Origin of the sequence: Sphingomonas sp. Leaf339 (assembly GCF_001426195.1) — a bacterium.
Classification (GTDB): domain Bacteria; phylum Pseudomonadota; class Alphaproteobacteria; order Sphingomonadales; family Sphingomonadaceae; genus Sphingomonas.
The window spans coordinates 169,196-226,866 of record NZ_LMRS01000045.1; the positions used below are offsets into that span (position 1 = coordinate 169,196).

Genomic DNA, 57,671 nt, shown 5'->3' on the forward strand with positions numbered 1-57,671 from the left:
TTTCATGCCGCTGACCGTCGGTGGCGGCGTCCGCACCGCCGACGATGCCCGCGCACTGTTGCTGGCCGGCGCCGACAAGGTCGCGGTCAACTCAGCCGCCGTATCTCGACCGGAAGTCGTCGCCGACATCGCCGAACGCTTCGGCAGCCAGTGCTGCGTCGCCAGCATCGATGCGCGCCGCATAGAGGGCGGCTGGGAGGTCTTCACCCATGGCGGCCGCCGCCCGACCGGCATAGATGCGTTAGCCCACGCGCTCCACCTCGCCGATCTCGGCGCGGGCGAGTTGCTCGTCACCTCGATGGACCGCGACGGCACGCGCGGCGGTTACGACCTCGACCTGATCCGCGCCATCGCCGACCGCACGACCGTGCCTGTCGTCGCCTCGGGCGGGGTCGGCGGACTGGACGATCTGGTCGCCGGCATCCGCGACGGCCATGCCTCGGCCGTCCTCGCCGCCTCGATCTTCCATTTCGGTGAGGCGAGCATCGCCGACGCGCACGCCGCCCTGGCCGCCGCCGGCATCCCTGTACGCCGACCCGTCATCGCCTAGGAACCCGCGCATGGACCCGCTCGACCGCCTCGAAGCCACGATCCGCGCCCGCCGCGGCGTCGATCCCGCCGGCTCCTATACCGCCAGCCTGTTTGCCAAGGGCCGGCCGAAGATCGCGCAGAAACTGGGTGAAGAGGCGGTCGAGACCGTCATCGCCGCCATGGCTCAGCCCGACAAGCTGGTGTCCGAGGCCGCCGACCTCGTCTTCCACCTGATCGTCCTGCTCGCCGATGCGGGGCTGGGCCTGGACGACGTGCGCGCCGAACTCGCCCGACGCGACGGTGTGTCGGGCCATGACGAGAAAGCCGCCCGCCCCGCTTCCTGAAGGAGCCGCACGATGCCGATCGACGCCACCCTGCCCTATGACGACAGCAACATCTTCGCCCGCATCCTGCGCGGTGAAATCCCGGCGACCGTCGTGCATGAAGATGAATGGGCGATCGCCTTTAACGACATCGCTCCGCAGGCGCCGGTGCATATCCTCGTTATCCCGCGCGGCCCCTATGTCTCGTGGGACGATTTCAGCAGCCACGCCTCAGCGGAGGAAATCGCCGGTTTCGTCCGCGCGGTCGGTCAGGTCGCCCGCAGCCACGGACTGGTCGCCCCCGGTTATCGCCTGCTCGCCAATATCGGTGCCGAGGCCGGTCAGGAGGTGCCGCACCTCCACGTCCACCTGTTCGGCGGCGCTCCGCTGGGGCCGATGCTGGCCAGTTAGCGCCCGCGCTCCACCGCATCAGGTCGCGTTAGGGATTGCGCGTAATAAAATTGCCATTAGCATCCCGGCCATACCTTGACGCGGCGCAGCAAGCGCCGGTCGATTGGGGGATCAGGCACATGATATTCGGGCGCGTCAAATCTCTGGACGCCATCCTCGCTGCGACTGAAGGCAAGTCGCTCCATCGAACGCTGGGAGCGTTCCAGCTGACGCTGTTCGGCATCGGATCGGTCATCGGCACGGGCATCTTCGTCCTGACCGCCGCCGGTGCGCAAAAGGCCGGACCCGGCCTGATGCTCGCCTTCGCCATCGCCGGGGCGATCTGCATCGTCGCCGCGCTCTGCTATGCGGAGATCGCGGCGATGATCCCGGTCGCCGGTTCAGCCTATACCTATAGCTATGCGACGATGGGCGAGTTGGTGGCGTGGACCGTCGGCTGGGCGCTGGTGCTGGAATATGCCGTTGCCGCCTCCGCCGTCGCGGTCGGATGGTCCGGATATTTTACTGGGACCATCCTGAACCAGTTTCTCGGCATCCATCTGCCCGTCTGGCTGTCGGCCGGGCCATTGGCGCTGGGCGGCGTGGCGGGCGGTTTCATCAACCTGCCGGCCGTCGTGATTTCCGGATTGGTGACATGGCTGCTCATCATCGGCACGTCGGAAAGCGCCAAGGTCAACGCTGTCCTCGTCGCGATCAAGGTCGTCGCCCTGACCGCCTTCATCTTCCTGACCTATGGAAAGATCGATACGACGAAGTTCAATCCCTTCCTTCCCGCCGGCGTGTTCGGCGGTTTCGGCACGGGCGTGGGCGCGGTCGGCGCGGCGGCGACAATCTTCTTCGCCTATGTCGGCTTCGATGCGGTTTCGACCGCGGCGGAGGAGACCAAGAACCCGCAACGCAACGTGCCGATCGGCCTGATCGGGTCGCTGCTGTTCTGCACCGTGTTCTACATCCTCGTCGCGGCCGGCGCGATCGGCACGATCGGCGGCCAGCCGATCATGGGACCGGGCGGCGTCCCCTTCCCCGCCGGTTCGGAAGAACTCGCGCGCCAGTGCGCCCTGCCACAGCATGCGCAGGCGCTGGTCTGTTCCAACGAGGCGCTAGCCCATGTGCTGCGCACGATCGGCTTCGGGACGATCGGCAACCTGCTGGGCATCGCCGCCTTCGTCGCGCTGCCCTCGGTCATCCTGGTGCTGCTGTTTGGTCAGACCCGCATCTTCTTCGTGATGAGCCGCGACGGCCTGTTGCCCGGTGCGCTGAGCAAGGTGCATCCGAAGTGGAAGACGCCGCACGTCGTCACCGCGATCACCGGTGCCGCCGTGGCGTTTGCCGCCGCGTTCCTGCCGGTGGGTGCGCTTGCCGACATCGCCAATGCCGGGACGCTGTATGCGTTCATGATGGTGGCGTTTGCGGTGCTGATCCTGCGCAAGGTCGAACCGAACCGCCCGCGCTCGTTCCGCACGCCGGCGATCTGGTTCGTCGCGCCGGCCACGATCGTCGGCTGCATATTCCTATTCTTCAACCTGCCGACGGCCGCCATGCTGGTGCTGATAATCTGGGGCGCGATCGGCCTCGCGGTCTATTACATGTACGGATACCGGACGAGCCACGTCGCACATGGGCGAGTCCAAGTCGTGACCGACGACATGATCGGCAGGTCGGACCACTAAGAGCCTGTTGCTCGGCGTTTGGTCATAAGAAAGGCCGGGGATTGCTCCCCGGCCCTTTCTTTATCTGGGTAGCTGTCGACCTGATGGCGCTCAGCCAAGCGTCCTGGCCGCCAGCGCCTTCAGGTCCACCTGCGGACGGGCGCCGAAGTGGCTGATGATCTCGGCCGCGCAGACCGCGCCCAGTTTCAGCGACTTCTCCAGATCATGCCCTCGCGCCTGTGCGTGGAGGAAGCCCGCCGCGAACAGATCGCCCGCACCGGTCGTGTCCACCACCTGCGCCACCGGTTCCGCCGGCACCATCGTGCGCTTGCCGCCGCGGATCGCGCAGGCGCCCTTTTCGGCCAGCGTCACCACGACGGTCGGCACCTTGTCCTGCACCGCGGCGATCGCCGCCTCGACATCGGTCGTCTCGGTCAGCGCCATGATCTCCGCCTCGTTGGCGAACAATATGTCGATCAGGTCGTGGTCGATCAGGTCGTGGAAATCGGCGCGATGGCGGTCGATGACGAATTCCGCCGACAGGGTGAAGGCGATCTGGCGGCTGGCCTTGCGCGCCACCTCGATCGCGGCGCGCATCGCGGCGCGCGGCTCTTCGGGATCCCAGAGATACCCTTCGATATAGAGATACGCCGCGTCGGCGATCAGCGCACGGTCCAGCGCCGCCTCGGGCAGATAGTGCGATGCGCCGAGGAACGTGTTCATCGTCCGCTGGCCATCGGGTGTCACGAAGATCAGGCAACGACCCGTGGTCGGCGCGCCCGCACGCTCGGGCGTGTCGAAACGGATGCCGGCGGCGCGGATATCATGCGCGAACACCTGACCCAGCTGGTCGTCGGCGACCTGCCCCACGAAGCCGCACTTGCCGCCCAGCGCGGCGATACCGGCCAGCGTGTTCGCCGCCGAGCCACCCGAAATCTCACGCCCCGGCCCCATCTTGACATACAGCGCATCGGCCTCCTCGGGCGAAAAGATCAGTTGCATCGCGCCCTTCGTCATCCCCTGTTCCGCCAGAAAGGCGTCGTCGGTCTGCGCGAGGATATCGACGATGGCATTGCCGATCGCGACGACGTCATATTGGGGGGTGGTCAAAAGGATATGCTCCGGTCAGGCATCGAAACCGCCGCCCTACCGGTGCCCCCTGCCGCACGCAATGTTGACGGCGCCCGGCGACCCCGCCATCCCCGCCGCATGATGCGCGCGTTCCTTCTGTCCGCCGGCCAGCTCGGCGATCCGGCGGTGCTTCGCGTGTTCGCCAAATCGATGGGCCTGACGCTGGCGATCTTCGCCATCGCCGGCTTTGCGCTGTGGTGGGGATTGCAGGCGTTGCTGGCGCATTGGGTCGGCTGGGGCGCGACCGGCCTTGCCACGGCGTTCGCCGCGGTCGTCACCGTGCTGGCGATGTGGCTGTTGTTCCGCGCCGTCGCCGTCGCGGTGGTCGGCCTGTTCGCGGACGAGGTGGTGGAGGCGGTCGAACGGCGGCATTATCCCGCCGCGCTCGCCACCGCCCGGCCGGTGCCCTTCGCGCGGTCGGTAGCGATGGGGTTGCGGTCGGCGGTGCGGGTCATCGTGACCAACCTGATCCTGTTGCCGCTATACGTCGTCTTGCTGGCGACCGGGATGGGCACGGCGGCGGCGTTCCTGATCGTCAATGGCTGGCTGCTCGGTCGCGATCTCGGTGACATGGTTGCGGCCCGCCATATGGACGCCGACGCAATGGCAACATGGCGGCGGCAGACGAACGGCCGCCGTTTCCTGCTCGGACTCGGTGATGCCGGCCTGTTCCTGATCCCCTTCGTCAATCTTGCCGCGCCGGTGCTGGGCGCGGCGATGGCGACCCATCTGTTCCATACGAGGCGTGCATGAAGAGACTGGTCCTCACTGCGGGCTTGCTCGCCGCTGGCTGCGCCACCGCGCCGCCGTCCACGCGCGTGGCCGCGCCGCCGATGGCGATCGCCTATCCCACGGTCGGGCTTGAACGCGTGATCGGTCAGGACGCCGCCGGCCTGACGAAGCTGTTCGGCCAACCCGACGCCGATGTCCGCGAGGGCACCGCCCGCAAGCTGCAATTCGCCAGCGCGATCTGTATCCTCGACACCTATCTCTATCCCAAGGACGGCGCCGAGCCGCGCGTCACCTATCTCGACGCCAGGGAGCCGGACGGCAGCGCGATCGACCGCGCCAGTTGCGTCGCCGCCCTCACCCGGCGACCCGGCGCCCGCTGACCGATCGCTTGATATGATCCGGGTGGAAGGATCGCGTCAGATCGAATGAGCATCCGCCGGAAGCAAGCGCCCGATCGCCCAGTCAGCTGCCTCACGAACCACCGGCGACGCATCTGCCAGCAACGGCCGCAACGACGACGCCAGCGCCGGATCACCACTATTCCCCGCCGCGATGCAGGCGTTGCGCACCATCCGGTCCCGCCCGATCCGCTTGATCGGCGATCCGGAGAACACTTGCCGGAATCCGGCATCGTCCAGCGCCAGCAGGTCCGCCAGCTCCGGCGCGACCAGTTCAGCGCGTGGCGCAAAAGCCAGATTGGCCGCCGCCCGTACCGCGAACTTGTTCCACGGACACACCGCCAGGCAATCATCGCAGCCATAGATGCGGTTGCCGATTCCCTCGCGGAACTCCATCGGGATCGGCCCGGCATGTTCGATCGTCAGGTACGAGATGCATCGCCGCGCATCGAGCCGATAGGGCGCGGGAAAGGCGTCGGTCGGGCACGCCACCTGGCACGCGTCGCAACTGCCACACGCGTCGCCGCCCTTGCCGTCCGGCGTCAGGTCAAGCGTGGTGTAGATCGCGCCTAGGAACAGCCAGCTACCCTCGGTCCGGCTGACGAGGTTGGTGTGCTTGCCCTGCCATCCGATCCCCGCCGCCTCCGCCAGCGGCTTCTCCATCACCGGCGCGGTATCGACGAAGACCTTCAGGTCGCATCCCGCATCGCCCGCCAGCCAGCGGCCCAGCGCCTTCAGCTGGCGCTTCACGACATCGTGGTAATCCGCCCCTTGCGCATAGACGGAGATGCGGCCGATCCCGCCCTCCCCCGCCAGCGCCAGCGGATCGATGGCGGGGGCATAGCTCATCCCCAGCGACACGACGCTGCGCACCGCCGGCCACAAGCCCACCGGGCTTTCGCGGTGATGCGCGCGTTCCTCCATCCAAATCATGTCGCCATGCTGGCCCTCGGACAGCCATTGCCGCAGCCGTTCGCCCGCCAGCGGCGCCGCATCCGCGCGCGCGATGCCGCACGCCGCAAAGCCCAACTCGGCGGCCTTTTCCTTGATCCGGTCTTCCAGCTTGTGTTCGGCCACACCGTCCCGCTACCACGCCGGGGCAGGCGGGAGGAAGATCGTGTCGGATGAATGGGCGGTCACCGCCGCCGGATTGGTGAAGCGGTTCGAGGATCGCCGCGTCGTCGACGGCGTCGACCTGATGGTGCCAAAGGGCGCGATCTATGGTGTGCTCGGCCCCAATGGCGCCGGCAAGACGACAACGCTGCGCATGTTGCTGGGCATCATCGAACCCGACGAGGGTGAGCGCACGCTGCTGGGCGAGGACAATCCGCGCGATGCCGGCGACCGCGTCGGCTATCTGCCGGAGGAACGCGGCCTGTATCCCGGCATGAAGGCGCGCGAGGCCGTGGCCTTCATGGGCGCGCTGCGCGGCCTGCCCTGGCGCGAGGGACGCAAGCGCGCCGCAGAATTGCTGGAGGAGGCCGGTCTGGGCCACGCCGTCGACGAAAAGGTCCGCAAGCTGTCCAAGGGCATGGCCCAGATCGTCCAGTTGCTCGGCTCCGTCGTCCATCGCCCCGACCTGATCGTGCTGGACGAGCCGTTCTCCGGCCTCGACCCCGTCAATCAGGAGAAGCTGGAGGCGCTGATCGTTGCCGAGCGCGATCGCGGCGCTACCATACTGTTCTCCACCCATGTCATGGCGCATGCCGAGCGGCTGTGCGACCGGCTGGCGATCATCGCCGGGGGCAAGCGCCGGTTCGAGGGGACGGTGGACGATGCCCGCGCGACCCTACCCGCGCATGTCCACTACCTGCCGCATCGTCCAGATCCCGCTATCGCGGGTCTGCTGCCGCCGGATGCGGTTCCGGTGCGCAACGGCTGGCGTTTCATGCTGCCCGCCAGCGGGATCGAGCCGCTGTTGGTGCCGTTGATCGAAGCGGGGCACGGCATCGCCGGCCTGGCCGTCGAGCGCCCCAGCCTGCACGAGGCGTTCGTCCGCATCGTCGGCAACATCGGCCATGCGCCGCGCGCGGAGACGATCGCATGACCCGCTTTCGCCGCACATTGCGCCAGACGCTGACCATCGCCCGCCGCGATTTCGTCGCCACCGTCTTCACCCCGATTTTCCTGCTGTTCCTGTTCGCGCCGATCCTGATGGGATCATTCGGCGCGATCGGCGGCATGGGTGCCGCGAGCATGAGCGACGGCGCCGCCGACAAATCGCGCCTGGTTGCCATCGTGCCCGCCACGATCGCCCCGGCAATGATCCGCGAGGATGCTCGCCTGCGCCGTCTGTTTCGCCGTGACGAGCGCCCGCCGGAACTGTCGGTGGCGACCCCGTCCGCCGATCCCCCCGCACAGGCGAAGGCGACGATCGACGACAAGCAATATGATATCAACGCGGTCCTCTATGGACCGCTGGATCGCCCCACCGTGCTGCTCGCGGCGCCGGGTCGCTACACGGGCAATTATCTGGAGGCGCTGGCCCAGGCGACCGTGGCCGCCACCCGCCCCGGCGCCACCATGGTCACCGCGACCCGGATCACCGCCGCCCGAACCCGCACGTCGATCGGCGGCCAGCATCAATCCGGCTTCTTCGCGGTGTTCGGCATTTTCTTCCTGACGCTGTTCCTCGCCGGGCAGGTCGTCGGCACCATGGCGGAGGAGCGCAACAACAAGGTGATCGAGGTGCTGGCCGCCGCCGTCCCGCTGGAGGCAGTGTTCTTTGGCAAGCTGGTCGGCATGTTCGGCGTAGCGGTGCTGTTCGTTGCGTTCTGGGGCACCGTCGTCGGCCAGTTGACCACACTGCTGCCGCCCGCCGCCGCCGCCGCGTTCGGCGATCTGTATCCGGCGGTCGGCGCGCCGATGTTCGCGGTGCTGTTCGCCGTCTATTTTTCGATGGCGTATCTGCTGCTCGGTTCGGTCTTCCTCGGCATCGGCGCGCAGGCCTCGACGATGCGCGAGATCCAGATGCTGTCGCTGCCGATCACGCTGGTGCAGGTCGGCATGTTCGCGCTCGCCAGCGCCGCCGCTCGTCTGCCGGGCAGCTGGATCGCGACCGTGGCGGAGGTCTTTCCGCTTTCCTCGCCCTTCGCGATGGCCGGCCGTGCCGCCAATTCACCCGAGCTGTGGCCGCATGCGCTGGCGATCCTGTGGCAGGCGGTATGGGTGGTGCTGTTCATCACCATCGGCGCGCGCCTGTTCCGTCGCGGCGTGTTGCAGTCGGGTAGCGCGCGGCCATTCTGGCGGCGGCGGGCGAAGGCATAGCAACCGCCGGAATGCCTCTTATATCAGGGGCATGACCCAGCCCGCCGATCGCCGCTCGTTCCTGACCATCACCAGCCTCGGCACCGCCGCCGTTGCACTGTTCGGCTGTCGCGGTGCGGCGGTGGCGGCGGAGCGTTTTCCCGTCAGCATGAGTGATGCCGAGTGGAAGAAGAAGCTGGGCGGCGCGGCGTACAATGTGCTGCGGCAGGAGGCGACTGAGCAACCCTATTCCAGCCCGCTGAACGGCGAGCATCGCGCCGGTATCTTCGGGTGCAAGGGCTGTGCGCAGCCGCTGTTCTCATCCAAGACCAAGTTCGAGAGCGGCACCGGGTGGCCCAGTTTCTGGGCGCCGCTGAAGGGGGCGGTCGGTACGCGTACCGACGGATCGATGATGATGTCGCGGGTCGAGGTACATTGCAGCCGCTGTGGCGGCCACCTTGGCCATGTCTTCGATGACGGCCCCAAGCCCACGGGCAAGCGTTACTGCATGAACGGCGTTGCGATGACCTTCCGCGCCGCCTGAGCGAGGATCAGCCGGCGATGCCGTCGGCGGTGATTACGTTCCGGGCGAACTGCAACGGCGGCAAGGGTGCTTGGCCATGGTCGGCGTAGATGAAGCCCTTCGTGGGGTAGCTTGACGTGCCCAGATCGCCCTGCGGCCCGTACCAGACCTTTACCTCGCTCCAGTCACCGGCGGGTGACACGTCGATCGCCCGCACATCGGTTTCGATCCCGCCGCGGCGCGACCAGTTGGCATGGGTGAGCAGCACTTCACGATCGCTGACGATGCGTGACACCATCGCGACATGGCCGACACGCATCCGGCCGGTCGCCGCGAACGCCAGCACCGATCCCGGCTTGGGCAGGTGCCCGCGCTCGTACCGGCCCTCGGCCTGGCCCCACCACGTGTCGGCATTGCCGTGGATGTCGATGCCCGAAATCTGCCGGGCATAGGGCGCGCACTGCCAGAACTGGGCGGCGGCCGGCGCCGCCATCATCAGGCCGCACGAAAACACCAGCGCGAAACGCACTGCCAACGCCTTCATCATGCTTGGGACCCCCCGGGTCGAAATCGGTTGTGAGAGTGTGGCTACGGGCAAATTCGTTAATAGGAAATAAGGTCGGGAACCTTTTCGGGCGAACGGTGTATCGCCGGCGACGACTGGATTTTGGCCCGTCCGAACGTCCTTTTACGGTCGCGCTTGCCCCGATCCGTCCGCGCTCTTACGCCTGTGACAAACATAGGAGAGAGATGATGGACACCGGCAATCTGTTTCGGCTCGACGGCCGCGTTGCGCTCGTCACCGGCGGCAGCCGTGGGATCGGCCGGATGATCGCGGCGGGCTTCATCGCACAAGGGGCGACGGTTTACGTCTCGTCGCGCAAGGAGGCGGCGTGTGAAGATACCGCCGCGGCGCTGGGGCCGAACTGCCACGCGCTGCCCGCCGATGTGTCCACGGTCGATGGTTGCCGCGCGCTGGCCACAGCGCTCGGCGAGCGCGAAGGCGCACTCGACATCCTAGTCAACAATGCCGGGGCGGCGTGGGGCGTGCCGTTCGAGGAGTTCTCCGAGAGCGGCTGGGACAAGGTGATGGACCTGAACGTCAAATCGCCGTTCTTCCTGACGCAGGCGCTGCACGGCCTGTTGAAGGCGGCAGGCAAGCCGGACCGGCCCGCCAAGGTCATCAACATCACCTCGATCGACGGGATGCGCCTGAACGCGTGGGAGACATACAGCTATCAGGCGTCGAAGGCGGCGTTGATCCAACTGACCAAGCGGATGGCGGCGCGGCTGGTGCGAGACGCGATCAACGTCACCTCAATCGCGCCGGGCGCCTTTGCCAGTGATATGAACAAGGCGGCACGCGATCATGGCGACACCGTCGCCCACACCATCCCCGCCGGCCGCATCGGCGCGGCAGAGGACATGGCCGGCGCCGCGATCTACCTCGCCAGCCGGGCCGGGGATTATGTGGTGGGCGAGACGATCACCGTCGATGGCGGGCTGGTCCACGCTTCGCTGGGCAGTTCGATCGACGCGTAACTTCCCCCTCCCGCGAGGGGCGGAGGCTTTGCCCTGTCAGTGCCGTTGCTGCGGCACCAGCAACCAGACGCGCGGTTCCTTGGTCGGCTTGGGCTGGCCATCGATCCGCACGGCGCGAAACAGGCGCACCGGTTGTAGGATCATCTGGCCCTTCATCGAATCGAAGCCGCCGCCCGACGGCTCGGCGAGGATGCGCTTCACGACATCCATGCCGCCGATCACCCGCCCGAACGCGGCATAGCCGGCATAGCCCGGCCGCGTGTCCATCTGCGGCGTCGGACCCACGGTCAGCACGAAATTGCCGCCCGCCGATGCCGGGCTGTCGCCCCGTGCCATCGAAATCGTCGCATCGAGATGGCGGATACCCGTCTGTGCAGTCGTCTCCAGCGGGAACGGCGGCAGGATGCGCTTGGCATCGGTACGGATGCCTGCCTGCACGAAGCCCTTGGTCGGATCGGCCTTGCCCCGCGCCGCGCGATAGAAAGTCGTCCCGTCGAACCGACCGTCATCGACATAGGCCATGAAATTGGCCGTCGTCTTCGGCGCCCGCCGCGCATCGAGCGCCAGCATGATCCGCCCACGCGACGTATCCAGCCGCACCCGGACGATGCCGGGCCGCGCGCCCGCCGCCGGTCCTTGCGCGACCACGACCGGAGCCAGCAACAGGGCGACGCCAGCCAGCGCCGCCCGCCATCGGTCGAACATAAGATTCCTCAGCGTGCGATCCCGCCCGCGGCCAGCACCGCCAGCGTCACCAGTTCGCTGGCGGTCGAGGTCATCGGCGCGATCTGCACCGGCTTCTCCATGCCGATCAGCATCGGCCCGATCATGTCGTCGCCGCCCAGTTCGCGCAGCAGCTTGGCCGAGATATTGGCCGATTGCAGGCCCGGCATGATGAGGATGTTGGCGGGACCGGACAGGCGCGCGAACGGAAAGTTCTTCAACTGCTTCGGGTTCAGCGCCACGTCGGGCGCCATCTCGCCCTCGTACTCGAAACTTACCTGCCGCCCGTCGAGCACCTTCACGCCTTCGCGGATGTTGTCGAGCCACTGGCCGTCGGGATTGCCGAAGGTTGAGTAGCTGAGGAACGCCACGCGCGGCTCATGCCCCATTCGCCGCGCGACCTGTGCGGTCTGTTCGGCGATGTCAGCCAGTTCCTCGCCGGTCGGGCGTTCGTTGATCGTGGTGTCGGCCATGAACACGGTGTGGCTCTGCCCGACGAGCAGGTGGATGCCGAACGGCACCTTGCCCTTCATCGGGTCGATAACCCGGCGCACGTCCTTGAACGTCTTGGCATAGGTGCGCGTGATGCCGGTGATCATCGCGTCGGCATGGCCCAACTGTAGCAGGATCGAGGCGAAGGTGTTGCGGTCCTGATTGACCATCCGCTCGATATCGCGGCGCAGATAGCCGCGGCGCTGCAACCGGCGGTACAGGAATTCGACCATTTCCGGCACCAGTGTCGAGGTGCGGCTGTTGTGCACCTCATATTCTTCGGGTTTGGTCACGCCCAGCGCGCGCAGCCGGTCATGCACGTCTTCGCGTCCGACCAGCACCGGCGTGCCGTAACCACCCTCCTTGAACGCGATCGCCGCGCGCAGCACGACTTCCTCCTCGCCCTCGGCGAACAGCACGCGCTTGGGATGCGCCTTGGCCCCTTCATAGGCGAGCGTCAGGACCGAGGTGGTGGGGTTCAACCGCTCACGCAGCGACTGGCGATACGCCGCCATATCGATGATCGGCTTGGTCGCAACGCCCGAATCCATCGCCGCCTTGGCGACCGCGACCGGCACGATTTCCATCAGGCGCGGATCGAACGGCGACGGGATGATGTATTCCGGGCCGAAGCTGTGCTGGACGCCGTACGCGACCGCGACCTCATCGGGCACGCGCTGCCGCGCCAGTTCGGCGATGGCGTTGGCGGCGGCGATCTTCATCGCGTCATTGATCCCTGTCGCGCGCACATCGAGCGCGCCGCGGAAGATGAACGGGAAGCAGATCACGTTGTTGACCTGGTTGGGATAGTCCGACCGGCCGGTGGCGACGATCGCGTCCGGCCGGGCGGCCTTCGCCAGTTCGGGGCGGATCTCAGGTTCCGGATTGGCCATCGCGAAGATGATCGGCGATGGTGCCATGTCCTTCACCATCTCCGGCTTCAGCGCCCCCGCCGCCGACAGGCCCAGGAACATGTCCGCGCCCGCCAGTGCTTCGGTCAGGGTGCGGCGTTCGGTGACGGCGGCGTGCGCCGACTGCCACTGATTCACGTCGTCGCGACCCTGATAGATCACGCCGGTCCGGTCGCACATCAGGACGTTGTCGGGGCGGACGCCCATCGCCTTGATGAGTTCGGTGCAGGCGATCGCCGCCGCGCCGGCGCCGTTCACCACGACCCTCACGTCCTTCAGGTGGCGACCGGTCAGCATGCACGCGTTGATGAGGCCGGCGGCGCAGATGATCGCGGTTCCGTGCTGGTCGTCATGGAAGACCGGAATGTTCATCCGCTCGCGCAGCGTCTGCTCGATGATGAAGCATTCCGGCGCCTTGATGTCTTCCAGGTTGATGCCGCCGAAGGTCGGCTCCATCAGCTCGACCGCGTCGATGAAGCGATCGACGTCCTCGGTCTTGAGTTCGATATCGATCGAATCGACGTCGGCGAAGCGCTTGAAGAGCACCGCCTTGCCCTCCATCACCGGCTTCGATGCCAGCGCGCCGAGATTGCCCATGCCCAGGATCGCGGTGCCGTTGGAGATGACGGCGACCAGATTGCCCTTGGCGGTGTAGTCATAGGCGGTCGTCGGATCATCGGCGATCGCCTGCACCGGCACCGCGACACCCGGCGAATAGGCCAGTGCAAGATCGCGCTGCGTTGCCATCGGCTTGGACGCGATGATCTCGATCTTGCCGGGACGCCCCTCCGAATGGAACAGCAACGCTTCACGCTCGGAGAACTGGACGTTGACGGCCTCGGACATGAACAACTCTCCCACGGATTTTGGGACGGTATTAGGCGTAGCGGCCCGCCAAGGGAACGCTCGATTCGACACGTTTCAGGCGGGTTTCGCCCCTAGTAGCCTGGTCTGCGCCCAGTGGACGCTATTTCATGTGCAAGAATCGGCACTTCGCGTGAATCCCGTCGCGCCTGTGTCGGCGGGACTTGGGCCGGGCCGCCACGCTCGCTAGACGGGGTCGATGTCCGCCGCCCCCCCCACCCCTGCCGCTGCCCCAACCCCGATGATGGCCCAGTATCTGACGTTGAAGGCGGAAGCGGCGGATTGCCTGCTCTTCTACCGGATGGGCGATTTCTTCGAACTGTTCTTCGACGACGCCCGCATCGCCGCCGCCGTGCTCGACATCGCGCTGACGGCGCGTGGCGAGCATGACGGCGAGAAGATCCCGATGTGCGGCGTGCCCGTCCATGCCGCCACCGCCTATTTGCAACGGCTCATCAAGGCAGGGCACCGCGTCGCCATCGCCGAGCAAACCGAAAGCCCGGACGCCGCCCGCAAGGCACGCGGCTCCAAGGCACTGGTCAACCGCGCGATCGTCCGCGTCGTCACCGCCGGCACCCTGACGGAAGAAGCACTGCTCGATGCGCGGTCCGACAACTGGTGCGTGGCGATCGGTGAGGCGGGCGGCGACGTGGCGCTCGCCGCCGCCGACGTCTCGACCGGCCGGTTCCAGGTGATCGCCCTCGACACGGCGACCCTGCCCGCCGAGCTGGCCCGCCTTTGCCCGGCCGAGGTCGTCGCCTCCGAAGCGGGCGCGTTCATCGAAGCCGCGACGTCGATGCGGCCCAAGGCGGATTTCGACAGCGGCACGGGCGAAACGCGGTTGAAACGCCTGTTCGCGGTCGCGACGCTGGACGGGTTCGGCCAGTTCGGCCGCGCGGAACTGGCTGCGGCGGGCGGGCTGGTCGCCTATCTCGACCATACCGCCAAGGGCGCGTTGCCGTTCCTGCGCCCCCCCGTCCTGCACCGCGCCGCCACGACGATGGCGATCGACGCGGCGACGCGTGAGAGCCTGGAACTGACGCAGACCGCCGGTGGCCAGCGGCGCGGCAGCCTGCTCGATGCGGTCGACCGGACGGTGACGGGCGCTGGTGCGAGGTTGCTGGCGGCGGATATCGGCGCGCCGCTGATGGACGGGGCGGCGATCGATGCACGGCTGCAACTGGTGGCGCATGTCCATGACGATGCGGCATTGCGCGAGCGGATCAGGGCGGCGCTCCGTGCGCTGCCCGATATCGGTCGTGCGCTCGGCCGGCTGGTAGCGGGACGTGGCGGCCCCCGCGATCTGGGGCAGCTACGCGACGGTCTTGACGGGGCGTGGGCGCTGGGCGAGCGGCTCGACGTGGCGGGCGCGCCGCCACTGTTGGCGCACCTGACACCACAACTGCGCGGGCATGGCGCATTGATCGATCTGTTGCGCCGCGCACTCGTCCCCTCGCCCCCGATCGAGGCGAACGACGGCGGTTACATCGCTGCCGGGTACGACGTAGCGCTGGATGACTTGCGTGATACCGGTGCCGGCGGCCGTCGCGCCATCGCCGCGCTGGAGTCGGATTTTCGGCAACAGACCGGCGTCACCGCGCTGAAAATACGCCATAACAACGTGCTCGGCTATCATGTCGAGGTGCCGGCCCGTGCCGCCGATGCGCTGATGAAGCCCGACAGCGGCTTTACCCACCGCCAGACGCTGGCCGGCGTCGTCCGCTTCAACACCCCCGCGCTGCATGACGTGGCGACGAAGGTGGCGCAGGCCGGCGCCCATGCGCTGGCGGCGGAGGCGGCGCATCTGGAGGATCTGACCGCACAGGCGCTCGACCGGCGCGAGGCGATCGCCGCCACCGCGGACGCGCTCGCCCGCCTCGACGTTGCAACCGGACTGGCGGAGCGGGCGACAGAGGGCGGTTGGGCGCGGCCGGTGCTGGTGGAACACCCCTGTTTCGATGTCGAGGGCGGCCGTCACCCGGTGGTCGAGGCGGCGGTCGCGCGCGCCGGTGACCGCTTCGTCGCCAATGATTGCTGCCTGTCGGAAAGTTCACGCCTGTGGCTCGTCACCGGCCCCAACATGGGCGGCAAATCGACCTTCCTCCGTCAGAACGCGCTGATCGCCGTCCTGGCGCAATGCGGCAGCTACGTTCCCGCGACCCGCGCGACGCTCGGGCTGGTCGATCGCCTGTTCAGCCGCGTCGGCGCGTCGGACAATCTGGCGCGCGGCCGCTCCACCTTCATGGTCGAGATGGTCGAGACCGCCGCGATCCTAGCACAGGCGACACCGCGCAGCTTCGTGATCCTCGACGAGGTCGGGCGCGGCACCTCGACCTATGACGGTCTCGCGATTGCCTGGGCGGTGGTGGAGGCGATCCATGAAGACAATCGCTGCCGCTGCCTGTTCGCCACCCATTATCACGAACTGACGCGCCTCGCCGAACGGTGCGAGGCGCTGTCGCTCCACCATGTCCGCGCCCGCGAATGGAAGGGCGATCTCGTCCTTCTGCACGAACTGGCGGACGGCCCCGCCGACCGCAGCTATGGCCTCGCCGTCGCCCGCCTCGCCGGCATGGCGCCGCAGACCGTGGCCCGCGCCAAGGCGGTGCTCGCCAAGTTAGAGGCTGGTCGTGCCAAGACCGGCGGACTGGCGGCCGGATTGGACGACCTGCCCCTGTTCGCCGCCGCACAGATCGCCGAAAAGGAGGGATGCGACGCAATCCGCGCCGAGGTGGAGGCGCTCGACATCGACGCGCTGACGCCGAGGGAAGCGCTCGACACCCTCTACCGCCTGAAAGCCTTGGCGCGGGAGGGATAGGCGGGTCGCTCTTGCCAGCATGATGATGGTAGGGAATATCTGATACGACGGATCGACTGCATGTCCTGTCCCGCTTCCTCCTCGACCAATGGCTGGCCCTTCGCCCGGCCCCAGCCCGACTGAGCCGCCATGCCATCACCCTCCTCGCGTTTCGAACATCTGTCCAACCGCCGCGCGATCGTCGATCGTCGCGCACTGGCGGAGGCGGTGGCGGCGTTGCCCGAAGCGGGGCTGCGTGCCGCCACGATCCAGTTGCTGAAGGATGCGCTCGCCGCCGGCCGCGCCGAGATCGCGCACCGGCTGGCCGAGCGTCCTACCAAGGGGCTGGAGGTTGCCAGCGGGCAGGCGTATCTGGTCGATCAGCTGTTGGTGATCCTGTTCGATCTTGCCACCACGCGCCTGCATCCGGCGGACGAACCGATCACGCTGCTAGCGGTCGGGGGCTATGGCCGGGGCGAGATGGCGGCGCATTCCGACATCGATATCGGCTTCCTGACGCGCAATACCCCGTCGCCGCGCACCGCGCTGGTGATCGAGACGATGCTGTATGCGCTATGGGATCTGGGGCTGAAGGTCGGCCATTCCAGCCGATCGCTGGACGAGATGATCCGTCAGTCCAAGGCCGACGTGACGGTGCGCACCGCCCTCTTAGAGGCGCGCTACGTAACCGGTGACACCACGCTGTATGACGACGCCGCCCGTCGCTTCAAGTCAGAGGTCCAGCGCGGCACCGAGCGTCAGTTCGTGGCCGACAAGCTGGCAGAGCGCGATGCCCGCCATCGCCGGATGGGCGACACCCGATACGTGGTCGAACCCAATGTGAAGGAGGGCAAGGGCGGCCTGCGCGATCTGCACGCGCTCTTCTGGATCGGCAAATATGTCTATGACGTGCAGCGTGCGCGCCAGTTGGTCGATGTCGGCCTGTTCACGCCCGCCGAATATCGCGCCTTCCACCGTGCCGACGAATTTCTGTGGGCGGTGCGGTGCCACCTGCATGTCATCGCGCGCCGGGCCGAGGACCGCCTGACCTTTGACGTGCAGCGCGAGGTGGCGGCCAGGATGCGGTTCAAGGACCGGCATGACAAGCCCGCCGTCGAACGCTTCATGCAATTCTATTTCCTGCAGGCGCGCACCGTCGGTACGCTGACCGGCGTGTTCCTGGCGCACCTCGACGAGCGGTTCGCGTCGCGGGGCAAGCGTTTCGGATTGCCGACGATCCGCCGCGCGCCGAAACGGCTGAACGGTTTCGTGCTGGATCGCGGGCGCCTCGCCCTGCCCGGCGACGACTTCTTTGCCGAGGACCCGGTCCGCCTGATCGAGATTTTCGCGCTGGCCGATGCGCATCATCTGGAAATCCATCCGCTTGCGATGCGCGCCGCATCCCGCGATGCCAAGCTGATCGATGATTACCGTCAGGACCGGCACGCCAACGCACTGTTCCTCGAAATCCTGACCAGCCCCGGCGATCCTGAACTGGTGCTGCGCTGGATGAACGAGGCGGGGGTGTTCGGCCGTTTCGTGCCCGATTTCGGCCGCGTCGTGGCGATGATGCAGTTCGACATGTATCACCACTTCACCGTCGATGAGCATACGATCCAGGCGATCGGCCTGCTCGCCCGGATCGAGGCAGGGACCCTGCGCGAGGATCATCCCCTCGCCAGCGTCGTGATCGACCAGATCATCTCGCGCCGGGTGCTGCGCGTCGCGGTACTGCTGCACGACATCGCCAAGGGTCGCGGCGGCGACCATTCGGTCCTGGGGGCGGAGGTCGCCTGTCGGCTCTGCCCGCGCTTCGGCCTGACTCCGGCCGAAACCGAGACGGTGTCGTGGCTGGTCCGCTATCACCTGCTGATGTCGGACACCGCGTTCAAGCGCGACCTGTCGGACTTCAAGACGATCCTAGATTTCAGCGCCATCATCGCCAGCCCGGAACGACTCCGCCTGCTGCTGCTGCTGACCGTCGTCGATATCCGGGCGGTGGGGCCAGGAACGTGGAACAGTTGGAAACGCCAGCTGCTGTCCACGCTCTATGAATCGGCCGAAGAGGTGCTGCGTCTCGGCCACAAGCAGCGCGGCCGGGAGGAACGTATCGCCGCCAAGCAGGCGCGGTTGGCCCAAGCGCTCGACTGGGGCGATGCGCGCTTCGCCGTCTTTGTCCGCCGGCTGCCCGAATCCTACTGGATCGCCGAGCCGGAGGATGTGCTGGAGCATAACGCCCGGCTGATGGCGGCGGCCGGTGACGCACCGCTGTCGATCGATGCGCAGGTTTACGCGGAGCGCGGCGCGACCCTCGTCACGATCTACGCCGCCGATCACCCCGGCCTGTTCTATCGCATCGCCGGTGCGATCCATGTCGCGGGTGGCAACATCATCGACGCGCGCATCCACACGACGCGCGACGGCATGGCGATCGACAATTTCCTGGTGCAGGATCCGTTCGGCCGACCGTTTGACGATCCGGCGCAGTTGAGCCGGCTGCGCATCGCGATCGAGGATGCCCTCGCCAATCGCGGCAAGCTGAACGACCGGCTGGTGGCCAAGCCCGCCGCTCGGATGCGCGCCGATGCGTTCACGATTCAGCCCAACGTCCTTATCAACAACGACGCGTCGAACCGCTTCACCGTGGTCGAAGTCAACGCCCGTGATCGGCCGGCACTGCTCAATCAGTTGGCGCAGGCGCTGTTCCAGTCGAAGGTGACGATCCATTCGGCACACGTCGCCACTTATGGCGAGCGCGCGGTCGACACCTTCTACCTCACCGACCTGACCGGCGATCGGCTAACCCAGCCGACCCGGTTGAAGACGCTGGAGAAGCGACTGCTCGACGCGGCAGCCGGACATGCGGCCGATATGATCGCCGCCTGACAGGGAAAGGCCGGCCGCCCGGAGGAGCTGACCGGCCTTTTCCGGATGATATGATCAGAAGCGTGAGCGGAGCGTCACGCCATACGTGCGCGGCTCGGCCAGGAAGGACGAGTAGAGCGCGTTGGCGGTCGTGCCGAAGCGCTGGGTGTTGGCGATCGACCCCGCCCCCTGGAACGGCGTGTTGAACGCGACCTGGATATAGTCCTCGTTCAGCAGGTTCTGCGCCCAGAATTCCAGTGCCCAGAGCTGATCGCGACCCCGGATACCAATGCGGGCATTGACCAGTGCGAAGCCGTCCTGCTTCTTCTCCGGCGCCAAATCCGACCCGGTGTTATAGTCGGACGTCAGGCGGCTATCGACATAGAACAGGGCTGACATGCCGTTGCTGCCGATATCCGGCGTCCACGCGAAAGAGGTCGTGACCACGTTCTTCGGCGCGTTCGACAACTGGCTGCCCGGCAGCAGGAACAGGGCGGGATCGAGTGCCTCACCCTCCGAACTGCCGACCAGATTCTTGCGGAAATGCGTGTCGGCATAGGTGTAGCCGGCGGTGAACGTCACGTGCCGCGCCGGGTTCATTGTCGCTTCCAGCTCGACACCCTGCGAGATCACGCCCGCCTTGTCGGCATTGCCCGCGCAGGTGCCGTTGTTCGCCAGGCTGTCGGTATCGGCACCGGCGAGGTTGTTCTTGCACGACTGGATGTTCTGCACGACGAACACCGACCCGTTGAAGGTGTTCAGCTGGAAATCCTTGAACTCTTGACGGAACGCCGCGACGTTCAGGCTGAACGCGCCGCGGATGTTGTACTTTGCGCCAATTTCATACGCGTTCACCTTTTCCGCGTCGAACCGCAGACCCGGCGCATCGGCATTGCTGCGCGGCGCGAAGACGCCATTCAGACCGCCGAGATCGGACCGGTCGAGATTATATCCGCCTGCCTTGTACCCCTTGGCATATGACGCGTAGGTCAGAAGGCGCGGCGTCGGCTTCCACGACACCACGCCCGTGCCGGTGAACTCGCCATCCTTAAAACCGTCGTTCAGTTTCAGCGCATTTAGCGTGGACGACGAATTGCCCGTGCAACTGAGCGTGACGATCGCCGCGATGTACTGACGTGCGGCAGCGGGTACGGCGGCATTGGCGATCAGCGGCGACAGGGCGGCCTGTTGCTGCGGACAGATCGTGTTGTTATTATTGAAATTGGCGCGGAAATCCTTCTGCTCATGCGTGTAACGCAGGCCCAGTGTCACCGACAGCGTGTCGGTAATATTCAGGATGTTATGCGTGAAGAACGCATAATTCTCGCTGTCCTGCCGATATACCGAGCGCTGGTCGCCCAGGCTGTTCAGTGACGACAAACGGTCGAGGCCGCCCAGTACGTTGTTGGCGAGCGTCCCGAAGTTCGCACCAAGCGCCTGCCGCGCCGTCGCGCCGCCCAAGGCGGCCAGCGGCGTGGTACCAAGGCAGCCCGGATTTGCCTGATTCTGCAGGAACGCCGCCGGATTGGCGGTGGCGACGAGTCGGCAGGCTGCGAACGCGCCATAATTGGCACCGAACACGACGTTGTCGACCAGCTTCAGCTTCTCGTTGGCATAGAAGCCACCGACCAGCCAGTCGAGCTTGCCCTCGAACAGCGAGCCGTTCAGCCGCACTTCCTGCGTGAAGGTCTTGAACTGGCGATACGCATTGCCATCGGCGGCGCGGTGGGTGAGGTCGACGTTGGTGTAATCGACGTCACCGGCATTGCCCGACTTATACTGGCGATAGGCGGTGATCGACGTCAGCGTAGCGCCGCCGAGATCCCAGTCGAGCTGACCCGAACCGCCATAATCCTCGGTCTTGTTGCGGTACGTCTGACCCGGCGTCACGGCCACTTCGCGGCTGAACGGATTGGCGCGTGTGCCGGCCAGCGGATAGACCGCGCCCTGTCGACGCAGCACATCGACGATCCGGTTGGACGTACCATAGGTGAACTGACCATCGGTGTTAACCGTGCTGCCGTTCGCCTGTGTCTGCCCGGTCTGGGTCGGATCGGTTGTCTCGTTCTGACTGTAATAAACTGCGCCGCAGCAGCTTTCGTTGCGATGCGTGTAATCGCCGATCAGGCGGAAGCTGATCGCGTCGGTCGGCTTGAACAGCAATTGCCCACGGACAAAATAGCGGTCGCGATCGTTGACGCGCGATTCGCTGCCATTGGCGGCGGTGACGTTGCGGTAGAAGCCATCGCGCTTGTTGAAGACGCCATCGACACGGAACGCGAGCAAGTCACCGATCAGTGGTCCAGTCAGGCCACCGACGAAGCGATAGTTGTCGTAATTACCGTACGTCGCTTCGGCCACACCGCCGAAGGTGAACTTGGGTGATTGCGTCACGATGTTGATCAGACCGGCCGATGCGTTGCGGCCGAACAACGTGCCCTGCGGGCCACGCAGCACCTCGACCCGCTCGATCTCGCCCAGTTCGTTCAGGCCGACGCCCGTACGGCTGCGATACACGCCGTCGATGAAGACCGCGACCGAGCTTTCGAGGCCAGGATTGTCGCCGACCGTGCCGATCCCGCGGATACGCGCCGAGGCGTTCGCTTCCGATCCGGTGGACGACACCAGCAGCGACGGGGCCAACTGGTTGAGCGAGCGGATGTCGTTGGCGCCGGTGTTCTGCAACGCTTCTTGCGTCACCGCGCTGACCGCGATCGGCACGTCCGACAGCGGGCTGGCGCGGCGGGTGGCGGTGACGATAATATCGCCCGCGGTGGTCCCGCCCGCGTCGCGATCATCCTGTGATGGCGCGCCAGCATTGGGCGACTCCGCCTGCACCGCCCCATTGGCGGTTGCCTGGCTCGGCATCTGTCGCGCCGCGCCGTTGGTCGGTACGGGCTCCTGCGCCAGAGCGGGGGTTGCGATCGCAATGGTGGCGGCAGCAGACAGCAAGTACGCGGTCAGGCGCATGGTGGCATCTCTCCTAAACAACCCGTTCCGAATAATTCGAATATCTGGTTTGATGGTTGTTAGGGCGATTTACCGAGTGACGTCCAACGAATTTGAAGATCGACCCTGTTTTTTAATGGGACCACATTCTTTTTGACCGCAGGTGTCGCACCGGAGCAACATCGTGCAATGCAACAAAAAAGGCGGCTGTCGCCAGCCGCCTCGTTTGATCCGAAAAGGATAGCCTCGCCTTACTTGGGCGACAGCACCATCAGCATCTGCCGGCCTTCCATGCGCGGATAGGCTTCAACCTTCGCCACTTCGGTCGTATCCTGCGCCACGCGCTGCAACACCGCCATGCCGAGCTGGCCATGGCTGAGTTCGCGGCCGCGGAAACGCAGCGTCACCTTAACTTTATCGCCCTCACCGATGAACTCATGCACCTTCTTCATCTTGGTGTCATAGTCATGGTCGTCGATGTTCGGACGCATCTTGATCTCCTTGATCTCCTGCGTCTTCTGCGACTTGCGCGCGAGGTTGGCCTTTTTCTGGGCCTCGTACTTGAACTTGCCGACGTCCAGATACTTCGCGACCGGCGGGTCAGCGTTGGGTGACACCTCAACCAGATCGAGACCCAGCTCCTGCGCAGCCGCCATCGCCTCGCGCGTGTACATCACGCCGAGATTCTCGCCCTCGTGGTCGATCACGCGGACCTTGGGGCTTTGGATCCATTCGTTGAAACGAGGACCGTTCATCGGCGGCGCCTGATTGGGTCGGCGCATCGTGGGAGGACGTATGGGTATAGCTCCTGTGTATCTGAATGTCAGTATATAGTGGACTTGCGTCGATTGTGAAAGGTCGGTGCCGATACGATCGGTCGTTATACCGGCATGGCCGCCAGCGTGCTCTTGGCGGGCGCGAAGAAATACTCGCCACCGCGGTGACTGACGAACTCTTCGAAGGTCGCTGGCGTCGTCGGCGTATCGCGCACTCCCCATTTTCCAGGAATCTGCAAAGGCACGGCCGCGGCAGTGCCGCGCTGGCCGATGATCGGATCGCGGCCCGTCCCGGCCGCCACGAAACCGGCGGCATTGGCCCAGCTCTGTTGCGTGAATTCAAAACCCGTCGCCAGATCGCGGTGATATGCCATGAACATCAGCCCAACACCGCCTGGTGGCTCGTTGCTGGGATCGGTGACGCGGTTGCGACGGCCATAGGTCATCCCCCGTCGCGCCATGATGTGCGATCGCTCTTCATGATCGTTCGGCAGTCCGAATTGACGGCGCACGTCACCGCGCGGGTTCGTCTTGCGGATATGGGCGTGGAGCGGGCATCGCAATCCATCCGGATCGGCTGCATAATCGAAATTGTTCATCACTGGATTGTCACCACCGGGATCGCGCTGACTGACGACCGGCGTCCCGTCCTCGAACCGGCCGACCAACATGGCGCCGGCGAGTTCGCCCAGCCCAGTTTCGTCCGCCAATTCCTCCTCGATCCGTTTCTTGAAGGCCGCGACATTCTGTTCGAGTTTGCGGAACACGAAATAGCTGCCGAAGGCGGTGCCGCGATGCGGCGATCCCGGATCAGGCACCAGCACCTGTCCGATCGGAAACTCCGGATTCCACACGCTGATGCCGTCGCTCTCGTCCGCCTCGCGCCGGACCAGTTCCTTCAGCATCAACGGCTGGCTGCGGCCATCGACATAACCGAAATGCTCGATCCCCTCGATCTTGTGGATGCCGCTTTCGTCGGTGCCGTTGTCGCGAAAGATCGCGCGGCCCGTCTCGGCGGCAACGACACGGGCGCGCCGCCCCATCAACTGGCGGATCGCCTTCTCGGCGGTGCGAACCTCCGTCGATCCCCAGCTCCGGCGCGAATCGGGGTTACCGCCGATCAGGATCATCGCATCGATCCGTTGCCGGTACGGCTCCTCCAGCGCGGCAGGCGCGGGGTCGTTGAGGATCGTCCGGCGAGCCAACATACCCTGATCGAAGGCGCCCCCGTCGGACGGGCGTTTCGACAATTGCAGGGCCGCATAACCGGCGGACGACAGCATGAACGCCACGAAGGGCGGTGCGGATGGCCCGCCATGCCGAAAGGCCTTCGCCGCCTGCAACTGAGCGCGGGCAGAAGTAATGTGGTTATTCAGATCACGAACGAAGGCGCGACCCTTTTTCGGATCGTCGAATTTCAGGAAAAGATGTCGAGTCGATTTGCGACCATGGCCATCGAGAATATTTCCCTGAAGATCTTCAAGCATCTTCAACTGTTCGGAATTCGCGCTGGTCCATTCCAGTGCATGGGTCAGATCGATCGCCATTCCCCGTCTCCTCGCTGTTCCGGTTATTTACCAGAAACAGAAGAAGACGGGTGCACATCAGTCGATAACAAATCTCAGTTATTACTATTCCGCATGTCGGGGGCCAGTGCTTCGCGGCGCAACATATCGATCGCGTCGTCCAGCGTCAGTATTTCCTGACCCTGACTACCCAGGCGGCGCAGTGCGACCTTGCCTTCCTCGGCCTCACGCTTTCCCACCACCAGTAGGTTTGGCACCTTGGCCAGCGAATGCTCGCGCACCTTGTAGTTGATCTTTTCGTTGCGTAGATCGGATTCGACGCGGATGCCCACCGCCTTCAACCGGGCGACGACATCACGCGCGTAATCGTCCGCGTCCGACACGATCGTCGCCACCACCGCCTGCACCGGCGACAGCCATAGCGGGAAGCGACCGGCATGGTGTTCGATCAGGATGCCGATGAATCGCTCGAACGTCCCCAGGATCGCACGGTGGAGCATGACCGGGCGATGCCGGTTGCCGTCTTCGCCGACATAGGATGCGTCGAGCCGGTCGGGCAGCACCCGGTCCGACTGGATCGTGCCGACCTGCCACGTGCGCCCGATCGCGTCGGTCAGGTGGAATTCCAGCTTGGGTGCATAAAACGCACCCTCGCCCGGCAACTCCTCAAACTTTTCCTTGATCGTGTCGGACAGCGTCGACTGCATCACCGCCTCGCGCAGCTCCGCTTCCGCCTTGTCCCACATCGCGTCGTCGCCGAAACGTTTGTCGGGACGCAGCGCCAGCTTCACCGCATAATCCTCGAAGCCGAGATCCTTGTAGACGCTGTCGAGCAGCTCGCAGAATTTGCGGACCTCGCCCACCAACTGGTCCTCGCGCACGAAGATATGCGCGTCGTCCTGTGTGAACTGGCGTACCCGCATAATGCCGTGCAGCGCGCCGTGGGGCTCGTTGCGGTGGCAGCAGCCGAATTCCGCCATGCGGATCGGCAAGTCGCGATACGACTTGATCCCCTGTTTGAAGATCAGGACGTGCGCCGGACAGTTCATCGGCTTCAGCGCCATAAGGTCGCCTTCGCCCGACAACACGGCACCGTCGTCTTCCGTATTTGGAATCTCGTCCGGCACGACGAACATGTTCTCGCGATACTTGCCCCAGTGGCCGGACTGCTCCCACTGGCGCGCGTCCATCAGCTGCGGCGTCTTCACTTCCTCATAATCGGCGGCATCCAGCCGGCGGCGCATATACGCCTCCATCTGCCGCCACAAAACGAAGCCCTTGGGGTGCCAGAACACCGAACCCTGCGCCTCCGACTGGAGGTGGAACAGGTCCATCTCCTGCCCGATCTTGCGGTGGTCGCGCTTGGCCGCCTCCTCCAGCCGGAACAGATGCTGGTCGAGCTGCTTCTTATTCAGCCAGCCGGTGCCATAAATGCGGCTGAGCATCGCGTTCTTCTGGTCGCCGCGCCAATAGGCGCCCGACACGCGCGTCAGCTTGAACGCCTGCGGGTCCAGTTTCCCGGTCGAGGCCATGTGTGGCCCCCGGCACATGTCGAGCCACTGGCCCTGACGATAAATCGTTAGTTCCTCACCCTCGGGCAGTTCGGCGGCCCATTCGGCCTTGAACGTCTCGCCCTGTTCGGTCCACCGGTCGATCAGCTGCTGACGCGACCAGACCTCGCGCACGAACGGCTCGTTGCGGGCGATGATCGCGCGCATCTCCGCCTCGATCGCGGGCAGATCGTCCTCGGTAAAGGGCCGATCCTTTGGCGCGAAGTCGTAATAGAAGCCGTCGTCGGTCGCCGGGCCGAACGTGATCTGCGTGCCGGGGAAGAGATGCTGCACCGCCTCAGCCATCACATGCGCCAGATCGTGGCGAACCAGTTCCAGCGCATCGGTTTCATCCCGCGCCGTCACCAGCGCCAGTGCGGTGTCACCCTCGAACGGCCGGCTCAGGTCGCGCACCTGCCCATCGATCCGCGCCGCCAGCGCCGCCTTGGCCAGGCCCGGGCCGATCGCGGCGGCTACGTCCGCGGGGGTAGTTCCGGGCGCAACCTCGCGGACGGAACCGTCGGGCAGCGTGATGCGGAACATGGCGGACATGGAGAAACTCGCAACAGACAAGAGGGGCGCGGCTTATGCCGCCCAGCGGGGCATACAGGCAAGCGCCGCGGGTGTCACCCGATCCGGCGCCTGACGGCATCGCGGGCGAGACTGGCAAACCAGCGATCGACCACCGGCTGTGGTTGGCGGCTGCCCGCGACATAGGCGACGATCAGGATTGGCTTGCCCGACGGCGGCAGCAACAGGCCGACGTCACCCGCCGCATTGCGATCGATCCGGGTCGGCCGGTCGGTCGTATAGGTGCCGGTCTTGTGTCCGGCCCGCCATCCCGCCGGCAATCCCGCTGGCAGACGATCGGCGCCGGTCTTGCACGCCAGCAGCCAGTCGGTCAGCCGGTGCCGCGATCCTCGCGACAACACCGCGCCGAACAGCAACCGGTCGAGCGTCCCCAGCATCGCCGCCGCGTTCGTCGTATCGCGCGGATCGCCCGGCGGCACACGGTTGAGCGCGGGCTCGTTCCGGTCGAGCCGGGTGATCGGATCGCCGGCCCGTCGCAGCCATGCCGTCAGTCCTTCCGGTCCGCCGACCACGGGCAGCAACAGGTTGGCCGCGCTGTTGTCGCTGACCGTCACCGCCGCCTCGCACAGATCCTTGATGCTGAGCGAAGCCCGATCGCCGCCGGCCGCCGTCAGCGCCGCACGAACCGTCGGGGCGTACCCCAGCAGGTCGTCCGGCCCGAAAGAAATCCGCTGGCTCAGCCGTTCCAGCCCGCGATCGGTGCGCGCCAGCACGCATGCCACCAACAGCCATTTGAACGTCGAACACATCGGCATGCGGTCGTTGACGTTTACGCCGGAAAAGCGGCCCGTAGCCTTGTCGAGCGTCGCCCACGCCGTCACCACCCCCGGCGCGGTCACGCCGAGCGCGGGCGCGGCGACCCCCGCCATGACGCCGCCAATCATGACGCGCCGGGTCATCAGGCCATCGAAGGTCAAACGCTCCGTCATCAGGCGATGCCGAACGGCACGACCATGTTGGACTGCGCATGGCCGATCTGCGCGCGCCCCAGATACGGCACGCCCATGTCGCGGCACCAGCGATCCATCATGAACTCCAGCGTCTCGCCCCAGGGTGGCTCGTTCGCCTGAATGTCGTTGACCAGCCCCAGCCGCACCCCCGCCACGCCCTTCAACTGGGTGGCGTTGGCGATCGTGAAGAGCATGCGATCGACATTATACAGCGGCTCCGACACCTCCTCGATCATCAGGACGTGATCCGCCAGATCAGGCAACCACGGCGTCCCCACCAGCGCCTGCAGGATGGCGAGGTTGAACGCCACCGCCGGTCGCCCCGCCAACCCCGGCTCCAGTCCCTGCTGGTCGCGCCGCAGTAACCAACCGAGCGTCCGTGCGACCGTCTCGTCACCCTTGGCGCGGTTGATGTCGGCCGCCATCGGCGCATGTACCGGCCGACCGATCCCGCGTGTGTAGAGCGCGGCGAGCAGGAATCCGACATCGGAATAGCCGGCATAGCTCTTGTTCCGCGCGGCCGGCGCCAGTTTGGGCATCACCTCCGCCAAGATGCGGTTCGATCCATAGCCACCACGGGCGAACCAGACCGCGCCGAACGACGGATCGTTCGCCACATCCAGAAACGCCGCCGCCCGCACCGCGTCCGACCCGGCGAAATGCCCCTCGCTCATGAAGCATTGCGGATGAAATACCAGATCGATCTCCGGATAGGCGATCGCCGCAAAGGCACCGGCCCGCGCCGCCACGATGGGATCGATCGGCCGTCCGGGCGCCACCACGCCTATCCTCAACACTCTTCCCCAACGCTTGCCCCGGTCCGCCGATCTCGATAGCCCGCCTGCATGGAGCACGGCAAATTCTTCTTCGTGGGGCTCGGTGGATCGGGCATGATGCCGCTGGCGATGATCGTCCGCGCGCGGGGCGGTGACGTCGCCGGATCGGATCGCGGTTTCGATGCCGGTCGCAGCACGCCGAAGTTCGACGCCTTGGCCGCCGCCGGTATCCGCCTGTTCCCGCAGGACGGCAGCGGCATCGCCGCCGACCGTCTGGTCGTCGCCTCCGCCGCGATAGAGGATAGCGTTCCGGACATCGCCAGCGCCCGCCGTTTGGGCGCGCCGCGCGCCACCCGCGCCGAACTGCTCGCGCGCCTGTTCAACGAGGCCGCGCTGCCGATAGGTGTCGCCGGCACCAGCGGCAAATCGACCGTAACCGGCATGATCGGCTGGATCCTCCACGCCACCGGCCGCGATCCGACGGTAATGAACGGCGCGGTGATGAAGGACTTCGTCCGTCCCGACACACCGTTCGCCAGTGCGCTGGTGGGCAGCGGCGACGCGTTCGTCAGCGAAGTGGACGAAAGCGACGGCTCGATCGCGCTCTATTCGCCAAGCATCGCCGTGCTGAACAATGTCAGCCTCGACCATAAATCGCTCGACGAGCTTCGTCAGTTGTTCGGTGACTTCGCGGCCAAGGCGACGACGACGATCGTCAATATCGGCGATCCAGAGGCCGCCGCGCTGGCCGCCACGCTACCGGCCAAGACGCTGGTGACCGTCGCGATCGAATCGCCCGCTGATCTGATGGCGGAGAATCTGTCGCCCGAACCCTTCGCAATCGGGTTCGATCTGGTCATACGCGACGCACGACACCGGGTGCGGTTGTCGGTTCCCGGTCGCCACAACGTCGCCAATGCGCTGACCGCGATTGGTGCGGCAGTCGCGGCGGGGGTGGATCGCGATGAGGCGGTCGCGGCGATCGCCGGCTTCACCGGCCTGCGCCGCCGTTTCGATCTGGTCGGCGAGGCGGCCGGTGTCGCGGTGATCGACGATTTCGGGCATAATCCCGATAAGATCGCCGCCACACTCGATACGCTGCACGCGCATCCCGGCCGGCTGCTGATCCTGTTTCAGCCGCACGGTTATGGTCCGCTGAAGGTCATGGGCCATGAACTGGCGCGCACCTTTGCCGAGCGGATGGCGCCCGACGACGTATTGACGATGCCCGACCCCGTCTATTTCGGCGGCACCGTCAAGCGCGAGGTCGGCAGCGCCGACATCGTCGCGGCGGTTGCGAAAGCGGGAAGACAGGCGTGGCACGACCCCGACCGCGCCGATGCCGCCCGCCGGCTGGTCGAACTGTCGCGACCGGGCGACCGCATCATCGTGATGGGCGCACGCGACGACACGCTGAGCACATTGGCCGCCGATATGCTTACCCGGTTGGGCGATTAGGCCGCGCGACGGTTGCCCTGCCGCATCCGCTTCACCGCGTACATCGCCTGATCCGCCTGCGCGATCAGGCGTTCAAAGCCATCCGCGATGGCCCCCTCCGCCAGCCCGATACTCAGCGTCGGGCGCGGCGAGAGGTTTGTGCAACGGCCGATTTCCTGATCGAAGCGAAGCTCGATCGCGTCCGCCAGCGCCCGCGCTTCTTCGTGCGACAGGCGCGGCATCACGCCCAGAAACTCGTCGCCGCCGGTCCGGACCAGCGATCCACGCGAGCCGAGCACCAGCTGGCCGGTTTCCGCCAACAGGCGCAGCGCCGTATCGCCCACCGCATGGCCTTCGACATCATTCAACGCCTTGAACCGGTCGACGTCGATCATCATCACCGCAACCTGCCCGTCCAGCCGCTGGCGCAACTGCGCCAGCCCCATTCGGTTCAACGCGCCGGTCAGTGCATCGTGACACGCCAGATCGGCCAGCGATCGGTGGCTCCGCTCGGCATCCAGCAGCAGCAACGAGAATCCACGAAACACGATGAAGGCGATGGCGCTGGCTGCCAGCCACGACGCCAGGTCATCCGCCGGCCCCAGCAGCGTCGGTCCGATCCGGCCCGTCGCCGCCAGCCATGCGCGCCCCACGAACAACGGCACCGTCGCCCCGAACAGAAACGCCATCAGCCATGAATTTTGCAGTCCCTGCCGCTGCGCCATCCGCACCGCCATATAGGCGACCGCCAGATCGCAGCACGCCCGAACCGCGCACAGATAGGCTATCCGTCCTACAAACGCCTGCGGATCGCGCGACAGAAACAACGGCACCGCCGCGATTGCAACCAGGATCATCAACGGCGCCGCCCTCGCCTGCGGACGCTCGAAGACGCGGACGCCCTGCAACACCATCGCATAGCCGATGATCGACAATATGTTGGGGATGAACACCGGCATGGCGATCGACCTCACGTCGAATATGGCCACCATCAAGCTGCTGCAGCCGACCGCAATATGGCCGAAGCCCCACCACGCCGCCCAGGGGGCAAGGCGCCCGGTCAGCCAAGGAATTAGGTGCAGGACGCCCGCCACCGCAGAAGCGAGTGCAGCCACCGCATAGAGGGTGCCCATGTCGAGAACCATGTCGTTCCTTGGTCGCCCTGCGCGACCCGAATCACTCTAACATGGATTGGTTATCACGTCGTTGTCGCCACGGCGTCATAAACGGCGCGCCTTGATTCTGGCGATGATCTACCGCGCGTTTCCACTGGGCGGCCTGCATCGGCGATGGCAAAGCGTATCTTATGACACCTCCTGCCGCCCCCCGCCCGCGCCTCGCTTTCCATCACACACATGGCACCGGCCCGACCATCGTCTTCCTGCCCGGCTACGCGTCCGACATGAACGGGACGAAGGCGATCGCGCTGGAGGGATGGGCAAAGGCCAATGGTCGCGCCTTCGTCCGCTTCGATTACGCCGGCTGTGGTCAGAGCGAAGGCGCCTTTGCCGATCAGACGCTGGCCGGATGGCGCGACGACGTGCTGGCGATCCTGGACGATGTGGCGACGGGGCCGGTGGTGCTGGTCGGATCGTCGATGGGTGGCTGGCTGATGGTGCTGGCGGCACGCGCGCGGCCAACCCAAGTCGTGGCGCTCGTCGGTATCGCGCCGGCACCCGATTTCACCGACTGGGGCTTCACCATCGATGAAAAGATGACGATGCTGAACCACGGTAAGCTGGAACGCGCTAATCCCTATGGTCCCGAACCCACGCTCTATACCCGCGCCTTTTGGTCGTCGGGGGAAGCGAACCGGCTGATGTTCGGGCCGATCGCGTTCGACGGTCCGGTCCGCCTGTTACAGGGGCAGGCGGATACCGACGTACCCTGGCAGCGCACGATGCAGTTAGCGGACCTGATCCGTTCAGCCGATGTGCAGACCATGCTGGTCAAAGACGGCGACCACCGCCTGTCGCGCGCGTCCGATATCGCGCTGCTGATCCGCGCGGTCGAGGATGTGACGCGATGATTGCTGCCCTTTCGCTGCTGGCCGCACAGGTCGCCGGCCCGCCCGCCCCGCCGCCGACCGAGTCCTGCGCCGCCCTGGCGGCACGCGATCCGGCCAGCGCGCGGGGCAATGCCGAACGCTGGCGCCTCGCCGGGGGTGGACCGATGGCGCGTCAGTGTATGGGTCTGGCCTGGGCGAAGGACGCGCGCTGGCTGGATGCCGCCGCCAGTTTCGAACAAGCCGCTCACGAGGCAGAGGTGGCGCGCGATCCCGCCGCCGCGACCTATTGGGCGCAGGCCGGCAACGCATGGCTGGCCGCGGCCGATCCGACCAAGGCCCGCACCGCGCTCGATGCCGCACTGGCCGCCGGTACGCTGACCGGTCTCGATCTGGGGGAGGCGCAACTCGATCGGGCACGCACGCTCGTCGCCTTGCAACAGCCGGCGGCCGCGCGGCTCGATCTCGATTCAGCGCTGCGTAATGCGCCCGACGACCCGCTCGCCTGGCTGTTGTCGGCGACGCTTGCCCGGCGGATGGGCGACCTGCCCCGCGCGAGCACCGATCTGGACGAAGCGCTGAAACGTTCACCCGACGATGCGGCGGTCCAATTGGAGGCAGGCAATCTCGCCGCGCTCACCGGCGACGAGACCGCCGCGCGGCGCGCGTGGGGAGAAGCCGCCCGGCTGGCGCCGACCCTGCCCGCCGGCCGCAGCGCCACCGCCGCGCTCGCCCAGTTCGGCAGCACCGGCTCGCACTAGGGATATGTTCGACCGCCGGGGGGTTGAAGCGCTATACTGACCACCGGAGAGACGATGCGCTACCTACACACCATGATCCGCGTGACCGACCCCGACGCGACGATCCGATTCTTCGAACTGCTAGGGCTGAAAGAAGCCCGCCGCATGGAGAACGAGAAGGGTCGTTTCACGCTGATCTTTCTGTCCGTGCCCGGCGACGAGTCGGCGGAGGTCGAGTTGACCCACAACTGGGACCCGGAGGAATATCAGGGCGGCCGCAACTTCGGCCACCTCGCCTACCGGGTCGATAATATCTATGACACGTGCCAGCGGTTGATGGATGCCGGCGTCACGATCAACCGGCCGCCACGTGACGGCCACATGGCATTCGTGAAGACGCCCGACGGCATCTCGATCGAACTGTTGCAGGACGGCTCCCTGCCCCCGGCCGAGCCGTGGGCATCGATGCCCAACACCGGAACTTGGTGAAATGACCGCCACGCCCCCGCTTCAGATCGTCGCGGTGCCGGTGCTGACCGACAATTACGCATGGCTGATCTATGATCCGAAGACCGATGACGCCGCCGTCGTCGATCCGGGCGAAGCCGCGCCGGTCCTTGCCGCCGCGACGGAGCGGGAGTGGCACATCTCTCAGGTGTGGACGACGCACTGGCACCCCGATCACACCGGCGGCAATGCCGACATGAAGCGGACCGGCGTAACGATCACCGGTCCGCACGCCGAAAAGGAGCGCATCCCGACGCTCGACACCTTCGTGCGTGAAGGCGATGTGATCCGGCTGGGCAGCCACACCGGCAAGGTGCTGGCAGTTCCCGGCCATACCGCCGGCCATGTCGCGTTCCATTTCGCCGACGATGCGATCCTGTTCACCGGCGACACGCTGTTCGCGATGGGATGCGGCAAATTGTTCGAAGGGACGCCCGCCGAGATGTGGGCGAACATGGAACGCTATGCCGCGATGCCCGCCGACACGGTCGTCTATTGCGGTCACGAATACACCAAGTCGAACGCGGCCTTCGCCGCCCATGTCGAACCGGACAACGCCGCGATCGCCGATCGTCGCGCGGCCGTCGATGCCCTGCGCGCCCGTAACGAACCGACTGTGCCAACCACAATCGGTCAGGAACGCGACACCAACCCCTTCATGCGCGCCGGCTCCGCGGCACGGTTGGGTGAGCTTCGCACGCAAAAGGACGGCTTCGTGGCTGACCCGCCGTCTTAACTGGAGAATGTCGATGCGATCCCTGTTGATCCCCCTCGCCGCGATGACGCTGGTCGGTTGCGCCGGCAGCGGTTCGCGAACGCCCGACAAGCCGCTGGGCGAACAGATATCGTACGACAGCGGCCAGAAACTCGATCAGGCGCTGGCGGGCCTGACACCCGGCAAACCGGAAAGCTGCCTGCCCCAGACCCGCACGCCGTCCAGTTCCTCGTATGGACGCACGATCGTCTATCGATACAGCCGTAACCTGATGTACCGCAACGACATGGGTCCGGGCTGCGAGCGGATGGGCAATTCCGGGGACGTCATGGTCGCCAGCACGCCATTGGGTCGGTTTTGCCGCGGGGACATCGTCCGTCTGGTCGATCGGGTATCCGGCTTCCCGACCGGCAGTTGCTCGTTCGGCGATTTCATCCCTTATCGAAAGGCCCGCTGATGCACCGGAACGTCGCATTCGCACCCCTGGCGCTCGTTACGCTCGCCATCCCGTCGTCGGCCGCCGAAAAGGATTTCCTCGCCGGTCGCGTGGCGGGAAAGCCGGTCACCTGCATCGATCCGCAGATGAACAACGGACCGACGATCATCGATGCGGACACGATCCTCTACAACGCCAATGGCCGGCGCCTGTATCGCACCGGTCCGGTGGGGAAATGCCCGTCGCTGCGGCCGATGACTACGCTGATCGTCGAAATCCGATCGGGTCAGCTTTGCCGCAACGACCTGTTCCGGGTGCTGGAACCCGGCACCAGCATTGCTTCGGCCTATTGCCGCTTCCGCGACTTCACGCCGTATGAGAAGCCGAAGAAGCCCTGACACGTCGTTGTTGCCAGCGCAGCGAGGCAACGACGAACGGTTTAAAAATGGCTGTTACTACAACACGAACCGGCTGAGGTCGGTGTTGCGCGCGATGCTGGCGAGCTGCTTGTCGACATAGGCCGCATCGATCGTCAGCGTCTCGCCTTGCCGATCTTCCGCGCCGAAGCTGATCTCCTCGAGCAGCTTTTCCATCACCGTCTGCAACCGACGTGCACCGATATTCTCAATCTCGCCGTTCACCTCGGCCGCGATCCGCGCGACCGCGGCGATGCCGTCTTCGGTGAACGCCACCGTCACGCCCTCGGTGCCGAGCAGCGCGCGATACTGCGCCGGCAACGATGCCTTGGTGTCGGACAGGATCGCCACGAAATCCGCCTCGGTCAGCCCCTTCAGCTCGACGCGGATCGGCAGGCGTCCCTGCAATTCGGGCAGCAGGTCCGATGGCTTGGCGACATGGAACGCGCCGCTGGCGATGAACAGCACATGGTCGGTCTTCATCGGCCCGTATTTCGTCGCGACCGTGGTGCCTTCAATCAGCGGCAACAGATCGCGCTGCACGCCCTCACGGCTCACCGACCCGCCGCCACGATGCTCGGACATCGCGATCTTGTCGATCTCATCGAGGAAGACGATGCCGTTCGCCTCCGCATCTGCCAGTGCGAACCGACTGACCTCGTCCTGATCGAGCCGCTTGTCCGCCTCTTCCTCGACCAGCTTTTCCCAGGCAGCCCGCACCGTCAGCTTGCGTCGCTTCAACTGCTGGCCGCCGCCAAACGATTTCATCATCTCGCCGAGATTTATCATCTGCGGCGCGCCACCCGGCACCTCGAAGGGCATCGCCGGCGCCTGTTCCAGTTCGATCTCTATCTCGCTCTGGTCGAGATGCCCATCGGCGAAGCGCTGCTTGAAGCTCTCACGCGTCGCCTGGCTGGAATCCTTTCCGACCAGCGCATCCAGCAGCCGGCCCATCGCCGCCTCTTCGGCCTTGTCCTTCACCGCGATACGGCGGCGTTCCTTCTCCAGCCGGATCGCCTCCTCGACCAGATCACGCGCGATCTGCTCCACGTCGCGGCCGACATAGCCAACCTCGGTGAATTTGGTCGCCTCGACCTTCACGAACGGCGCATCGGCCAGCTTCGCCAGACGCCGGCTGATCTCCGTCTTGCCGCACCCGGTGGGCCCGATCATCAGGATGTTCTTCGGTGTCACCTCATCGCGCAGGTCGGCCGACAGTTGCTGCCGCCGCCAGCGGTTGCGCAGCGCCACCGCCACCGCGCGCTTGGCGTCGGCCTGACCGATGATGTGGGCGTCAAGCGCGGCGACGATCGCCTTGGGGGTAAGCTGTTCGTTCATGATCTACTCGCTCCCCTCCCGCTTGCGGGAGAGGCTGGGGGTGGAAAAGCCACGGGCGGTTAGGTTTCGGGGCAATGCCCTCCCCCTGCCCCTCCCGCGAGCGGCATGGGAGTTCAGGTCGCGCTATCCATCACTTCAACCGTCAGCCGGTCGTTCGTATAAACGCAAAGCTGCGCCGCGATCGCCATCGCCTTGCGGCACACCGTCTCGGCATCCGCTTCGTAATCGACCAGCGCCCGCGCCGCGGCCAGCGCATAGTTGCCGCCCGACCCAATCGCCGCGACGCCCGCTTCCGGTTCCAGCACGTCGCCGTTACCGGTCAGGATCAGCGTCACGTCCTTGTCGGCGACGATCATCATCGCCTCCAGATTGCGGAGATATTTGTCGGTGCGCCAGTCCTTGGCCAGCTCGACCGCCGCGCGCAGCAATTGACCCTGATGCTGTTCCAGCTTGCGTTCCAGCCGCTCGAACAACGTAAAGGCGTCCGCGGTCGCACCGGCGAACCCGCCGATCACCGATCCGTCACCCAGCCGCCGCACCTTGCGCGCATTGGGCTTCATCACCGTCTGGCCCATCGATACCTGGCCATCGCCGATCAGCACGACCTTGCCACCGCGTCGCACCGAAAGGATCGTCGTGCCATGCCAAACCGGCATGGAGTTATTGTTACCGCTCATGCGACGGATATGGGGCGCCGTGCGGCGGGATCAATCGCCGCACGGTGCAAGGGTTCGCGTTACGAAACCAGCTTGTCGACCTTCGACTGCAACTGAGCCAGCGACGCCTTCAAGGCGGCGATCTCGTCGTCCTTGCTTTCCGAAGTGGCGGTTTCTGTCGCTGTCGGTGCGGCAGCAGGTGCGGCGCCGGGCACCCCGCCGATTGGCGGCTTAAATGCACTGGCCGCCGCATCGAACATCGCCAGATTACGCTTAGCCAATTCGGCGAACGGCGTCTGCGCGAAGGCTCCTTCGACGGCGGAGCGGAACTGGTCCTGATTGCGCCGGAAATTGTCCATCGATTCGGCCAGATAACCCGGCACCATGCCCTGCATCGAATCGCCGTACATCGAGATCAGCTGGCGTAGGAAGCTGACCGGCAGCATCGCCTCGCCCCGGCTTTCCTCTTCCATGATGATCTGGGTAAGGACGTTGTGCGTGATGTCCTCATCGGTCTTCGCGTCGACGACCTTGAAATCACGCCCCTCGCGCGTCATCGTCGCCAGATGTTCGAGCGTAATGTAGGATGATGTTTCGGTGTTGTAGAGCCGACGGTTGGCGTACTTCTTGATGGTGACGATACCGGTGGTGTTCTGCTTCTTCATGGCTCTCCCCTTCCATGTCTTATGACGAGCCTACACGCCGCGATACCGCGCCGCAACATGCACCACGCCCGCTGCCCTTATTCATGGCCATGCTGCGCAACGAGACCGCAGCATCGCCCTACCGCCGCCGCGCCGCGCTGGCCGGTCTGACGGCGTATCAGAATGCCGATCGCCCGCCCCGGCCGCCCGCGCTGCCGATGCAGCATCGCCACGGCAGGGCCACATTGAACGGCACTGGCGGCGCAGGCCGGCCGGTGGTGCTGATCCCCTCACTCATTAATCCCTCGACCATCCTAGACCTCACGACCGAACAATCACTGGTGCGCTGGCTGGGGGATCGGGGTCATGCCGCCTGGCTGCTGGACTGGGGTGTACCAACGCCCGACGACCGCGATCTCGATATCGCCGGCCATGTCGAACAGCTGCTACTCCCACTACTCGTCCGGCTGGACGAGGCACCTGTTCTGGTCGGCTATTGCCTCGGCGGCACCATGGCAATGGCCGCCGCCGCGCTACATCCCGTCGCCGGCCTCACCACCATCGCCGCGCCATGGCATTTCGCCGGCTATGGCGAGGCCCGCGCGCCGCTCGCCCGATTATGGAACGGCGCGCGCGACGCCTGCGCGGCGATGGGCCTCGTGCCGGTGGAGTTGCTGCAGACCGGTTTCTGGACGCTCGACGCCGCCCGCACCATCGCCAAGTACGAAGCGTTCGCCACCGCCACCGGCGATGCCGCCCGCGCCTTCGTCCGGCTGGAGGACTGGGCCAATGCCGGCGCGCCCCTAACCTACGCCGCCGGACGTTCGCTGTTCGAGGACATGATCGCCGCCGACCTGCCCGGCACCGGCGCCTGGCAGGTCGGTGGCCGCGCAATCGTGCCACAAGCCCTGACCTGCCCGATGGTCGAATTCGTCTCGCTGCCCGATCGCATCGTCCCCGCCGCCACCGCGATCGGCCTGCCCGACCGGCGCGACGTCGCCGCCGGCCATGTCGGCATGATCGTCGGCGGCAAGGCACGCAACCAGCTATGGCATCCGCTTGCCGACTGGATCGCCGGCCTTCCTCCGCCTAGATAGAACCCAACAACGGATTCGAGAGGATAGCTTCATGACCGCACCCACCGATATCGTCATCGTCGCCGCCAAGCGCACGCCCGTCGGCAGCTTCCTCGGCGCGTTCGCCACCACCCCGGCGCATGAACTGGGCCGTGTCGCGATCGAGGCCGCGCTGACGCAGGCGGGCATCGCCGGCGAAGACGTATCGGAAGTCATCATGGGTCAGGTCCTCACCGCCGCGCAGGGCCAGAACCCCGCGCGTCAGGCATCGATGGCCGCCGGGGTTCCCAAGGAAGTGCCCGCCTGGGGCGTCAACCAGGTCTGCGGATCGGGTCTGCGCGCGGTGGCGCTGGCTGCACAGGCGGTGGCGACCGGCGATGCCACCATCGTTGTCGCGGGCGGACAGGAATCCATGTCGCTCTCCACCCACGCCCAGAATATGCGTGGCGGCACCAAGATGGGATCGGTCAGTCTCGTCGATACGATGGTGCATGACGGCCTGACCGACGTCTTCAACGGTTACCACATGGGCATCACCGCCGAAAATCTCGCCGAGCAATATCAGGTGACGCGCGGCGAGCAGGACGCCTTCTCCGTCGCCTCGCAGAACAAGGCCGAGGCCGCGCGCGGATCGGGCCGATTCAAGGATGAAATCGCGACCGTCACCATCAAGGGCCGCAAGGGTGACACCATCGTCGCCGATGACGAATATATCCGCGCCGGCGCCACCCTCGACAGCGTCTCGGGCGTCCGCCCCGCCTTCAAGAAGGACGGCACCGTCACCGCGGCTAACGCCTCCGGCCTGAACGACGGCGCCGCCGCCATCGTCGTAACTAGCCGCGCCGAGGCTGACAAGCGCGGCCTGACGGTGCTCGCCACCATCAAGAGCTGGGCATCGGCGGGTGTCGATCCGTCGGTGATGGGCATCGGCCCCGTTCCCGCGACGAAGCGGGCGCTCGCCAAAGCCGGCTGGACCGTCGCCGACCTCGACCTGATCGAAGCCAACGAAGCCTTCGCTGCGCAGGCCCTGTCGGTCGGCAAGGAACTGGGCTTCGACTCCGACAAGGTCAACGTCAACGGCGGCGCCATCGCGATCGGCCACCCGATCGGCGCCAGCGGCGCCCGCGTGCTGACCACGCTCATCTACGAAATGGGCAAGCGCGATGCGAAGAAGGGTTTGGCCACGCTGTGCATCGGCGGCGGCATGGGCATCGCGATGTGCTTGGAACGGTGAACGGAAGATTGCGGGTGCGTTACGAATATGTTGCAATGCTGCAACATCCATTCAGCAATCTGTAAGGTTGTATTAAGGCCCGCTTGCATCGATCGGGGAAAATCGGCTCACTGAGGACAGGGCACAAAGCCAATCCAAAGGGGCCGATTTTGTCGATCAACCGTTTTCTTGGCGCAACGGCGCTGGTAAGTTCCATGCTGCTGACGTCTGCAGCATTTGCTCAGTCCACGACCGGGACCGCCGGCACACAGGACAGCGTGAACATCCCAAATTCGAACCCGGCAGGTCAGACCCCGCCCGAAGAGGGCAGCAGCGATCCTGCTGAAATCCTCGTCACCGGTTCGCGTATCCGGTCGCCCAATCTCGAATCGGTTTCGCCGATCACCGTGGTGACGGGTGCTCAGCTCTTCGAGACGGGTCAGGTGTCGGTCGGCGACGTTCTCAACGAGTTGCCGCAGCTCCGCCCGACGTTCAGCCAGCAGAACTCGACCCGGTTCCTCGGCACGCGTGGCCTCAATCTGCTTGATCTCTATGGTCTCGGTTCGCAGCGTACGCTGGTGCTGGTCAATGGCCGCCGCCATGTCGGTCAGGACATTCTGCTCAACGGTGTTTCTGTCGACATCAACACGCTACCGTCCGATCTGATCGAGCGGGCCGACATCGTAACGGGCGGCCAGTCGTCGGTATATGGCTCCGACGCCATTGCCGGTGTCGTCAACTTTATCCTGAAGGACGACTATGACGGCCTGCAGATGCGCGGCCAGTCCGGCATCAGCAAGTATGGCGATGCCGCTACGCAATACGTATCACTGCTCGCCGGCAAAAATTTCGCCGATGGCCGGGGCAACATAGCCGTCGACCTGGAATTCTCGCACGCCGAACGGTATTTCGCCAGCCAGCGCCCAGCCTTCCGCCAGAACAACGGTTTCGTTACAGTTGATACGGACCCCGCCGGGTCCGTAAACGGTTCGGACGGTGTCATCGATCGCGTTTTCTTCAACGACATTCGCTCGGCAACGATCTCCACCGGCGGTCAGCTTGGTTTCCGCTACGCCAACAGCGCAACCGCGCCCTGCGGTGTCGATGCCGTCGGCAACTCGTTTACCTGCGCCTATCTGTTCCAGCCGGGCGGCACGTTGACCCCGCAGACTGGCCTCCGCGTCGGCCTCGGCCCGAACGGCAACTTCATCAACGGCAATGGCTATAGCGGTCGCGAAGGTCAGCTTTTGACCTTCACGCCGGATTTGAAGCGTTATTCGGCCAACTTGATCGGCCATTTTGAGATTTCACCGGCGCTGGTGCCGTATATCGAGGCGAAGTATAGCCGCACGGACGCTTTCGGGTCCGTCAGCGGTCCCTTCTTCTCGCAGGGCACGACTCTCAGCGACGTCACCGCGATCACCGGCTTCACTGACCGATCGCTGGTCAATGGTGGCGCCGGCGTGAACCGTGAAGGCATCCGGGTGGACAACCCATTCCTGAATGCTCAGGCGCGGGCAACCATCACTCAGCAGCTGACAGCGGCGTTGAACACCAACGTTAATCCAAACACTGGCACCTCATATGGCACCACGGCGGCTGGTGTCGCCAACCGCGCAGCCACGCTCGCGCAGATCGCCGATGGCAGCTATCGTTTCAATCTTCGGCGCAACTACGTCGATCTGGGCATTCGCGACGAAAAGATTCGGCGTGAAACGTATCGGATCGTGGGCGGCCTGCGCGGTACGTTCAACGACGACTGGAGCTATGACATCTCCGCGAACTATGGCGAGTTCAAAGAGAAGAATTTCATTCAGAACAACATCAACCGCCAGCGTTTCCTCCTGGCGAATGATACCGCCCGCAACGCCGCTGGCCAGATTGTCTGCCGTTCGCAAATCGATGCGCGCTATGCCGGGATTGATCGTGGTGGCAACCCCGCGCAGCTCGCAGCCGATGTGGCCGCGTGCGTTCCGCTCAATCCGTTCGGCGACGGTTCGATCAGCGATGCCGCCCGCCAATACCTGACAGTCGCATCCCGCGCAGAGGGCAAGATCACCCAGTTCGACGCCCTGGGTTATGTGTCGGGCGATCTCAGCCAGTTGTTTGAATTGCCGGGCGGCCCGATCAGCTTCTCGATCGGTGGCGAATATCGCCGTGAAACGAACTTCTACGATTTGGATGATCTGACGCAGGCCGGTTACGCCTTCTACAACGCCATCCCGCCGCTTAGCCCCCCCACGGCGTTCGAGGTGAAGGAAGCATTCGGCGAAATTCGCGTGCCGCTGTTGGCGAACCTCCCGCTGATCAAATCCTTGACGCTGACGGGATCGGGCCGCGTTTCGGATTACAAGGGAAGCACCGGCACCGTTTACACCTATAGCGGTGGTGCCGAGTGGCAGGTGATTGACGATTTCCGTCTTCGCGGCAGCTACTCACGCGCCGTCCGTGCACCGAACCTTGGTGAACTTTATTCGGAGCAGTCGCAAAACTTTACACCAGCACCGAATGATCCGTGCTCGGCGCGCAACTTGGCGACGGGTTCGGCAAATCGCGTAGCAAACTGCACCGCAGCAGGCCGTCCGGCTGATTACGATTTCGTATACACCTCATCGCTTGAAATCCTCAGTGGCGATAATCCAAATCTGCGCGAAGAAACGTCTGACTCGTATACGGGCGGTTTCGTGTTCACCCCGACCTTCCTGCCAGGCTTCTCGATGTCGTCAGATTCTTACGACATCACGGTAAATGACGTCATCACGTCGACTGGCACGCCGCAGCAGATCCTCAACCTCTGCTACGACTCGGCGTCGCTAAACAACGCATTCTGCGGCCTGTTCCAGCGCGCAGGCGCATCCGGCGGCCCGCGTGGTGAACAGCCGTTCCGGGTGCTGGAAGGCTCATTACTTCAGGCATCGGCGAACTTCGCTAAGCTGAAGGTTCGCGGCATCAATACCGATGTCGCTTATCGTCACACCTTCGGTTCGACCACGTTCGACCTCTCGGCGCAGTGGACCCGCGCGATCCAGAACGACTCGTTCACCAATCCAGCCGACGTAACATTCCGCGACCGGCTTCTGGGCGAACTGGGTAACCCCAAAAACCGGGTGAACGTCAACACGTCCGCCAAGTTCGGGGCGGTCACCGTTGGTTATCAGTTCCGCTTCATCGACCGGATGTATCTGAACACGTATGAGGACTATAACGCCCTTAACGGATTGCCGCCGCAGAACACCGATTACGCACCGATCGAGCAATACCCGACGGTGACGTATCATGACGTGCGCTTGAACGTGGCGGTCAACGACCGGTTCAACACTTATATCGGTGTCGACAACGTTGGTAACAAACTGCCGCCTTACGGCCTCACGGGCGTCGGCGCCGGATCGGGCATCTACGATGTCCGCGGTCGCTTCGCCTATGTCGGCGCGGTAGCCAAGTTCTGATCATCTGATATATATTTGAGGAGGGGCCGGGATTTTATCCTGGCCCTTTTTCGTTTTTGGATCGGGTGGTCGTGCTGAACTCTCTGCTGGATCAGGTTCACATCCTGCTATCGACGGGACGCAAGGATGAAGCGATCAAACTCACTCGCGATGCTCGCGACAAGGGGGATGCGGGCGCCCAATTTCAATGGGCGATGTGGCGGCTGATCGGTGATCCGCTGCCGCGCGATCTGTCGGCTGCGCGAATATGGCTCGCTCGGGCACGGCTTGGGCAAACTGACGCCGCGGCGGTCGAAATCGCGCTGACCGCCAATGGCAGCGGCGGCCCTCAAAATTGGCAGCAAGCCAGATTGCTGTTGGATGCCGCGACGGATGACGCCGCAGAAGTACAGCGCCGGTTACTGTTGAAGATGCAACTGGATGATAGCGGTATGCCGCTCGAGGTACCGCTCGGTACACCCCTGACCGACGATAGTCGCATCGGCCGCTTCCCAGCATTTCTGTCGCCGGATGAATGTGCGCATGTAGCGCAAGCGATGGCAATGCGCATGGAGCCGGCTCTTGTGGTCGACCCCGCCACCGGCCGGCAAACGCTCCATCCGGTGCGGACGTCCGATAGCGCCGTCGTCAGTCCCACCGTGGAGAACTTGGCCTTGCGAGCGATAAATTTGCGGATCGCGGCCGCCACCTCGACCCATGTCGATCAAGGTGAACCGCTTACCATTCTCCGATATCGACGTGGGCAGCAATTCCGACCCCATCATGACGCGCTGAGTCAGACCAGAAATCAGAGGTCTATGACTATGCTGATATATCTGAACGAGGGCTTTGTCGGCGGCGAAACCATCTTTCCATCTTATGACCTGTCGATCGTGCCAAAGGGAGGCGATGCCATCTTGTTTCACAACCTCTTGAACGATGGGATGCCTGATCCCAAGATGCGTCATGCCGGTGCGCCGGTCAGACAAGGGTCTAAGTGGTTGGCAACGCGCTGGATCCGCACGCACCGATATGATCCCTGGAGAGGTCCTGAAAACATCTAAACCCAGCTGCGGGCATATCGATTACCTAGTCCCGTCAATAACTCATAAGCAGACAGTCCCGTCGCGGTACTCTGCGCAGCAAGATCATAACTTACGCCGACCCAATCCTCTTCCTCAAGCCCTTCGCTCGCAGAGCATTGCAAGATCACCAGATCCATCGAAACCCGCCCCAGCACCGGCAAGCGATGGTCCCGAAAACTGGCCGACCCAACCCCTGAAAATGCCCGGCGATAGCCATCGGCATAGCCCAAATTCACGACCGCCACCTCGGTATCCTCCGTCGCGGTCCACGTGGCGTTATATCCCACGCTTTCCCCCGCCCGCACGCTTCGGCGCTGCAGGACCTGCGCTTCCGGAAACACGACCTGTCGGATCGCCGCCGCCATCTCCGCGCGCGGCGCGCCGCCATATAGCGCCAGTCCCGGGCGGGTCAGGTCGAACGTATAATCCGTGCCCAGACCTATACCCGCGGAATTGGCCAGGCTCATCCGTCGCGCACCCGTCACCCCGGTCAGTTCCGCAAAAGTCGCACGCTGACGCTCGCTCATCGCGCGGGCAGCGTCGGTATCCTCGTCGGCGGAGGCGAGGTGGCTCATCAGAGTTTCGATCGCCAGACCGTCGAGCAGGCCACCACGAACCTTGTCGGGCGACACGCCCAACCGGTTCATGCCGGTGTCCACCATCACGTCGCACGCCCCGCCGCCCGCTTCGCGCCAGCGTGCGATTTGCTGTGCCGTGTTCAGCACCGGACGCGCGAAGCCGGCCATCGCCGCCGGCATATCCTCGGGCCGCACGCCGTGCAGGACCGACACCGGCAGGCCGAGCGGGGCCAGCGCCTGCGCCTCGCTCCACGTCGCGACGAAGAAATCGCGGCACCCCGCCGCCGCCAGCCGCTCCACCACGCCGGTCGCGCCCAGACCATAGCCATCGGCCTTCACCGCCGCCCCGCACGCCGCCCGACCGCTCAGACGATCCAGCGCGCGCCAGTTATGGACGAGTGCCTCGCTGTCGAGACGCAGGCGGAGCGGAGCGGGAATATCGATCACGTCGGCGACATAAGCCTCGCCGCCGCATCCGTCGACCTATCGGTCGATCCGCCCGACCGGCACGGGCAGTCGTCGCCCGCCTTCGTCCAACATCGCCACCCGCACGCCGAACGCCTGTTCCAGCAACGCAGGCGTCAACACCGTCGCCGCCGGCCCGAACGCCAGCACGCCGCCATCCTTCAGCAGCAGCACATCGTCCGCCGCCCGCGCCGCCTGAGCCAGATCGTGCAGCACCACGACCACGCCTGATCCGTCCCGCGCATGGGCCTGCAACCGCGCCAGCAGATCGATCTGGTGTGCCGGGTCAAGACTGGCGAGCGGCTCGTCCGCCAGTAACCAGCGCGGCTCCCCCGCCAGTACCCGCGCCAGCAACACCCGCGCTCGCTCACCGCCCGACAACTCGCCCACCGGCCGCGCCGCCAGTGTCGCGGTATCGGTCGCCGCCATCGCCCGGTCGATCGCCACGGCGTCCAAAGCCGACGGCGCCACCGATGCGCGCCGATACGGCAGGCGGCCGAGTGCCACCAACTCGCGCGCCGGCATATTCCAGTGGACCGCCGCGTCCTGCGGCAGATACCCGATCGCCCTCGCCCGTGCGCGCGCATCCATGTCGCCGACCGCCGCGCCGTCCAGCGTAACCGATCCGCTTGCCGTCACCAGCGCCGCCATCGCCTTCACCAACGTGCTCTTTCCCGCCCCGTTCGGTCCCAGGATCGCGGTGACACGCCCCGCCTCGAACCGCGCCGACACGTCGCGCAGGATCAGGCGCGTGCCCAGCGTCACCGACAGGCGATCGACGATCAGCGCCATGCCTCACCCCGCGATCGTAGCAACAGCATCAGAAAAAACGGCGCCCCAATCAGCGCCATCGCCACGCCCAGCCGCACTTCCCCTGCCCCCGGCGCAAGCCGCACCAGCGCATCGGCGACCAGCATCAGCACCGCACCACCCAGGGCAGACGGAACCAGCAACGCCCCCGGCCGCGCCCCGAACAACGGTCTCAGCAGATGCGGCACGATCAGCCCGACGAAACCGATCACGCCGGTCGCCGCCACGCCCGCGCCCACCGCCAGTCCGGTGCCGGCCACCACCAGCGCCCGCGTCCGCCCCAGATCGACACCCAGCGATCGCGCCGCCGCCTCGCCCAGCGACAGTGCATCCAGCGACCGCGCCGTCAGCAGCAACAGGCCAGCCCCCACCACCATCGGCGGCACCGCCAGTGCTACGTCGCTCCAGCCGCGATCGGTTAGCGACCCCATCAGCCAATCCATCACCTCCGCCACCGCATAGGGATTAGGCGCGATCGAGATCACGAACGCCGTCAGCGCTCCCGCCAGACTGGCCAGCACCGTCCCCGCCAGCACGAACGTCACCGTCCCATCCGACCGCCACGTCAGCGCCGCGAGCAACGCCATCGCCCCGGCTGCCGCGACGATCGCCGCCGCGAACACACCCGCGCCCGTCGCCACCCCCGCGACGATTGCCGTCACCGCGCCCAGCGCCGCCGCCGACGACACGCCGACCACCCCCGGATCGGCCAACGGATTGCGCAGATACCCCTGCAACACCGCCCCAGACAGGCCCAGCACCGCGCCCAGCGCCAGCCCCAGCACCGCTCGTGGCAATCGCAGTTGCAGGATGATCCACCAGCGCGGATCGTCGGAGAACCACGCCGACAACGGCACGACGGACTTCCCGCACATCAACGATCCCGCGAACGACAGGATGACCAATGCCGACAACAGCGCCAGCTTCATGCCCCGGCTCATGCCAGTCCCGCCCGGATCGCCGTCAGTCGCTGCATCGCCGGGGGAATCGTCGGTCCGCCGCAATTCACCAGTTGCCGGGGGAAATCCGCCTCGACCGTATGGGGCAGCAATCGCCGGCGCAAATCGACGCCACGGCCGCCAGCCGGCGCGATCACCACCTCTGGCGGCTGCGCCACCAGCCGCTCGGCCGGCAACTGTCCGGTGAACTGCAAGCCATAACCGGCTGCCGCATTGGCAAAACCCGCCCGCGTCATCATCTCGTCGAGCAGCGTTCCGGCCCCCGTTGCCAGATCGCCGGCGATAAACAGCAACGCCGATGGCCGTCGTTCCACCTGCGTGGTCCGCAACGATCGCTCGATCGCCGCCACCATCTGCTCTCCGGCCGCGTGCGCGCCGACCGCAGCCGCAAGCTCGCGCACCTGCGCCTCGCTATCCGCGATCGTGGGCGGCGCATCCAGATACAGCGTCTTCAACCCCGCCCGCGCGAACGCATCGCGGGTCGCCGGGGCAGTGAAGCGGGACGCGACGACCAGATCCGGCGCCAGCGCGATTACCTCCTCCGCCGTCCCCGCGGTCGCGCGAAAGCGGCGGGCGACCGCGATCGGCAGCGACGTCGCCATCGGATCGTGCGAATAATGGCTGATCGCCGCGATCCGCGATGCCGGCACCAGTCGCACCAGCATCGCGTCCGCACATGGATTGACCGAAACGATCCCCCCGCCCCCGCCCCTGAAGTCTGGCGGTGGCGACGCGCAGGCCGCCAGCGCAAGGGCAAGGGCGATCACCCGCTTCACTGGTCCAGCTTCACCCGTATCCCGCCGAACGCCGCCCGCCCGACCGTGCCGTAACCGGCGACACTGCGGTAATCCTCGTCGAACAGATTGTCGACGCGGCCATAGATCACCAGCCGCTCGCCGATGGGGAATTCGGCGCGCAGGCCCGCCAGCACATATCCGTCAAGCCGCACGGTGTTCGCGGCATTGTCGAAACTGTCGCCGACATGCGTGATCGTGCCGCCCAGCGACAGGCCGAATGACCAGCGGTAGTCCGCGTTCATCGTCACCGTCTGATGCGGCCGCCGTGCTAGATCGCGTCCAAAATTGGCACCCGGCGTCCGGTTCTCGCTGTCGATATAGTTGTAATTTCCCGTCACGGTGAAGCCGTCGACCGGCATCAGCGCGATGGTCAGTTCGACACCCTCTGCGTCGGCGCGCTGGATATTGTCATAGACGCCAAAGGGACGCCCGACGCAGATCGAACCGGCCGTGTTCCGCTCCGCCAGCGTACATGACCGGAAATTGATCTGATTCTTCGTGCGCCGGTTGAAATAGGTCGCGCCGACCCGCGCGCGACCGCCCAGGAATGCCTGCTCGACGCCCAGATCGTAATTGCGCGCGGTTTCCGGATCGAGCTGCCCGTTCCCGAAATCGCTGTACAGCTGATACAGGGTGGGTGCCTTGAACCCCTCGCCATAACTCGCGCGCAGGGTTGTGCCGGTGTCCAGCGCCAGTGCCGCATCGCCGCCAAAGGTGGTGTGATTGCCGAACTGGTCGTGGTCGTCGTTGCGCGCGCCGCCGGTCAGCGTCAGCATGCTGACCGGCTTCAAGATCAACTGGCCATAGACGCTGGTGATGCCAACCGAATAGCGCGCGAAATCGTCGCCATAGCGGCTGGTCTCATGCTCGACGCCGCCGACCAGACGAGCCTGTTCGATCAGCCGGAAATCGCCCTGATACTCGTACCGCTCCGACCGACCGCGACCGATGAAGGACGGCTCGTCGCCAAAATCGGGCGCGTAATTGTCGCGGTTGATGTCGGCGATGGTGAACGCCGTCCGGTTGCGGAAGCGGCCATCGGCCAGATCGGCATGGACGCCGGCATAGCCATAGACTTCCTGCGTCGTCGAATATTCGTTGGTGTCGGCGAAGGTAAACGCCGGCGCCGGAAAGCCATCGAGCCGTGCCCGGCTGTGCGCGTACCAGCCGCGCAGGTCGATGCCGATGCCCGGCACGATCTCGTATCCCAGCCGACCGTTGGCGCCATATTGACGATACCCGTCCCGCTCACTGCCGACCGCCGCCGACGAGATGCCGTCGGTGCGCAGGTAGCCGCCGGTCAGCGATCCCGTCAGTCCGCCCGTGCCACCGGCCACGCCGGCGCTGGTGAACACCTGATCGGCGTAGCCATATTCGGCGTTGCCACGCACGCGCAGGCCCTCGGTCGGCTGGGCCGTGATGATGTTGACCACGCCACCGATCGCCTGGCTGCCCCATGGCACCGAATTGGGGCCACGCAGGATTTCGATCCGCTCGACCGAGCTCGACAACAGATTGGCAAAATCGAAGCCGCCGCCCGGCGACGACGGATCGTTCACGCGCACGCCGTCAATCACGACCAGCGTCTGCTCCGCCTCCGCACCGCGCAGGCGCACGCCGGTGAAGCCACCGATCGATCCGTTGCGCGTCACCGTCACGCCCGGCATCGTCGCCAGCAGATCGGAGACGACGACGGTCTGGCGCCGCTCGATCTCATCGCGGTCGATCACGGTGATCGCCTGTCCGACCTCGCGCACCGACTGTTCGGCGCGGGTCGCGGTCACGACGATCTGGTCGTCGTTGGTCGAGGGCTGGTCAAGGCTTTGGGCGGCGGCGGGCGCGGCGATCGCCGCGGCGGAAAGGAGCAGGTACTTCAGCATCGGGCACGTCCTTGCTGGCCGTGCGCGTGATTGCACCCGGCCGTCGGGCGTCGCTCGCTCGAGGGAGAACCCTCGTCCGCTCCGGTTTTCCCGCCGGCGCGAAGGATCGACCGTGACGGGCAGGTCTCCTGGCTTCCGGGTCATCGCGAACCGCCCCGCCTTCCCGGACGATCGTCCAGTGGCATCATGGGGTGGCTGCTCGCCGGTCACAGTTGCGGGAACAGCGCCGGAACCGCGGGGGTATCCCCGCTCACCGACTTCCCTTTTGATCCCGTCGCCGGGAACCCGTCACGCGCCGGCGCCTACCGTACCGGCACTGTGCGGGTCAACGCGGGTCAGCTGCCCTTCCGTCCGATCAAGGCAACACGCGTGGCCAATTCGTCACACACGGCGGGCGTCACGAATTTCGACACGTCGCCGCCATACAACGCAATCTCCTTCACCAGCCGCGACGCGATCGGTTGCAGGGCAACGTCAGCCATCAGGAACACCGTCTCGACGTTGCGGTTGATCTGCTGGTTCATGCCGGCCATCTGATATTCGTATTCGAAGTCGGCGACCGCGCGCAGGCCACGGACGATCACCTTCGCCCCCTCGCGCGTGGCGAAGTCCATCAGCAGCGAGTCGAACGCAACCACGTCGATCTCGCCCGGCACGTCCGCCACCTCGCGCCGCACCGTCGCCATCCGTTCGTCGATCGTGAACATCGGCGATTTGGACGGATTGGTCGTGACCCCGATCACCAGCCGGTCGACCAGCTTCGCGCCCCGCCGGATGATGTCCATATGCCCCAGCGTCACCGGGTCGAACGTGCCCGGATAGACGCCAATGCGGATCAACGGTCGCGCTCCACCACATACCGCGCCACGGCGCGCAACAGATCGGCCTCCGCCCCATAGGCATGCAGGTGGCTGACGGCCTGATCGACCAGCATCGCGCACTGTGCCCGTGCCCGGTCGACGCCCATCAGCGTCAGGAAGGTCTCCTTGCCCGCTTCCTCGTCCTTGCGCAGCTTCTTGCCGGCCAGCGCCTCGTCACCCTCGGCATCGAGCAGGTCGTCGGCGATCTGGAACGCCAGCCCCAGATCATGGGCATAGCCGCGCAGGCCCGTGCGCCCCTCCGCCGGCAAGCGGCCCAGGATCGCGCCCGCCTCCACCGCCGCGCAGATCAGCGCACCGGTCTTCATCTGCTGCAACCGGGTGACGGTGTTCAGGTCGAAGCGCGTCTGTTCGGCCGCCAGATCCATCATCTGCCCGCCCGCCATCCCCGACGGTCCCGCCGCGCGGGCCAGATCGAGCACCAGTTCGGCGCGCACGAACGGATCGGCATGCGTCGCCGGATCGGCCAGCACCTCGAACGCCAGCGCGTGCAGGCAATCGCCCGCCAGGATCGCCGTCGCCTCGCCGAACGCCTTGTGCGCGGTCGGCTTGCCGCGACGCAGGTCGTCGTCGTCCATCGCCGGCAGGTCGTCATGGATCAGCGAATAAACGTGGATCGCCTCGATCGCCGTCCCCACCAGCGCCGCACAGTCGCGATCGACCCCGAACAGGTCGGCGGTGGCCATCGTCAGGAGCGGCCGCAACCGCTTGCCGCCGCCGATCGCGGCGTGGCGCATGCAGCGGTACAGGTCGGCGCGGGGATCGTCCGGCACCGCCAGCAACTGGTCGAACCGGCGGTCGATATCGGCGGCCACGACGGCAATCGCATCGGGCAGCGAGGCGGGTAATGCGGTCACGCGATCAGGCCGCGGCAAAGGGGCGCGTGCCCTGTGGCTTGCCCTCGGCATCCAGCCGGATCGCTTCGATCCGCGCCTGCGCCGCATCCAGCCGATCGGCACAGCGCGCGCGCAGCCGGTCGCCGCGCTCGTACAGCCGGATCGACTCGTCGAGCGTCGCATCGCCGCTTTCCAGCCGGCCGACGATCCGTTCCAGTTCCTTCAGGGCGTCTTCGAACGACAGATCGTCGGTCGCAATCTCGGGGGGCGTCTCCATCCCCCCGCTATGCGACAGGGGCGATGGGGTGGCAAGGATCGGCGGTTGCCCACCGGAGCGGAAAGTTAGGCTAAAGTTAGGCCTAAACCGTCCCTATTTTTCGCTTGGAGCCTGACGATCGAAAGAGCGGGACGAGGATGTCCAGCCAGCAGTATATCGATGCCGGGGACTGTAGGACAGACATGCCCCCCCCGCCCCGGCATCGCGGCTTCAATCCGCGAACGGATCGCGGACCAGGATCGTGTCAGCGCGCTGCGGACTGGTTGACACCAGCGCCACCGGGCAACGGATCAGTTCCTCGATGCGGCGGATATACTTGATCGCCTGTGCGGGCAGATCGGCCCAGCTGCGCGCGCCGGCGGTGGTGCCCTGCCACCCCTCCATCGTCTCGTACACCGGCTCTACCGCCGCCTGATCCGCCGAATGCGACGGGAAGTAATCGAGTGTCTCGCCGCGCAGGCGATAGCCGGTGCAGATCTTCACTTCGTCCATCCCGTCGAGCACGTCGATCTTGGTCAGCGCGATGCCGGTGATGCCACCGACCGCCGCCGACTGACGCACCAGCACCGCGTCGAACCAGCCGCAGCGGCGCTTGCGGCCGGTGACGGTGCCGAATTCATGGCCACGGACACCCAGCTGCTCGCCGGTCGCATCCTCCAACTCGGTCGGGAACGGACCGGAGCCGACGCGGGTCGTGTACGCCTTAGCGATACCCAGCACGAAGCCGACGCCCGATGGCCCGAGGCCGGAACCACCCGCCGCCGCGCCCGCGATCGTGTTCGACGAGGTGACGAAGGGATAGGTGCCGTGATCGACATCGAGCAGCACGCCCTGTGCACCCTCGAACAGGATGCGCTTACCGGCTGCCCGCGCCTCGTTCAGGTCGCGCCACACCGGCTTGGCGAAGGGCAGGACGAAACCGGCGATCTCACGCAGTTCTGCCAGCAACCGCTCGCGATCGATCGGCGGTTCGCCGAAGCCGGCGCGAAGCGCGTCGTGATGTGCGGTCAGCCGGTCGAGCTGCGGCCCCAGATCGTCCAGATGCGCCAGATCGCACACCCGGATCGCACGACGGCCGACCTTGTCCTCATAAGCCGGGCCGATGCCGCGCCGCGTGGTGCCGATCTTGCCGGCGCCCGACGCATCTTCGCGCAAGCCATCCAGATCGCGGTGGAACGGTAGGATCAGCGCGCAGTTGTCGGCGATGCGAAGCGTATCCGGCGTGGCATGGACGCCCTGTTCGCCGAGCCGGGCGATCTCCGCCTTCAGCGCCCATGGATCGAGCACGACGCCGTTGCCGATCACCGACGGCGTACCGCGCACGATGCCCGATGGCAGCAACGACAATTTGTAGACATTCTCGCCGACCACCAGCGTGTGGCCGGCATTGTGCCCGCCCTGGAACCGGACGACCATGTCGGCACGCTCGGCGAGCCAGTCGACGATCTTGCCCTTGCCCTCGTCGCCCCATTGCGCGCCGATGACTGCTACATTTGCCATGAATGCGATTCCCCGCCTGCCGATACGGACCCACGCGCCCTTCGACAGGACTCGGCGCGTGGGCGGTTCAGGAATGTCGGAGGCGCGGGTAGCGGGCGGGCAGGCACAGGTCAACCGGGGCGCGGGGCGACGACCCGTCGCCCGGCGCCCCGATCAACGAACGTTGATGTCGATCACGATCCGGCGAATACGCCCCTCGGACGTCGCATTTTGCAGCACGACCTTGTCCCGACCATGAAAGTCGGCGGCGGCAGTGTAGAATGCCTGCACGCCGTCCACCTTTTGCCTGTCACAGGCCACACGGGGATTGGGGAACGCGAAGTTGGGAAAGACCTTGTCATAGGAAATATCGACCTGGCCGTGTCGCGCCCCGGTCAGGACCTGCGTCGTCATCGTTCCGGCCGATGAACAATCGGGATTGGTCATCGTCGCAAACCACAGCCGCACCTTTTCACCAGGCACCGCTGCCTTGGCGATATCGAGCGTGTCATATCCCTTCATTTGGCCACGATCGACGCGGTGAACCACATAGGTTTGGGCGGCAACGCTGCCAGCACACATCGCTGCAGCCGCGGCGACACCGACAAGTATAACCGATGATCTTGGCATGATGCTACGTCCGACAGAACTTGATGCTGCCGGAAATCTATTGATCCCGTAAAATCTTGTAAATGATCGAAAGCTTCATGATGGCTTTGTCACGCCCGCGACATCATGAATCCCGGATCACACCGTCGACATAACGATGCGTGCATAGCTGTGCCTGCGGCGTATCGCCCGGTTCCAGCCCGGCGACCGTGACCCAGCCGGCGGCGCGCATCGCCGCGCCTTCGGACGCCGGCGTACCGTGCGGCAGGAACAGCCGCCGGCGCGCCGGTGCGGCGCCGATACCGCCGAGCATGTCGGCATAGAGCGAGAAACCGGTCGCCGGCTCCTCGGTGCCATCGGGATGGACGATGACGTATGTGCCGCCCCGCCCCAGTTCGCGCGCCGCGCCGGCCGCGAACAGCGAGAAACCCAGCCACGACTGATATTCGAAACCATGCCGCTCGGTCGGGTCCAGCGTCATCGCCGCCGTATTGCCCAGCGCCGCCGCGATCGTCGCCAGCCCGTCCAGCCGGCTCGCCAGCACGCCATCCGTATCGAACGCGCGCAACCGTGCCATCGCGCTGTCGAACGGCCCCGCGGCCTCGACGAGCGGCAGATAGGCCGGCGCGATCGCCGCGACGCCGCCGGCATCCTTGGCATCCAGCCGCTCACGTAACGCGCCGATCGCCTCGGCGGCCACCGGCAACGGCCCCGCCGCCAGCGTGTCGACCAGATCGGGTAGCGTGAAATCGATCGATACATCGGCGATACCCGCCGCCGCCAGCCCCTCGACCGCGACGCCCACGACCTCACACGCAGCGGCGATCGAATCGAGCCCGATCAATTCCGCGCCGACCTGCCGCCGCTCACGCGCGGGGGCCAGTTGCGATGCGCGCAGCTTCAGCACCGATCCGGCATAGGACAGGCGCACCGGGCGCGGGTGATGCCCCATCCGCGTCGCCGCGATCCGCGCGACCTGCGCCGTCATGTCCGGGCGGATCGCCAGCGTCGCCTGCCCGACCGGATCGACGAACCGAACCGCGTCGGTCAGCCCGCCCGCTTTTAATCGCACCGCCAGTTCGTCGGCGAATTCGGCCAGCGGCGGATCGACGCGCTCGTACCCATGCAACCGTGCCGCCTCCAGCACGCGCGCCTCCACCGCCGCGGCGGCATCGGCCACCGGCGGCAGGCGGTCGTGGAATCCTTCGGGGAGCAAACCGGGCATCGTCATGCGCGCGCTGTTAGCGGCTAATCGCGGCCGCGGCGATGCCCTTCCGCCGTCCCGTCATCCGCCGGGTGTACTGGGTGCCGGTTGAGCAGGCAAAGGCGCCGCCAACGGTCCCAGCGCAGGGGCGCCGCCACGGGGTTTGAGGATGATCGGTCCCTTGGGTGGATCGGACAGCGGGCCGCCATTGCCCGTGCCCCGGCCATGCAGCGCGTCGATCTCTGCCTGCCGTCGTTGCAGGTAGAAATCGCGCGAATTGGCATAGGGATCACCCTTGCCGTCATGCAGCGCGTGCAACGTCTCGTCGAATTCGGCGCGGTGGTCCAGCGCGCCCAACACGCCGGCGGGGATCGCGAATTTCGGATCGGTGACGCCCTGCCCCAGCGTGACCGGCAGCACGATCCGGTCGACCGCACCGCCGAACAGATCGCGCACCGTCGTCGGCCCGACGATCGGCAGGAACATGAACGGCCCGTTCGGCACGCCATAGAAACCCAGCGTGTTGGCGAACCCGTTGCTGCGGCGGGGCAGCTTGAACGGCTTTTTCCTGGCGACATCGAACAGACCGATCGCGCCGATGGTCGTGTTGATCGCAAAGCGCCCCACCGTTTCGGCCGCCTTGCCGATCTTGTGCTGCAGGACGAAGTTCACGAACACCACCGGTTCGCGCAGATTGTAGAGGAAATTGTGGATGCCGCTGCGCACCGGGCCGGGGACGTTCTTTTTATAGGCCATCGCGGCTGGCCCCATCACCGCATTGTCGATCTTCTGCGTGACCGCGAACGACTCGGCGTTGACGTCGGCGAAAGGATCGGGCGCCTCCCACCGCGCCCGCGCCGTGACTACGATATCGTTGTGGATGGCATCGATGGGGCCGTCGGTCTTGGTGGGTGGTGCCGCCGGGGTCGGCGGTGCGATGGGGGGAACGGCCTGGGATGCTTGCGCGGCCGGCGCCTCTACCGGCGCGGCCACGACGGGATCGACCGGCACGACTTCCTGCGCCGCCGGGTTGGCGGCCAACAACAACGCGGTCGTCCATGCCAGCACGCTCAATCGTCCTCCATCCGGTATCGCCTTACGCCCATGCCTTTAACAAAGGCCAAGGACACGTGCTTATTCCGTCAGGATCAGATTATTCCGGTGCGCGCCAGCGTGAACAGCACCACCGGCCACAGGACCGAGTTGACGATGTCCTGCGTGGTATCGGCGATGCGCCATGATCCCACCCGCAGCCGGTCGAACACCTCGTTGACCAGTTCCGCGACGATCACGACGACGAGCGGCCACACCGCGCCGACATTGCCCGCCACGGCAACGCCCACGACCCATATCAGCATACCGATATGGACGTGGAGCGTCGCGTGATCGAGCCCGGTGGTGTTGGCCAGCCAGAGCTTCAGGCGGTTATGCATAGGCTCGCTCAGAACGAGAGGCCCATCGCGACTTTCACGCCCGGCAGCGCCTTTACCTTGGCCAGCAGATCCGCGGTCACCGGCTCGTCGACCGACAGCAACAGCACCGCCTCGCCACCGGCCTGACGACGACCCAGGTGGAAGGTGCCGATGTTGACGCCCGCCTCGCCCAGCGCCGTACCCAGACGACCGATGAAGCCGGGTGCGTCCTCGTTGACGACGTACAGCATCGGGCCGTCCAGATCGGCCTCGACCTTGATGCCGAACAGCTCGACGATCCGCGGCGCGGCATCGCCGAACAACGTGCCGGCGACCGACCGCTCGCCGGCTTCGGTCTTCACCGATACGCGCAGCAGCGTGTGGTATTCGCCCTCACGCTCGGTGCGCACTTCGCGCACCTCGATGCCGCGTTCGCGCGCCAGCACCGGTGCGTTGACCATGTTCGCGGTGTCGGTCTGCGTGCGCAGGAAGCCGGCCAGCACCGCCTGCACCAGCGGCTTCTGATTCAGTTCGGCGGCGGCACCCTCGGCATGGATCGAGATGCGGCCGATCGACCCGGTGGTCAGCTGCCCGACGAGCGAGCCGAGCTTTTCCGCCAGCGCCATGTACGGCTTCAGCTTCGGTGCTTCCTCGGCCGACAGGCTGGGCATGTTCAGTGCGTTGGTGACGCCGCCCGACACCAGGAAATCGGCCATCTGTTCGGCCACCTGGATCGCCACGTTCACCTGCGCCTCGGTCGTGGAGGCGCCCAGATGCGGGGTCGAGACGAAATTCGGCGTGCCGAACAGCGGCGAATCCTTGGCCGGCTCGGTCTGGAACACGTCCAATGCCGCGCCGCCGACCTGGCCCGAATCAAGCGCCGCCTTCAACGCCGCCTCATCGATCAGGCCGCCCCGCGCGCAGTTGATGATGCGCACGCCCTTCTTGGTCTTGGCGATGTTCTCCGCCGACAGGATGTTGCGCGTCGAATCGGTCAGCGGCGTGTGCAGCGTGATGAAGTCGGCGCGCGCCAACAGCTCGTCCAGCGTCACCTTCTCGACGCCCATCTCCACCGCACGCTCGGGCGTCAGGAACGGATCGAACGCGACGACCTTCATCTTCAGTCCGCGCGCGCGATCGGCGACGATGCCGCCGATATTGCCCGCGCCGATCAGGCCCAGCGTCTTGGCGGTCAGTTCGACCCCCATGAAGCGGTTCTTCTCCCACTTGCCGGCCTGCGTCGAGGCATCCGCCTCGGGCAACTGGCGAGCGAGCGCGAACATCAACGCGATGGCGTGCTCGGCGGTCGTGATCGAATTGCCGAAGGGCGTGTTCATCACCACCACGCCCTTGGCGCTGGCGGCGGGGATATCGACGTTATCGACGCCGATGCCGGCGCGGCCGACGACCTTCAGGTTCGTCGCGTGCGTCAGGATCTCGGCCGTCACCTTGGTCGAGGAGCGGATGGCGAGGCCGTCATAGTCGCCGATGATCGCGATCAGCTCGGCCGGCGTCTTGCCGGTGATCTCGTCCACCTC

At 65.7% G+C, this 57,671-nt stretch carries 52 protein-coding genes and 1 riboswitch (2 of these 53 running past the window's edge); of the genes, 23 read left to right on the forward strand and 29 right to left on the reverse strand.

The genetic code is table 11. The features are described 5' to 3' along the window. The 4 genes from hisF to ASG67_RS14985 form a co-directional block, all read left to right on the forward strand. Positions 1-550, forward strand: the 3' portion of a protein-coding gene (hisF, locus tag ASG67_RS14970; protein ID WP_056531755.1) for an imidazole glycerol phosphate synthase subunit HisF. The gene continues 221 nt to the left of window position 1, outside the view; 550 of the gene's 771 nt are visible here — the last part of the coding sequence; its start codon lies off the left edge, out of view; the stop codon is at positions 548-550. Positions 551-560: 10 nt separating this feature from the next. Continuing rightward, a complete protein-coding gene (locus ASG67_RS14975; RefSeq protein ID WP_056531756.1) occupies positions 561-875 on the forward strand; it encodes a phosphoribosyl-ATP diphosphatase in 315 nt (104 codons plus the stop codon). A 12-nt stretch (positions 876-887) separates the two neighbouring features. Continuing rightward, positions 888-1,265: a histidine triad nucleotide-binding protein gene (locus tag ASG67_RS14980; RefSeq protein ID WP_056531759.1), complete on the forward strand. Its 378-nt coding sequence runs from the start codon at positions 888-890 to the stop codon at positions 1,263-1,265. Between the two features lie 119 nt (positions 1,266-1,384). After that, positions 1,385-2,935 carry an amino acid permease gene (locus ASG67_RS14985; RefSeq protein ID WP_056531761.1) on the forward strand — a complete coding sequence of 517 codons (1,551 nt, stop codon included), beginning with the start codon at positions 1,385-1,387 and terminating at the stop codon, positions 2,933-2,935. A gap of 90 nt (positions 2,936-3,025) precedes the next feature. Here ASG67_RS14985 and ASG67_RS14990 read toward each other — a convergent pair whose 3' ends face one another. After that, positions 3,026-4,024: an adenosine kinase gene (locus tag ASG67_RS14990; RefSeq protein WP_056531764.1), complete on the reverse strand. Its 999-nt coding sequence runs from the start codon at positions 4,022-4,024 to the stop codon at positions 3,026-3,028. Between the two features lie 6 nt (positions 4,025-4,030). On the opposite strand from ASG67_RS14990, the gene ASG67_RS14995 reads away from it, so the two are divergent. Both ASG67_RS14995 and ASG67_RS15000 read left to right on the forward strand, forming a co-directional pair. Then, positions 4,031-4,798, forward strand: a complete 768-nt coding sequence (locus tag ASG67_RS14995; RefSeq protein WP_321163545.1) for an EI24 domain-containing protein — start codon at positions 4,031-4,033, stop codon at positions 4,796-4,798. After that, on the forward strand, positions 4,795-5,157 hold the full coding sequence (locus ASG67_RS15000) for a hypothetical protein (protein ID WP_056531768.1): 363 nt from the start codon (positions 4,795-4,797) through the stop codon (positions 5,155-5,157). The genes ASG67_RS14995 and ASG67_RS15000 overlap by 4 nt, the downstream gene beginning before the upstream one ends. Positions 5,158-5,193: 36 nt before the next feature. On the opposite strand, the gene queG is transcribed toward ASG67_RS15000, so the two are convergent. Further along, positions 5,194-6,252 carry a tRNA epoxyqueuosine(34) reductase QueG gene (gene queG / locus ASG67_RS15005; protein ID WP_056531964.1) on the reverse strand — a complete coding sequence of 353 codons (1,059 nt, stop codon included), beginning with the start codon at positions 6,250-6,252 and terminating at the stop codon, positions 5,194-5,196. Positions 6,253-6,292: 40 nt separating this feature from the next. Here queG and ASG67_RS15010 point away from each other — a divergent pair, with 40 nt between their 5' ends. Genes ASG67_RS15010 through msrB form a run of 3 tightly spaced genes read left to right on the forward strand, consistent with a single transcriptional unit; the run spans position 6,293 to position 8,965 of the window. Then, positions 6,293-7,222, forward strand: coding sequence for an ABC transporter ATP-binding protein (locus ASG67_RS15010; RefSeq protein WP_235535238.1), 930 nt, complete (start codon positions 6,293-6,295; stop codon positions 7,220-7,222). Further along, a complete protein-coding gene (locus ASG67_RS15015) occupies positions 7,219-8,442 on the forward strand; it encodes an ABC transporter permease (protein ID WP_056531770.1) in 1,224 nt (407 codons plus the stop codon). The genes ASG67_RS15010 and ASG67_RS15015 overlap by 4 nt, the downstream gene beginning before the upstream one ends. Positions 8,443-8,473: 31 nt before the next feature. Continuing rightward, positions 8,474-8,965: a peptide-methionine (R)-S-oxide reductase MsrB gene (gene msrB / locus ASG67_RS15020; protein ID WP_056531772.1), complete on the forward strand. Its 492-nt coding sequence runs from the start codon at positions 8,474-8,476 to the stop codon at positions 8,963-8,965. 7 nt (positions 8,966-8,972) lie between these two features. Here msrB and ASG67_RS15025 read toward each other — a convergent pair whose 3' ends face one another. Continuing rightward, positions 8,973-9,488 (reverse strand): CHAP domain-containing protein, encoded by a 516-nt coding sequence (locus ASG67_RS15025; RefSeq protein WP_156460854.1) that lies wholly within the window; start codon positions 9,486-9,488, stop codon positions 8,973-8,975. A gap of 209 nt (positions 9,489-9,697) precedes the next feature. Here ASG67_RS15025 and ASG67_RS15030 point away from each other — a divergent pair, with 209 nt between their 5' ends. After that, positions 9,698-10,486: an SDR family oxidoreductase gene (locus ASG67_RS15030; RefSeq protein ID WP_056531969.1), complete on the forward strand. Its 789-nt coding sequence runs from the start codon at positions 9,698-9,700 to the stop codon at positions 10,484-10,486. A gap of 36 nt (positions 10,487-10,522) precedes the next feature. Here ASG67_RS15030 and ASG67_RS15035 read toward each other — a convergent pair whose 3' ends face one another. Both ASG67_RS15035 and ASG67_RS15040 read right to left on the reverse strand, forming a co-directional pair. Then, complete coding sequence (locus ASG67_RS15035) at positions 10,523-11,191, reverse strand: peptidylprolyl isomerase (protein WP_056531776.1); 669 nt, start codon at positions 11,189-11,191, stop codon at positions 10,523-10,525. 8 nt (positions 11,192-11,199) lie between these two features. Beyond that, complete coding sequence (locus ASG67_RS15040) at positions 11,200-13,458, reverse strand: NADP-dependent malic enzyme (protein ID WP_056531778.1); 2,259 nt, start codon at positions 13,456-13,458, stop codon at positions 11,200-11,202. A gap of 259 nt (positions 13,459-13,717) precedes the next feature. Here ASG67_RS15040 and mutS point away from each other — a divergent pair, with 259 nt between their 5' ends. Together mutS and ASG67_RS15050 are read left to right on the forward strand one after the other, a co-directional pair. Further along, positions 13,718-16,294 (forward strand): DNA mismatch repair protein MutS, encoded by a 2,577-nt coding sequence (gene mutS, locus ASG67_RS15045; protein WP_056531780.1) that lies wholly within the window; start codon positions 13,718-13,720, stop codon positions 16,292-16,294. Positions 16,295-16,423: 129 nt separating this feature from the next. After that, positions 16,424-19,159, forward strand: a complete 2,736-nt coding sequence (locus ASG67_RS15050; protein WP_056531782.1) for a [protein-PII] uridylyltransferase — start codon at positions 16,424-16,426, stop codon at positions 19,157-19,159. Between the two features lie 54 nt (positions 19,160-19,213). Here ASG67_RS15050 and ASG67_RS15055 read toward each other — a convergent pair whose 3' ends face one another. From ASG67_RS15055 to ASG67_RS15080, 6 genes are all read right to left on the reverse strand, one after another. Next, a complete protein-coding gene (locus ASG67_RS15055) occupies positions 19,214-22,108 on the reverse strand; it encodes a TonB-dependent receptor (RefSeq protein WP_056531784.1) in 2,895 nt (964 codons plus the stop codon). Between the two features lie 230 nt (positions 22,109-22,338). After that, the gene (gene infC / locus ASG67_RS15060; RefSeq protein ID WP_056531786.1) at positions 22,339-22,869 is read right to left on the reverse strand and encodes a translation initiation factor IF-3; all 531 of its coding nucleotides are present in this window, start codon (positions 22,867-22,869) and stop codon (positions 22,339-22,341) included. Between the two features lie 98 nt (positions 22,870-22,967). After that, a complete protein-coding gene (locus ASG67_RS15065) occupies positions 22,968-24,410 on the reverse strand; it encodes a Dyp-type peroxidase (protein WP_056531788.1) in 1,443 nt (480 codons plus the stop codon). A 74-nt stretch (positions 24,411-24,484) separates the two neighbouring features. Continuing rightward, on the reverse strand, positions 24,485-26,491 hold the full coding sequence (gene thrS, locus ASG67_RS15070) for a threonine--tRNA ligase (protein ID WP_056531790.1): 2,007 nt from the start codon (positions 26,489-26,491) through the stop codon (positions 24,485-24,487). 74 nt (positions 26,492-26,565) lie between these two features. After that, entirely contained in the window at positions 26,566-27,459 is an 894-nt protein-coding gene (gene bla / locus ASG67_RS15075) for a class A beta-lactamase (RefSeq protein ID WP_056531792.1), read from the reverse strand. Continuing rightward, positions 27,459-28,274, reverse strand: coding sequence for an LD-carboxypeptidase (locus ASG67_RS15080; protein WP_056531795.1), 816 nt, complete (start codon positions 28,272-28,274; stop codon positions 27,459-27,461). Before ASG67_RS15080 ends, bla begins: the two co-directional genes overlap by 1 nt. A gap of 51 nt (positions 28,275-28,325) precedes the next feature. On the opposite strand from ASG67_RS15080, the gene ASG67_RS15085 reads away from it, so the two are divergent. Further along, positions 28,326-29,714 carry a glutamate ligase domain-containing protein gene (locus ASG67_RS15085; RefSeq protein WP_056531797.1) on the forward strand — a complete coding sequence of 463 codons (1,389 nt, stop codon included), beginning with the start codon at positions 28,326-28,328 and terminating at the stop codon, positions 29,712-29,714. Here the strand turns inward: ASG67_RS15085 and ASG67_RS15090 are convergent. Continuing rightward, complete coding sequence (locus ASG67_RS15090) at positions 29,711-30,838, reverse strand: sensor domain-containing diguanylate cyclase (protein ID WP_056531799.1); 1,128 nt, start codon at positions 30,836-30,838, stop codon at positions 29,711-29,713. The genes ASG67_RS15085 and ASG67_RS15090 overlap by 4 nt on opposite strands. A gap of 161 nt (positions 30,839-30,999) precedes the next feature. Between ASG67_RS15090 and ASG67_RS15095 the strand changes: the two genes are divergently transcribed. The 6 genes from ASG67_RS15095 to ASG67_RS15120 are packed head-to-tail and all read left to right on the forward strand — an operon-like array spanning position 31,000 to position 34,494. Then, a complete protein-coding gene (locus ASG67_RS15095; protein ID WP_056531801.1) occupies positions 31,000-31,722 on the forward strand; it encodes an alpha/beta hydrolase in 723 nt (240 codons plus the stop codon). After that, positions 31,719-32,459, forward strand: coding sequence for a tetratricopeptide repeat protein (locus ASG67_RS15100; protein WP_056531803.1), 741 nt, complete (start codon positions 31,719-31,721; stop codon positions 32,457-32,459). The genes ASG67_RS15095 and ASG67_RS15100 overlap by 4 nt, the downstream gene beginning before the upstream one ends. A 54-nt stretch (positions 32,460-32,513) precedes the next feature. After that, positions 32,514-32,927, forward strand: coding sequence for a VOC family protein (locus ASG67_RS15105; protein WP_056531805.1), 414 nt, complete (start codon positions 32,514-32,516; stop codon positions 32,925-32,927). 1 nt (position 32,928) lies between these two features. Continuing rightward, positions 32,929-33,681 (forward strand): hydroxyacylglutathione hydrolase, encoded by a 753-nt coding sequence (gene gloB / locus ASG67_RS15110; RefSeq protein ID WP_056531807.1) that lies wholly within the window; start codon positions 32,929-32,931, stop codon positions 33,679-33,681. Positions 33,682-33,694: 13 nt separating this feature from the next. Then, positions 33,695-34,117 (forward strand): hypothetical protein, encoded by a 423-nt coding sequence (locus ASG67_RS15115; protein WP_156460849.1) that lies wholly within the window; start codon positions 33,695-33,697, stop codon positions 34,115-34,117. Next, on the forward strand, positions 34,117-34,494 hold the full coding sequence (locus ASG67_RS15120) for a hypothetical protein (RefSeq protein ID WP_056531810.1): 378 nt from the start codon (positions 34,117-34,119) through the stop codon (positions 34,492-34,494). Before ASG67_RS15115 ends, ASG67_RS15120 begins: the two co-directional genes overlap by 1 nt. Positions 34,495-34,551: 57 nt before the next feature. Here the strand turns inward: ASG67_RS15120 and hslU are convergent, their stop codons facing one another. The 3 genes from hslU to phaR form a co-directional block, all read right to left on the reverse strand. Beyond that, the gene (hslU, locus tag ASG67_RS15125; RefSeq protein WP_056531812.1) at positions 34,552-35,850 is read right to left on the reverse strand and encodes an ATP-dependent protease ATPase subunit HslU; all 1,299 of its coding nucleotides are present in this window, start codon (positions 35,848-35,850) and stop codon (positions 34,552-34,554) included. Between the two features lie 113 nt (positions 35,851-35,963). After that, positions 35,964-36,527 carry an ATP-dependent protease subunit HslV gene (gene hslV / locus ASG67_RS15130; RefSeq protein ID WP_321163546.1) on the reverse strand — a complete coding sequence of 188 codons (564 nt, stop codon included), beginning with the start codon at positions 36,525-36,527 and terminating at the stop codon, positions 35,964-35,966. A 59-nt stretch (positions 36,528-36,586) separates the two neighbouring features. After that, on the reverse strand, positions 36,587-37,171 hold the full coding sequence (gene phaR, locus ASG67_RS15135; protein WP_056531814.1) for a polyhydroxyalkanoate synthesis repressor PhaR: 585 nt from the start codon (positions 37,169-37,171) through the stop codon (positions 36,587-36,589). Between the two features lie 14 nt (positions 37,172-37,185). Between phaR and ASG67_RS15140 the strand changes: the two genes are divergently transcribed. The 4 genes from ASG67_RS15140 (at position 37,186) to ASG67_RS15155 (ending at position 43,928) form a co-directional block, all read left to right on the forward strand. Beyond that, the gene (locus ASG67_RS15140) at positions 37,186-38,247 is read left to right on the forward strand and encodes an alpha/beta hydrolase (protein ID WP_235535239.1); all 1,062 of its coding nucleotides are present in this window, start codon (positions 37,186-37,188) and stop codon (positions 38,245-38,247) included. Between the two features lie 31 nt (positions 38,248-38,278). Next, positions 38,279-39,460 (forward strand): acetyl-CoA C-acetyltransferase, encoded by a 1,182-nt coding sequence (locus tag ASG67_RS15145; protein WP_056531816.1) that lies wholly within the window; start codon positions 38,279-38,281, stop codon positions 39,458-39,460. Positions 39,461-39,609: 149 nt separating this feature from the next. Further along, positions 39,610-42,885, forward strand: coding sequence for a TonB-dependent receptor domain-containing protein (locus ASG67_RS15150; protein WP_235535240.1), 3,276 nt, complete (start codon positions 39,610-39,612; stop codon positions 42,883-42,885). Positions 42,886-42,950: 65 nt separating this feature from the next. Further along, entirely contained in the window at positions 42,951-43,928 is a 978-nt protein-coding gene (locus ASG67_RS15155; protein WP_156460850.1) for a 2OG-Fe(II) oxygenase, read from the forward strand. On the opposite strand, the gene alr is transcribed toward ASG67_RS15155, so the two are convergent. From alr to serA, 14 genes are all read right to left on the reverse strand, one after another. Continuing rightward, positions 43,925-44,965 (reverse strand): alanine racemase, encoded by a 1,041-nt coding sequence (gene alr / locus ASG67_RS15160; protein ID WP_056531980.1) that lies wholly within the window; start codon positions 44,963-44,965, stop codon positions 43,925-43,927. The two genes, ASG67_RS15155 and alr, sit on opposite strands and share 4 nt — an antisense overlap. A gap of 45 nt (positions 44,966-45,010) precedes the next feature. Next, on the reverse strand, positions 45,011-45,784 hold the full coding sequence (locus ASG67_RS15165; RefSeq protein WP_056531818.1) for an ABC transporter ATP-binding protein: 774 nt from the start codon (positions 45,782-45,784) through the stop codon (positions 45,011-45,013). Continuing rightward, positions 45,775-46,743, reverse strand: a complete 969-nt coding sequence (locus tag ASG67_RS15170; RefSeq protein WP_056531820.1) for a FecCD family ABC transporter permease — start codon at positions 46,741-46,743, stop codon at positions 45,775-45,777. The genes ASG67_RS15165 and ASG67_RS15170 overlap by 10 nt, the downstream gene beginning before the upstream one ends. Beyond that, a complete protein-coding gene (locus tag ASG67_RS15175) occupies positions 46,740-47,537 on the reverse strand; it encodes an ABC transporter substrate-binding protein (protein ID WP_056531822.1) in 798 nt (265 codons plus the stop codon). Before ASG67_RS15175 ends, ASG67_RS15170 begins: the two co-directional genes overlap by 4 nt. Further along, a complete protein-coding gene (locus ASG67_RS15180) occupies positions 47,534-49,438 on the reverse strand; it encodes a TonB-dependent receptor plug domain-containing protein (protein ID WP_056531824.1) in 1,905 nt (634 codons plus the stop codon). Before ASG67_RS15180 ends, ASG67_RS15175 begins: the two co-directional genes overlap by 4 nt. Positions 49,439-49,538: 100 nt before the next feature. Continuing rightward, positions 49,539-49,742, reverse strand: a riboswitch (cobalamin riboswitch). 31 nt (positions 49,743-49,773) lie between these two features. After that, positions 49,774-50,274, reverse strand: coding sequence for a pantetheine-phosphate adenylyltransferase (gene coaD, locus ASG67_RS15185; protein ID WP_082543580.1), 501 nt, complete (start codon positions 50,272-50,274; stop codon positions 49,774-49,776). After that, positions 50,274-51,173, reverse strand: a complete 900-nt coding sequence (locus tag ASG67_RS15190) for a polyprenyl synthetase family protein (RefSeq protein ID WP_056531984.1) — start codon at positions 51,171-51,173, stop codon at positions 50,274-50,276. The genes coaD and ASG67_RS15190 overlap by 1 nt, the downstream gene beginning before the upstream one ends. Before the next feature lie 4 nt (positions 51,174-51,177). Further along, positions 51,178-51,429 (reverse strand): exodeoxyribonuclease VII small subunit, encoded by a 252-nt coding sequence (locus ASG67_RS15195; RefSeq protein WP_056531826.1) that lies wholly within the window; start codon positions 51,427-51,429, stop codon positions 51,178-51,180. 210 nt (positions 51,430-51,639) lie between these two features. Next, positions 51,640-52,929: an adenylosuccinate synthase gene (locus tag ASG67_RS15200; RefSeq protein ID WP_056531828.1), complete on the reverse strand. Its 1,290-nt coding sequence runs from the start codon at positions 52,927-52,929 to the stop codon at positions 51,640-51,642. 153 nt (positions 52,930-53,082) lie between these two features. Next, entirely contained in the window at positions 53,083-53,490 is a 408-nt protein-coding gene (locus ASG67_RS15205) for a hypothetical protein (protein ID WP_156460851.1), read from the reverse strand. A gap of 151 nt (positions 53,491-53,641) precedes the next feature. Further along, positions 53,642-54,748 (reverse strand): ATP phosphoribosyltransferase regulatory subunit, encoded by a 1,107-nt coding sequence (locus ASG67_RS15210; protein ID WP_056531832.1) that lies wholly within the window; start codon positions 54,746-54,748, stop codon positions 53,642-53,644. A 54-nt stretch (positions 54,749-54,802) separates the two neighbouring features. Beyond that, positions 54,803-55,789, reverse strand: coding sequence for a VacJ family lipoprotein (locus ASG67_RS15215; protein ID WP_056531834.1), 987 nt, complete (start codon positions 55,787-55,789; stop codon positions 54,803-54,805). 80 nt (positions 55,790-55,869) lie between these two features. Next, positions 55,870-56,154, reverse strand: a complete 285-nt coding sequence (locus tag ASG67_RS15220; RefSeq protein ID WP_056531836.1) for a hypothetical protein — start codon at positions 56,152-56,154, stop codon at positions 55,870-55,872. An 8-nt stretch (positions 56,155-56,162) separates the two neighbouring features. Beyond that, positions 56,163-57,671, reverse strand: the 3' portion of a protein-coding gene (gene serA, locus ASG67_RS15225; RefSeq protein ID WP_056531985.1) for a phosphoglycerate dehydrogenase. Its footprint extends 69 nt past the window's final position; the window shows 1,509 of its 1,578 coding nt (coding positions 70-1,578); its start codon lies off the right edge, out of view; its stop codon occupies positions 56,163-56,165.

Coding starts and splice junctions, on each gene's coding strand:
- ASG67_RS14975 (WP_056531756.1), top strand. CDS start 561: ATGGACCCGCTCGACCGCCTCGAAGCCACGATCCGCGCCCGCCGCGGC.
- ASG67_RS14980 (WP_056531759.1), top strand. CDS start 888: ATGCCGATCGACGCCACCCTGCCCTATGACGACAGCAACATCTTCGCC.
- ASG67_RS14985 (WP_056531761.1), top strand. CDS start 1,385: ATGATATTCGGGCGCGTCAAATCTCTGGACGCCATCCTCGCTGCGACT.
- ASG67_RS14995 (WP_321163545.1), top strand. CDS start 4,031: ATGCTCCGGTCAGGCATCGAAACCGCCGCCCTACCGGTGCCCCCTGCC.
- ASG67_RS15000 (WP_056531768.1), top strand. CDS start 4,795: ATGAAGAGACTGGTCCTCACTGCGGGCTTGCTCGCCGCTGGCTGCGCC.
- ASG67_RS15015 (WP_056531770.1), top strand. CDS start 7,219: ATGACCCGCTTTCGCCGCACATTGCGCCAGACGCTGACCATCGCCCGC.
- msrB (WP_056531772.1), top strand. CDS start 8,474: ATGACCCAGCCCGCCGATCGCCGCTCGTTCCTGACCATCACCAGCCTC.
- ASG67_RS15025 (WP_156460854.1), bottom strand. CDS start 9,488: ATGAAGGCGTTGGCAGTGCGTTTCGCGCTGGTGTTTTCGTGCGGCCTG.
- ASG67_RS15030 (WP_056531969.1), top strand. CDS start 9,698: ATGGACACCGGCAATCTGTTTCGGCTCGACGGCCGCGTTGCGCTCGTC.
- ASG67_RS15035 (WP_056531776.1), bottom strand. CDS start 11,191: ATGTTCGACCGATGGCGGGCGGCGCTGGCTGGCGTCGCCCTGTTGCTG.
- ASG67_RS15040 (WP_056531778.1), bottom strand. CDS start 13,458: ATGTCCGAGGCCGTCAACGTCCAGTTCTCCGAGCGTGAAGCGTTGCTG.
- mutS (WP_056531780.1), top strand. CDS start 13,718: ATGATGGCCCAGTATCTGACGTTGAAGGCGGAAGCGGCGGATTGCCTG.
- ASG67_RS15050 (WP_056531782.1), top strand. CDS start 16,424: ATGCCATCACCCTCCTCGCGTTTCGAACATCTGTCCAACCGCCGCGCG.
- ASG67_RS15055 (WP_056531784.1), bottom strand. CDS start 22,108: ATGCGCCTGACCGCGTACTTGCTGTCTGCTGCCGCCACCATTGCGATC.
- infC (WP_056531786.1), bottom strand. CDS start 22,869: ATGCGCCGACCCAATCAGGCGCCGCCGATGAACGGTCCTCGTTTCAAC.
- ASG67_RS15065 (WP_056531788.1), bottom strand. CDS start 24,410: ATGGCGATCGATCTGACCCATGCACTGGAATGGACCAGCGCGAATTCC.
- thrS (WP_056531790.1), bottom strand. CDS start 26,491: ATGTCCGCCATGTTCCGCATCACGCTGCCCGACGGTTCCGTCCGCGAG.
- bla (WP_056531792.1), bottom strand. CDS start 27,459: ATGACGGAGCGTTTGACCTTCGATGGCCTGATGACCCGGCGCGTCATG.
- ASG67_RS15085 (WP_056531797.1), top strand. CDS start 28,326: ATGGAGCACGGCAAATTCTTCTTCGTGGGGCTCGGTGGATCGGGCATG.
- ASG67_RS15090 (WP_056531799.1), bottom strand. CDS start 30,838: ATGGTTCTCGACATGGGCACCCTCTATGCGGTGGCTGCACTCGCTTCT.
- ASG67_RS15095 (WP_056531801.1), top strand. CDS start 31,000: ATGACACCTCCTGCCGCCCCCCGCCCGCGCCTCGCTTTCCATCACACA.
- ASG67_RS15100 (WP_056531803.1), top strand. CDS start 31,719: ATGATTGCTGCCCTTTCGCTGCTGGCCGCACAGGTCGCCGGCCCGCCC.
- ASG67_RS15105 (WP_056531805.1), top strand. CDS start 32,514: ATGCGCTACCTACACACCATGATCCGCGTGACCGACCCCGACGCGACG.
- gloB (WP_056531807.1), top strand. CDS start 32,929: ATGACCGCCACGCCCCCGCTTCAGATCGTCGCGGTGCCGGTGCTGACC.
- ASG67_RS15115 (WP_156460849.1), top strand. CDS start 33,695: ATGCGATCCCTGTTGATCCCCCTCGCCGCGATGACGCTGGTCGGTTGC.
- ASG67_RS15120 (WP_056531810.1), top strand. CDS start 34,117: ATGCACCGGAACGTCGCATTCGCACCCCTGGCGCTCGTTACGCTCGCC.
- hslU (WP_056531812.1), bottom strand. CDS start 35,850: ATGAACGAACAGCTTACCCCCAAGGCGATCGTCGCCGCGCTTGACGCC.
- hslV (WP_321163546.1), bottom strand. CDS start 36,527: ATGAGCGGTAACAATAACTCCATGCCGGTTTGGCATGGCACGACGATC.
- phaR (WP_056531814.1), bottom strand. CDS start 37,171: ATGAAGAAGCAGAACACCACCGGTATCGTCACCATCAAGAAGTACGCC.
- ASG67_RS15140 (WP_235535239.1), top strand. CDS start 37,186: ATGTCTTATGACGAGCCTACACGCCGCGATACCGCGCCGCAACATGCA.
- ASG67_RS15145 (WP_056531816.1), top strand. CDS start 38,279: ATGACCGCACCCACCGATATCGTCATCGTCGCCGCCAAGCGCACGCCC.
- ASG67_RS15165 (WP_056531818.1), bottom strand. CDS start 45,784: ATGGCGCTGATCGTCGATCGCCTGTCGGTGACGCTGGGCACGCGCCTG.
- ASG67_RS15170 (WP_056531820.1), bottom strand. CDS start 46,743: ATGAGCCGGGGCATGAAGCTGGCGCTGTTGTCGGCATTGGTCATCCTG.
- ASG67_RS15180 (WP_056531824.1), bottom strand. CDS start 49,438: ATGCTGAAGTACCTGCTCCTTTCCGCCGCGGCGATCGCCGCGCCCGCC.
- ASG67_RS15195 (WP_056531826.1), bottom strand. CDS start 51,429: ATGGAGACGCCCCCCGAGATTGCGACCGACGATCTGTCGTTCGAAGAC.
- ASG67_RS15200 (WP_056531828.1), bottom strand. CDS start 52,929: ATGGCAAATGTAGCAGTCATCGGCGCGCAATGGGGCGACGAGGGCAAG.
- ASG67_RS15205 (WP_156460851.1), bottom strand. CDS start 53,490: ATGTGTGCTGGCAGCGTTGCCGCCCAAACCTATGTGGTTCACCGCGTC.
- ASG67_RS15210 (WP_056531832.1), bottom strand. CDS start 54,748: ATGACGATGCCCGGTTTGCTCCCCGAAGGATTCCACGACCGCCTGCCG.
- ASG67_RS15220 (WP_056531836.1), bottom strand. CDS start 56,154: ATGCATAACCGCCTGAAGCTCTGGCTGGCCAACACCACCGGGCTCGAT.